52 protein-coding genes (1 of these 52 cut by a window edge) are annotated in these 57,127 nt (G+C 69.7%); 28 read left to right on the top strand and 24 right to left on the bottom strand.

Annotation, left to right across the window (positions count from 1 at the left end; all coding sequences use genetic code 11):
* The 3 genes from Pka01_RS19550 to Pka01_RS19540 all read left to right on the top strand — a co-directional run.
* Positions 1-367 carry the final stretch of a hypothetical protein gene (locus Pka01_RS19550; RefSeq protein ID WP_203884250.1) on the top strand. 407 nt of this gene lie to the left of the window's left edge, so 367 of the gene's 774 nt are visible here — the last part of the coding sequence; the start codon falls outside the window, past its left edge; it ends in the stop codon at positions 365-367.
* A gap of 217 nt (positions 368-584) precedes the next feature.
* Positions 585-2,063, top strand: coding sequence for a M48 family metallopeptidase (locus tag Pka01_RS19545; protein WP_203884249.1), 1,479 nt, complete (start codon positions 585-587; stop codon positions 2,061-2,063).
* Positions 2,064-2,119: 56 nt separating this feature from the next.
* Positions 2,120-3,109: a DUF8094 domain-containing protein gene (locus Pka01_RS19540; RefSeq protein ID WP_203884248.1), complete on the top strand. Its 990-nt coding sequence runs from the start codon at positions 2,120-2,122 to the stop codon at positions 3,107-3,109.
* A gap of 76 nt (positions 3,110-3,185) precedes the next feature.
* Here the strand turns inward: Pka01_RS19540 and Pka01_RS19535 are convergent, their stop codons facing one another.
* Positions 3,186-3,749, bottom strand: a complete 564-nt coding sequence (locus Pka01_RS19535; protein WP_203884247.1) for a TetR/AcrR family transcriptional regulator — start codon at positions 3,747-3,749, stop codon at positions 3,186-3,188.
* A 61-nt stretch (positions 3,750-3,810) separates the two neighbouring features.
* On the opposite strand from Pka01_RS19535, the gene Pka01_RS19530 reads away from it, so the two are divergent.
* Positions 3,811-4,590, top strand: coding sequence for an SDR family NAD(P)-dependent oxidoreductase (locus tag Pka01_RS19530; RefSeq protein WP_203884246.1), 780 nt, complete (start codon positions 3,811-3,813; stop codon positions 4,588-4,590).
* Positions 4,591-4,710: 120 nt separating this feature from the next.
* Here the strand turns inward: Pka01_RS19530 and Pka01_RS19525 are convergent, their stop codons facing one another.
* Positions 4,711-5,121, bottom strand: coding sequence for a hypothetical protein (locus tag Pka01_RS19525; protein ID WP_203884245.1), 411 nt, complete (start codon positions 5,119-5,121; stop codon positions 4,711-4,713).
* Positions 5,122-5,321: 200 nt separating this feature from the next.
* On the opposite strand from Pka01_RS19525, the gene Pka01_RS19520 reads away from it, so the two are divergent.
* The 3 genes from Pka01_RS19520 to Pka01_RS19510 all read left to right on the top strand — a co-directional run bounded on the left by Pka01_RS19520 (position 5,322) and on the right by Pka01_RS19510 (position 8,947).
* A complete protein-coding gene (locus tag Pka01_RS19520; protein WP_203884244.1) occupies positions 5,322-5,759 on the top strand; it encodes a Fur family transcriptional regulator in 438 nt (145 codons plus the stop codon).
* A gap of 31 nt (positions 5,760-5,790) precedes the next feature.
* Positions 5,791-8,016, top strand: a complete 2,226-nt coding sequence (katG, locus tag Pka01_RS19515) for a catalase/peroxidase HPI (protein ID WP_203884243.1) — start codon at positions 5,791-5,793, stop codon at positions 8,014-8,016.
* Between the two features lie 154 nt (positions 8,017-8,170).
* Positions 8,171-8,947 carry an isocitrate lyase/PEP mutase family protein gene (locus tag Pka01_RS19510; RefSeq protein WP_203884242.1) on the top strand — a complete coding sequence of 259 codons (777 nt, stop codon included), beginning with the start codon at positions 8,171-8,173 and terminating at the stop codon, positions 8,945-8,947.
* 99 nt (positions 8,948-9,046) lie between these two features.
* Here the strand turns inward: Pka01_RS19510 and Pka01_RS19505 are convergent, their stop codons facing one another.
* The 4 genes from Pka01_RS19505 to Pka01_RS19490 form a co-directional block, all read right to left on the bottom strand.
* Positions 9,047-9,613: a hypothetical protein gene (locus Pka01_RS19505; RefSeq protein WP_203884241.1), complete on the bottom strand. Its 567-nt coding sequence runs from the start codon at positions 9,611-9,613 to the stop codon at positions 9,047-9,049.
* Between the two features lie 277 nt (positions 9,614-9,890).
* Entirely contained in the window at positions 9,891-10,763 is an 873-nt protein-coding gene (locus Pka01_RS19500) for an alpha/beta fold hydrolase (RefSeq protein ID WP_203884240.1), read from the bottom strand.
* 125 nt (positions 10,764-10,888) lie between these two features.
* Positions 10,889-11,836: an RNA polymerase sigma factor gene (locus Pka01_RS19495; protein WP_203884239.1), complete on the bottom strand. Its 948-nt coding sequence runs from the start codon at positions 11,834-11,836 to the stop codon at positions 10,889-10,891.
* Between the two features lie 122 nt (positions 11,837-11,958).
* Positions 11,959-12,915: a helix-turn-helix transcriptional regulator gene (locus Pka01_RS19490; protein ID WP_203884238.1), complete on the bottom strand. Its 957-nt coding sequence runs from the start codon at positions 12,913-12,915 to the stop codon at positions 11,959-11,961.
* A gap of 39 nt (positions 12,916-12,954) precedes the next feature.
* Between Pka01_RS19490 and Pka01_RS19485 the strand changes: the two genes are divergently transcribed.
* The 3 genes from Pka01_RS19485 to Pka01_RS19475 are packed head-to-tail and all read left to right on the top strand — an operon-like array spanning position 12,955 to position 14,308.
* A complete protein-coding gene (locus Pka01_RS19485) occupies positions 12,955-13,434 on the top strand; it encodes a hypothetical protein (protein ID WP_203884237.1) in 480 nt (159 codons plus the stop codon).
* Positions 13,431-13,880, top strand: coding sequence for a hypothetical protein (locus tag Pka01_RS19480; RefSeq protein WP_203884236.1), 450 nt, complete (start codon positions 13,431-13,433; stop codon positions 13,878-13,880). The genes Pka01_RS19485 and Pka01_RS19480 overlap by 4 nt, the downstream gene beginning before the upstream one ends.
* A 53-nt stretch (positions 13,881-13,933) precedes the next feature.
* Entirely contained in the window at positions 13,934-14,308 is a 375-nt protein-coding gene (locus tag Pka01_RS19475) for a VOC family protein (RefSeq protein WP_308442255.1), read from the top strand.
* A gap of 9 nt (positions 14,309-14,317) precedes the next feature.
* On the opposite strand, the gene Pka01_RS19470 is transcribed toward Pka01_RS19475, so the two are convergent.
* On the bottom strand, positions 14,318-14,914 hold the full coding sequence (locus Pka01_RS19470) for a DUF4240 domain-containing protein (RefSeq protein WP_203884234.1): 597 nt from the start codon (positions 14,912-14,914) through the stop codon (positions 14,318-14,320).
* A gap of 82 nt (positions 14,915-14,996) precedes the next feature.
* On the opposite strand from Pka01_RS19470, the gene Pka01_RS19465 reads away from it, so the two are divergent.
* Entirely contained in the window at positions 14,997-15,638 is a 642-nt protein-coding gene (locus Pka01_RS19465; protein WP_203884233.1) for an STM3941 family protein, read from the top strand.
* On the opposite strand, the gene Pka01_RS19460 is transcribed toward Pka01_RS19465, so the two are convergent.
* Positions 15,581-16,135 carry a hypothetical protein gene (locus Pka01_RS19460; RefSeq protein ID WP_203884232.1) on the bottom strand — a complete coding sequence of 185 codons (555 nt, stop codon included), beginning with the start codon at positions 16,133-16,135 and terminating at the stop codon, positions 15,581-15,583. The genes Pka01_RS19465 and Pka01_RS19460 overlap by 58 nt on opposite strands.
* Before the next feature lie 104 nt (positions 16,136-16,239).
* Here Pka01_RS19460 and Pka01_RS19455 point away from each other — a divergent pair, with 104 nt between their 5' ends.
* On the top strand, positions 16,240-16,839 hold the full coding sequence (locus tag Pka01_RS19455) for a cupin domain-containing protein (RefSeq protein ID WP_203884395.1): 600 nt from the start codon (positions 16,240-16,242) through the stop codon (positions 16,837-16,839).
* Between the two features lie 8 nt (positions 16,840-16,847).
* On the opposite strand, the gene Pka01_RS19450 is transcribed toward Pka01_RS19455, so the two are convergent.
* The 4 genes from Pka01_RS19450 to Pka01_RS19435 form a co-directional block, all read right to left on the bottom strand.
* Positions 16,848-21,248 (bottom strand): cation-translocating P-type ATPase, encoded by a 4,401-nt coding sequence (locus Pka01_RS19450; protein WP_203884231.1) that lies wholly within the window; start codon positions 21,246-21,248, stop codon positions 16,848-16,850.
* A 171-nt stretch (positions 21,249-21,419) separates the two neighbouring features.
* Positions 21,420-21,767 carry an STAS domain-containing protein gene (locus Pka01_RS19445; RefSeq protein WP_203884230.1) on the bottom strand — a complete coding sequence of 116 codons (348 nt, stop codon included), beginning with the start codon at positions 21,765-21,767 and terminating at the stop codon, positions 21,420-21,422.
* Between the two features lie 106 nt (positions 21,768-21,873).
* On the bottom strand, positions 21,874-22,731 hold the full coding sequence (locus Pka01_RS19440) for an SAM-dependent methyltransferase (RefSeq protein WP_239115131.1): 858 nt from the start codon (positions 22,729-22,731) through the stop codon (positions 21,874-21,876).
* A 101-nt stretch (positions 22,732-22,832) separates the two neighbouring features.
* Positions 22,833-23,336 (bottom strand): VOC family protein, encoded by a 504-nt coding sequence (locus Pka01_RS19435; protein WP_203884229.1) that lies wholly within the window; start codon positions 23,334-23,336, stop codon positions 22,833-22,835.
* Positions 23,337-23,456: 120 nt separating this feature from the next.
* Between Pka01_RS19435 and Pka01_RS19430 the strand changes: the two genes are divergently transcribed.
* Positions 23,457-23,669 (top strand): hypothetical protein, encoded by a 213-nt coding sequence (locus Pka01_RS19430; RefSeq protein WP_203884228.1) that lies wholly within the window; start codon positions 23,457-23,459, stop codon positions 23,667-23,669.
* Positions 23,670-23,673: 4 nt separating this feature from the next.
* On the opposite strand, the gene Pka01_RS19425 is transcribed toward Pka01_RS19430, so the two are convergent.
* A complete protein-coding gene (locus Pka01_RS19425; protein ID WP_203884227.1) occupies positions 23,674-24,930 on the bottom strand; it encodes an ROK family transcriptional regulator in 1,257 nt (418 codons plus the stop codon).
* Between the two features lie 107 nt (positions 24,931-25,037).
* Here Pka01_RS19425 and xylA point away from each other — a divergent pair, with 107 nt between their 5' ends.
* The 3 genes from xylA (at position 25,038) to Pka01_RS19410 (ending at position 28,503) form a co-directional block, all read left to right on the top strand.
* On the top strand, positions 25,038-26,183 hold the full coding sequence (gene xylA, locus Pka01_RS19420) for a xylose isomerase (RefSeq protein ID WP_203884226.1): 1,146 nt from the start codon (positions 25,038-25,040) through the stop codon (positions 26,181-26,183).
* A gap of 94 nt (positions 26,184-26,277) precedes the next feature.
* Positions 26,278-27,642, top strand: a complete 1,365-nt coding sequence (gene xylB / locus Pka01_RS19415; protein WP_203884225.1) for a xylulokinase — start codon at positions 26,278-26,280, stop codon at positions 27,640-27,642.
* A 117-nt stretch (positions 27,643-27,759) separates the two neighbouring features.
* Positions 27,760-28,503, top strand: a complete 744-nt coding sequence (locus Pka01_RS19410; protein WP_203884224.1) for a DUF998 domain-containing protein — start codon at positions 27,760-27,762, stop codon at positions 28,501-28,503.
* Positions 28,504-28,505: 2 nt separating this feature from the next.
* Here Pka01_RS19410 and Pka01_RS19405 read toward each other — a convergent pair whose 3' ends face one another.
* From Pka01_RS19405 to Pka01_RS19390, 4 genes are read right to left on the bottom strand one after another with little or no spacing between them, the layout of a single operon-like run.
* Positions 28,506-29,081 carry a GTP-binding protein gene (locus Pka01_RS19405; RefSeq protein ID WP_203884223.1) on the bottom strand — a complete coding sequence of 192 codons (576 nt, stop codon included), beginning with the start codon at positions 29,079-29,081 and terminating at the stop codon, positions 28,506-28,508.
* Positions 29,062-29,430, bottom strand: coding sequence for a DUF742 domain-containing protein (locus Pka01_RS19400; protein WP_203884222.1), 369 nt, complete (start codon positions 29,428-29,430; stop codon positions 29,062-29,064). Before Pka01_RS19400 ends, Pka01_RS19405 begins: the two co-directional genes overlap by 20 nt.
* A 13-nt stretch (positions 29,431-29,443) precedes the next feature.
* The gene (locus tag Pka01_RS19395; protein ID WP_203884221.1) at positions 29,444-29,851 is read right to left on the bottom strand and encodes a roadblock/LC7 domain-containing protein; all 408 of its coding nucleotides are present in this window, start codon (positions 29,849-29,851) and stop codon (positions 29,444-29,446) included.
* A complete protein-coding gene (locus tag Pka01_RS19390; RefSeq protein WP_203884220.1) occupies positions 29,848-32,382 on the bottom strand; it encodes a nitrate- and nitrite sensing domain-containing protein in 2,535 nt (844 codons plus the stop codon). Before Pka01_RS19390 ends, Pka01_RS19395 begins: the two co-directional genes overlap by 4 nt.
* A 225-nt stretch (positions 32,383-32,607) precedes the next feature.
* Between Pka01_RS19390 and Pka01_RS19385 the strand changes: the two genes are divergently transcribed.
* The 4 genes from Pka01_RS19385 (at position 32,608) to Pka01_RS19370 (ending at position 36,692) form a co-directional block, all read left to right on the top strand.
* The gene (locus Pka01_RS19385) at positions 32,608-33,414 is read left to right on the top strand and encodes an SDR family NAD(P)-dependent oxidoreductase (protein ID WP_203884219.1); all 807 of its coding nucleotides are present in this window, start codon (positions 32,608-32,610) and stop codon (positions 33,412-33,414) included.
* 284 nt (positions 33,415-33,698) lie between these two features.
* Positions 33,699-34,805: an acyltransferase family protein gene (locus Pka01_RS19380; protein ID WP_203884218.1), complete on the top strand. Its 1,107-nt coding sequence runs from the start codon at positions 33,699-33,701 to the stop codon at positions 34,803-34,805.
* A gap of 153 nt (positions 34,806-34,958) precedes the next feature.
* Complete coding sequence (locus Pka01_RS19375; protein WP_239115130.1) at positions 34,959-35,168, top strand: NfeD C-terminal domain-containing protein; 210 nt, start codon at positions 34,959-34,961, stop codon at positions 35,166-35,168.
* Positions 35,169-35,198: 30 nt separating this feature from the next.
* Positions 35,199-36,692: an SPFH domain-containing protein gene (locus Pka01_RS19370; protein ID WP_203884217.1), complete on the top strand. Its 1,494-nt coding sequence runs from the start codon at positions 35,199-35,201 to the stop codon at positions 36,690-36,692.
* Positions 36,693-37,149: 457 nt separating this feature from the next.
* Here Pka01_RS19370 and Pka01_RS19365 read toward each other — a convergent pair whose 3' ends face one another.
* Together Pka01_RS19365 and wecB are read right to left on the bottom strand one after the other, a co-directional pair.
* Positions 37,150-39,201: a glycosyltransferase family protein gene (locus Pka01_RS19365; protein WP_203884216.1), complete on the bottom strand. Its 2,052-nt coding sequence runs from the start codon at positions 39,199-39,201 to the stop codon at positions 37,150-37,152.
* Between the two features lie 61 nt (positions 39,202-39,262).
* Complete coding sequence (gene wecB, locus Pka01_RS19360) at positions 39,263-40,390, bottom strand: non-hydrolyzing UDP-N-acetylglucosamine 2-epimerase (RefSeq protein WP_239115129.1); 1,128 nt, start codon at positions 40,388-40,390, stop codon at positions 39,263-39,265.
* Positions 40,391-40,446: 56 nt separating this feature from the next.
* On the opposite strand from wecB, the gene Pka01_RS19355 reads away from it, so the two are divergent.
* From Pka01_RS19355 to hisC, 7 genes are all read left to right on the top strand, one after another.
* The gene (locus tag Pka01_RS19355) at positions 40,447-42,090 is read left to right on the top strand and encodes a glycosyltransferase family 4 protein (RefSeq protein ID WP_239115128.1); all 1,644 of its coding nucleotides are present in this window, start codon (positions 40,447-40,449) and stop codon (positions 42,088-42,090) included.
* A 98-nt stretch (positions 42,091-42,188) separates the two neighbouring features.
* The gene (locus Pka01_RS19350; protein ID WP_203884214.1) at positions 42,189-43,451 is read left to right on the top strand and encodes a nucleotide sugar dehydrogenase; all 1,263 of its coding nucleotides are present in this window, start codon (positions 42,189-42,191) and stop codon (positions 43,449-43,451) included.
* Between the two features lie 13 nt (positions 43,452-43,464).
* The gene (locus tag Pka01_RS19345; protein WP_203884213.1) at positions 43,465-44,553 is read left to right on the top strand and encodes a glycosyltransferase; all 1,089 of its coding nucleotides are present in this window, start codon (positions 43,465-43,467) and stop codon (positions 44,551-44,553) included.
* A 47-nt stretch (positions 44,554-44,600) separates the two neighbouring features.
* The gene (locus tag Pka01_RS19340) at positions 44,601-46,427 is read left to right on the top strand and encodes a DUF4434 domain-containing protein (RefSeq protein ID WP_203884212.1); all 1,827 of its coding nucleotides are present in this window, start codon (positions 44,601-44,603) and stop codon (positions 46,425-46,427) included.
* 10 nt (positions 46,428-46,437) lie between these two features.
* Complete coding sequence (locus Pka01_RS19335) at positions 46,438-47,094, top strand: NUDIX hydrolase (RefSeq protein WP_203884211.1); 657 nt, start codon at positions 46,438-46,440, stop codon at positions 47,092-47,094.
* A 53-nt stretch (positions 47,095-47,147) separates the two neighbouring features.
* The gene (locus tag Pka01_RS19330) at positions 47,148-48,251 is read left to right on the top strand and encodes an acyltransferase family protein (protein ID WP_203884210.1); all 1,104 of its coding nucleotides are present in this window, start codon (positions 47,148-47,150) and stop codon (positions 48,249-48,251) included.
* Positions 48,252-48,361: 110 nt separating this feature from the next.
* On the top strand, positions 48,362-49,420 hold the full coding sequence (hisC, locus tag Pka01_RS19325) for a histidinol-phosphate transaminase (RefSeq protein WP_203884209.1): 1,059 nt from the start codon (positions 48,362-48,364) through the stop codon (positions 49,418-49,420).
* 51 nt (positions 49,421-49,471) lie between these two features.
* Here hisC and Pka01_RS19320 read toward each other — a convergent pair whose 3' ends face one another.
* The 5 genes from Pka01_RS19320 to purD form a co-directional block, all read right to left on the bottom strand.
* On the bottom strand, positions 49,472-50,416 hold the full coding sequence (locus Pka01_RS19320) for an EamA family transporter (protein WP_203884208.1): 945 nt from the start codon (positions 50,414-50,416) through the stop codon (positions 49,472-49,474).
* Positions 50,417-50,472: 56 nt separating this feature from the next.
* Positions 50,473-51,702 carry a GTP cyclohydrolase IIa gene (locus Pka01_RS19315; protein ID WP_203884391.1) on the bottom strand — a complete coding sequence of 410 codons (1,230 nt, stop codon included), beginning with the start codon at positions 51,700-51,702 and terminating at the stop codon, positions 50,473-50,475.
* A gap of 274 nt (positions 51,703-51,976) precedes the next feature.
* On the bottom strand, positions 51,977-53,254 hold the full coding sequence (murA, locus tag Pka01_RS19310) for a UDP-N-acetylglucosamine 1-carboxyvinyltransferase (protein WP_203884207.1): 1,278 nt from the start codon (positions 53,252-53,254) through the stop codon (positions 51,977-51,979).
* 161 nt (positions 53,255-53,415) lie between these two features.
* On the bottom strand, positions 53,416-54,264 hold the full coding sequence (locus tag Pka01_RS19305) for a phosphoribosylaminoimidazolesuccinocarboxamide synthase (protein WP_203884206.1): 849 nt from the start codon (positions 54,262-54,264) through the stop codon (positions 53,416-53,418).
* Between the two features lie 44 nt (positions 54,265-54,308).
* Entirely contained in the window at positions 54,309-55,550 is a 1,242-nt protein-coding gene (gene purD, locus Pka01_RS19300) for a phosphoribosylamine--glycine ligase (RefSeq protein ID WP_203884205.1), read from the bottom strand.
* 431 nt (positions 55,551-55,981) lie between these two features.
* Between purD and corA the strand changes: the two genes are divergently transcribed.
* Positions 55,982-57,034 carry a magnesium/cobalt transporter CorA gene (corA, locus tag Pka01_RS19295; RefSeq protein ID WP_239115127.1) on the top strand — a complete coding sequence of 351 codons (1,053 nt, stop codon included), beginning with the start codon at positions 55,982-55,984 and terminating at the stop codon, positions 57,032-57,034.
* Positions 57,035-57,127: the final 93 nt, after the last annotated feature.

Genomic DNA, 57,127 nt, shown 5'->3' with positions numbered 1-57,127 from the left:
CTCCCCGTCCGCGTCGCCGTCCCCGTCCACGCCCTCCCCGTCCTTGGCCGGCCTCTGCCGCGCCTACCAGGCCGGTGCCGGCGGCAACCGCGGCAAGGCCCTCGACAATCCGGCCTTCACCCGCCTGATCACTGTCGCCGGAGGCAAGGACAAGGTCGAGGCCTACTGCGCGGACCGCCTCAAGAGTGCCGGCAAGGGCCCTTCCACTCGTCCGAACGACGCGCCCAAGGACCACCCGAACGGTGCGTCCAAGGATCACCCGAACGGAGCGTCCAAGGATCACCCGAACGGTGCGACCAAGGACGACCCGAACGGAGCGTCCAAGGGCCGCCCGACGGACGCGCCGCCCACCCGCTCCGGCCACTAGCGCCACCCTGGACGGGTAGCGGCCTCCATCGTTCCGCCACTGCCGTCCGGCCGAGCCCGACGTGCCTGTGGGCGTGGAATGCGCCCCCGAGCCCATGCCGCCGGGCACTCCAGATCTGCGGATCGGGCCCTACCGCCTTCGAACAGTCGACTCCGATCCAACGTGCATCACCCCCATCAATTTCGAACACCTCTCCACATCCTCAAGGGAGCCTGACATGGTCACCGCGATGCGGGCAGCGCTGGCATTCGGCCTTCTGGCCGGGTTCTACGTGCTCGTCGCCGCCGTCCTCGGAGCGGCTGCGGTCTTCGACGTCGTCGCCGTCCAGCACCTCTCCTCCGGTGCACTGAAGATCGCCATTGTTCTCACGCTGGCCGCCCTGGCGTTGCTGCGCGGCCTCGTCCTGGTCAACAGGCGCAGACCGCACGCGGAGCCGGGCGTCGCCGTGGGCCGTGAGCAGGAGCCTGCGCTCTGGCGGACGGTCGAGGAACTGGCCGCGGTGGTGCGTACCCGGCCTCCGGACGAGATCCGGCTGGTCGCCGAGGTGAACGCGGCGGTGAGCGAGGACACGAGCTGGCTGGGCCTGCGGGCGGGCCGCCGCCGCATGTACATCGGCATGCCGCTGCTGTTGGCGCTCACCGCGGACGAGATGCGCGCGGTGCTCGGCCACGAACTCGGCCACTACAGCGGCGCGCACACCCGACTGGGGGCCCCGGTGTACCGCGGCCGCATCGCCGTCCTCGCCGCGGTCCAGTCGCTGGGCAACCACGCCTGGATCCAGAAGATCTTCTTCGCGTACGCCAAGCTCTTCCTGCGCGTCTCCCAGACCGTTTCGCGCACCCAGGAGCTGGAGGCCGACGAATTCGCCGTCACCATCGCGGGCCGCGACGCCGCCGCGAACGCCCTGCGTAAGGTGCACGGCACCGACGACGTGTGGAACCTGTTCATCGACAGGTACGTCGGCATGACCGGAATGGCGGGAAGCCGACCGGCGAACCTGTTCGGGGGCTTCCACGCCCTCGTGAACGCTCACGTTACGGAGATCGCCCAGGCGGACGGGGCAGGCGAGCAGACCAGTCCGTACGACTCGCACCCGAGCCTGCGGGAGCGGCTCGGAGCGATCGCGGTTCTGCCCGACCACCCGCGCGCACACGATGCCCGTCCCGCTCTGATCCTCCTCCGCGATCCGGCGGTCGCCGCGAACGCCCTGGAGCAGACCTTCTGGACCGAGGAGGCGCTCCGCCTGCGCCCGCTGCCCTGGGAGGAGCTGGTCGCCAGGGGCATGTACGCGGCTCGCAACGAAGAGCCGGTGCACGACCTGTCGGTCGCGGGCCAGCGGGTCGTCGGTGCGCACCAGCCTTTCCTGGACGCCGCCCTTGAGGCCCTGGCGCGGAACCAGTCCGCCGCCCTCTACGACGAACTGGTCCGGCTGAACTGGCAGCAGTCACCGAACCTGGTGCCCAATGTCCTGGCCCGCGCGATCGAGGGCGTACTGATCAGTCACGGCAAGGCCCGATGGACGTTGTCCTGGACGGGCCCCGCCAAGCTGCTCGACCCGGTGGGCAACGAGGTCGACCTCAACCAGTACGCCGCGCAGGTCGTGGCCGATCCCCTGATGGTCGCGGGCCTGCGTGGCTGGCTCGCTCAGCTGGGCATCCCCGTCGACTTCCGCCCCCCGACACCCGTCGGCAACTGACGCAAGAAATTTCCTGAAAGGCAGAAAAGGTGCGCCTCATCCTCGTTTCCGCAGTCGTGGCCCTGCCCCTGGTCGTCGGTGGATGCAGCTTCATCGACGGCGGCAAGCCCGTGTCCGCCAGCAAACCGCCGGCTCCGCCGCCGTCGCCGACTCCCGCCCTCAGTGAGAAGGCGGCCATGACGGCACTCCAGCGCTACATGCTGGGGATCAACGCCGCCAACGGCAAGCTGAACAGCGGCCTGGCGAGCAAGGTGGAGGTCGGTTCCGCGCAACAGGTCCACAACGCGCAGTACAAGGTGTTCAAGCAGAACAGGTTGAAGATCAGACCGGTGAAGTACACGGCGGGGCTGGCCGCGGCGCCGAAGTTCTCCGGGTATCCCAAATGGTTCTTCGCCGCGGCCACCGACAGCGGATCCAAGCCCGCCACCCGGGACATCCTGCTGTTCGTCCAAGAGAAGGCGGGCGCTCCGTGGCGGGTGGCGTACGCGCCGTTCTCGAGGACGGCGACGGGACCGATAGCCTCCGGAGTCGACGTCGAGGACTTCCCCGACGTGGTGCCGGCCGGGGACCCCGGCCTTGTGGTCTCACCGGGCAAGGTCGCCCCGGCGCTGGCGGACGTCATCACCCGTGGCACCCGCAGCACCTGGGCGAAGCAGTTCACCCTCGGCAGGCTGGTAAAGGCCCAATACCAAGGACTCCTCGCCACCCGCAAGGCGTACGTGGGGAACAACTGGACCGGGACCAGCAAGGCGGTCGCCGCCACGACCCCCGTCTACGCCGTCCGCACGAAATCAGGTGGCGCTCTGGCGTGGTTCGGAGTCGACGTCAAGGCGTCCTATCGCGGCAAGGCCAACGCCGCGGGCATGACGTGGGAGAGCTCCGACTTCGGCGACTTCCAGAAGGGCTTCGGGATGCCCTCGACGGTCAGGTCGTCCATCACGAGCGTGGAGCGCAACGAGATGCTGGCCTACATCCCTCCGAAGGGCAAGGGAAAGGTTCAGATCATCGCGAACCGATGGTTCCCGGTGTCGGCGAAGGGTCAATGACGCATCCGGTCGACCAGACCGAAGGCCCTCGGAGTGATCCTCCGAGGGCCTCGTCCGGTGGTGTGCGTCGGTGAACCTAGGGGTGCAGGAGCAGTGTGAACAACTGCTCCAGCGTCCGGACGAGTGCCGCCTCGTCGGCGCCGTTCAGAGAGGTGCTGCCGATCACCTTGCGCATCAGCCAGAAGCCCGCGACGACGGACAGGGCCATGGCCGCGCGTTCCGTGCCACGTGACTCAGGGGCGACGTCGAGCACGTGAGCCTCGACGTGTTTCTCGATGCCGGCCCGCAGGATCTCCGCGGCCCGGGGGTTGGGTGCCGAGCGCAGCATGAGCAGGAACGGGTCGAGGTCGTCGGCGTGCGGGGCGGTGCGCCGTACCAGTGCGGCCGCCAGGTCGCGGGCGAGGGTGGCCGGGTCATCGGTGAGGACGGTTCTGTCGGCCATGGACGCCTCCACCACTTCGGCGAAGAGCCCTTCCTTGGAGCCGAAGTACCGGTTGACGAGCATCGCCGTGACACCGGCCGTCTGGGCGATCTCGCGCACTCCGATGCCGTCGTAGCCGTGGCGGGTGAAGCCCTCGACGCCGGCCCTCAAGATGGCATCCCTGGTGGCGACGGCGTCACGGCGTCTGGGGGCAGTCATGTATACGAGTGTAGAGTTAAGTTATGTCTACGAGTGTATACATGAGGGAAGGGGCAGTTCAATGGACGTGAATCTGACCGGCCGCCGGGCGCTCGTGACCGGGTCGAGTTCCGGACTCGGCGAAGCGATCGCCCGCTTGCTCGCGACCGAGGGCGCCGACGTCGTGGTGCACGGGCGGGACGTGGTTCGGGCCCGCACGGTGGCGGCGGACATCGGCGCGGTCGCCGTGGCGATCGGCGATCTCGCCACGGACGAGGGCGCCGATGCGGTGGCCGCCACCGCGGGCGAGGTCGACATCCTGGTCAACAACGCCGGCACGTACGACCACAGTGGCTGGGACGATGCCACCCCGCAGGTGTGGGTCCGGACGTACGAGGTCAACGTGGTCTCCGGGGTGCGCATGATCCGGCGACTGGTGCCGGGGATGCGCGAGCGCGGCTGGGGCCGGGTGATCCAGATCGGCGGCGGCCTCTCGTCGCAGCCCACGCCGATGCTGCCGCATTACAGCGCGTCGCTCGCCGCGCGGCACAACCTCGCCGTCTCCCTGGCACGGGAGTTGAAGGGCACCGGTGTGACGTCCAACGTGGTGTCCCCCGGTGCGATCCTCGTCGACTCCGTGGAGAGGTTCCTCACCGAGATGGCGCCGGAGCGGGGATGGGGGGAGTCGTGGGAGGAGATCGAGCGCAACGCCGCCCGTGACTTCGTTCCCAACGACTTCGGTCGATTCGGCCGTCCCGAGGAGATCGCGGGCGCCGTCGTCTATCTGGCCAGTCCCTATGCCGACTATGTCAGCGGTGCCACGATCCGCGTGGACGGCGGCACGATCCGCTCGGTGATCTGACCGGCGATCAGGAGCGCGGCGGACGAAGCGGGGTCGTGGCGATGGGACCGAGGTCCCCGCGTCGCCGGGTGGCGAGTGGGAGGCGGCCCTGCCCCCGAGCAGGGCTTTCGCGTCTCCGGCCTAGTAGTCGGGGCAGAGGTGCTTGCGCACCGCCGCGAGGATCAGTTTGTTCTTCGCGGCGCCGAAACCGTCCGGGTGGTCGGGCGTCTTGAACCGCTTGGCGGTCAACCCGACGAGCTTCGCCTGCTCCTTCGGCCAGTCCTTGACCGAGACGCACTGGTCGCGTCCGTGATTCACGATCTCGGTTTCGTCCTGGTCGCCGACGATCTCGGGGTCGATCGCCTTGAGCGCGGCGATGTACTTCGCCTGGGTCGCCTCGTCCGGCATCGGCGGCAGGCCGGTCACCGAGGCGATGCTGGCGACCACGACGGACGGCGCGCCGGAGGGGGCGTCCTCGGCGGTCGTGTCGGAACCGCAGCCGGACAGTGCGGTGAGCGCCACGAGGGCCATGAGCGCAAGGGGGGGTCTCATGGATCGCGACAGTACGCATTCGCTTACTTAAGGGCGAGATGTTGTTACCAGTCCGATACGGCCTGACGCCGGGTCCGGACAGTGCGTCATGTCGGGGCGATCGGGCGTGCGGTGACGGGGCACTCCGGCTGGCGCGACCACAAACTTGGATTATTCGTTCTCTTGGATAGTTCGTGTTTATGGCGGTAAGGTTTGGCGTCATGACCGCACCCAAGACTCCGACCAGCGCCGAGGAGTTGCGCGGGGCAGGACTGCGGGTGACGGCCGCCCGCGTAGCACTGCTCGAGACCGTCCGGGACGGTGATCACCTCGGTGTCGAGGCGATCGCCACCGGGGTGCGTGATCGCGTAGGCCACGTCTCCCTGCAAGCCGTGTACGAGGCCCTGCACGCGCTCACCGCGGCGGGACTCGTCCGCCGCATCGAACCGGCCGGCAGTCCGGCCAGGTTCGAGGGACGCGTCGGGGACAACCACCACCACGTCGTGTGCCGGTCGTGTGGTGCAGTCGCCGACGTCGACTGCGCGGTCGGCCATGCGCCGTGCCTCACCGCGTCCGACGACCACGGCTTCTCGATCGACGAGGCCGACGTCATCTACTGGGGCCTGTGCCCCGACTGTTCCACCGCCCGCAGTTTCTGATCACGTGATCCGCTAGTTCAGAAGGATTTCCATGTCTGAGAACAATGACGCAATCGTCACAGACGAGAAGACGGAGGGCGGCGGCTGCCCGGTCGCGCACGGGCGCGCCTCGCATCCGACCCAGGGCGGCGGCAACCGCCAGTGGTGGCCGGAGCGGCTTAACCTGAAGATCCTCGCCAAGAACCCCGCCGTGGCCAACCCGCTCGGCGAGGAGTTCGACTACGCCGAGGCGTTCAAGGGCCTCGACCTTGCGGCCGTGAAGCAGGACATCCTGGAGGTGCTCACCACCTCGCAGGACTGGTGGCCCGCCGACTTCGGCCACTACGGACCGTTCATGATCCGCATGGCGTGGCACAGCGCGGGCACCTACCGGATCAGCGACGGCCGCGGCGGCGCCGGCGCAGGTCAGCAGCGGTTCGCCCCCCTCAACAGCTGGCCGGACAACGGCAACCTCGACAAGGCCCGCCGTCTGCTGTGGCCGGTCAAGAAGAAGTACGGCCAGCAGATCTCGTGGGCCGACCTCATGATCCTCACCGGCAACGTCGCCCTGGAGTCGATGGGCTTCAAGACCTTCGGCTTCGCCGGCGGCCGTGCGGACGTCTGGGAGCCCGACGAGGACGTGTACTGGGGCCCCGAGACCACCTGGCTGGGCGACGAGCGCTACACCGGCGACCGGGACCTCGAGACTCCCCTCGCCGCGGTCCAGATGGGCCTCATCTACGTCAACCCGGAGGGCCCGAACGGCAACCCCGACCCGCTGGCCTCCGCCCGCGACATCCGTGAGACGTTCCGCCGGATGGCGATGAACGACGAGGAGACGGTCGCCCTGATCGCGGGTGGCCACACCTTCGGCAAGACCCACGGCGCCGGCCCGGCGGACCACGTCGGCGTCGCCCCCGAGGGCGGCTCGATCGAGGACCAGGGTCTCGGCTGGAAGAGCAGCTACGGCACCGGCAAGGGCGCCGACGCGATCACCAGTGGCCTCGAGGTCACGTGGACCAGCACGCCGACCCAGTGGGGCAACGGCTTCTTCCACAACCTGTTCGCGTACGAGTGGGAGCTGACCAAGAGCCCCGCCGGTGCGCACCAGTGGGTGGCGAAGGACGGCGCCGGCGCGGGCACCATCCCCGACGCCTACGACGCGTCGAAGAGCCACGCCCCGAAAATGCTGACCACGGACCTCGCCCTCCGCGTCGACCCGGTCTACGAGCAGATCTCGCGTCGCTTCTACGAGAACCCCGACGAGTTCGCGGACGCCTTCGCCCGCGCGTGGTTCAAGCTGACCCACCGTGACATGGGCCCGGTCGTGCGCTACCTCGGCTCGGAGATCCCGTCCGAGACGCTGCTCTGGCAGGACCCGCTGCCCGCGCTGACGCACGAGCTCGTCGACGCCGAGGACGTCGCCTCCCTCAAGGGGCAGGTCGTCGCCTCGGGACTGTCGGTGTCCCAGCTCGTGTCCGCCGCGTGGGCCTCGGCCTCGTCCTTCCGCGGCAGCGACAAGCGCGGCGGCGCCAACGGCGCGCGCATCCGCCTCGAGCCGCAGAACGGCTGGGAGGTCAACGACCCCGACCAGCTCGCGACGGTGCTGCGCACCCTGGAAGGGATCCAGGAGACCTTCAACGCCGCCCAGACCGGTGGCAAGCGGATCTCGCTCGCCGACCTGATCGTGCTCGCCGGCGGTGCGGGCGTCGAGCAGGCCGCCAAGGCCGCCGGCTTCGACGTGGAGGTCCCCTTCACGCCGGGCCGCGTGGACGCGTCGCAGGACCAGACCGACGTGGAGTCGTTCTCCGCGCTCGAGCCGGCCGCCGACGGCTTCCGCAACTACCTCGGGAAGGGCAACCGCCTGCCCGCCGAGTACCTGCTGATCGACCGGGCGAACCTGCTCACCCTGAGCGCCCCCGAGTTGACGGTCCTCGTGGGCGGCCTGCGCGTCCTGGGCGCGAACGCCCAGCAGTCGCAGGTCGGCGTCTTCACCGCGACCCCCGGGTCGCTGACCAACGACTTCTTCGTCAACCTGCTCGACCTGGGCACGACGTGGAAGGCGACGTCCGAGGACGCGAACACCTTCGAGGGTCGCGACGCCGCGGGCGAGGTCAAGTGGACCGGCAGCCGGGCCGACCTCGTCTTCGGGTCGAACTCCGAGCTGCGCGCGGTGGCGGAGGTCTACGCGAGCGATGACGCGAAGGCGAAGTTCGTGAACGACTTCGTCGCGGCGTGGGCCAAGGTCATGGACCTCGACCGCTTCGACCTCGTCTGATCACTGCCGTCTGATCACAGATGTCTGATCGCTGACGTCCAGGCCGGCCCGCGGCGGCCGGCCTGGACGTCCTCGTTCCGGAGACGGTCCGGGGCACGGGAAACGCCGCCGCACTTCCATCGCCGCCGAAACGACCGGCGCCTAACGTGGCCGGATGGCTATGACCTTCCGCGAACTCCACTACGCCGACAGGCCTCTGGTCCTTCCCAACGCCTGGGACGTGCCGTCCGCACTGGCGTTCCTCGACGCCGGCTTCGCGGCGATCGGCACCACCAGCTTCGGTGTCGCCTCCAGCCTCGGCCGCCCGGACGGCGGCCGCTCGACGCGGGAGGCGAACCTCTCCCTCGCCCGCGCGCTGTCGCGGCTTCCTTGTCACATCAGCGTGGACGTCGAGGACGGCTACGCCGACGAACCCGACCAGGTGGCCGAGTACGTCGCGGCGCTCGACGTGGCCGGGATCAACATCGAGGACAGCTCCGCGGGGAGACTGACATCCCCGGACGCGCACGCCGCGAAGGTGGCGGAGATCAAACGCCGCCGCCCCGGCCTGTTCGTCAACGCCCGCGTCGACACGTACTGGCTCGGCCAGGACGCCACGGTCGACGCGACGCTCGACCGCGCGGCCCGTTACGTCGAAGCGGGCGCCGACGGAGTCTTCGTCCCGGGCGCCGCGGAGCCGTCCGTGCTCCGTGAACTGGCGGCCGGCATCGGGGTTCCGCTGAACGTGCTCGTGGTGCCTGCGCTTTCGATCGACGAGCTCGCCGGAGTCGGTGTCCGCCGCGTGAGCACGGGCTCCCTGCCCTACCGCGTCGCGATCGACGCCGCCGCCGAGGTCGCGGTCGCCGTCCGTGACGGCCGGGCCGTCCCCGCGGCTTCGCCGTATCCCGACATGCAGGCCCGGCTCATCCGTTACGAGCAGGCCCCGGGCTGATCCCGGCAGCGCGTCCGCCCCGGGAGGAGCCCGGGCCGAGGGCCGCTCCCGATCATCGGAAGCGGCCCCCGACTCTCCGTACGGCGTCCGCGGCGCGGATTACGGCGTGGGCCCGCCCGCCGTGCCGACGAGCGCCGGGCCGGTGGACTGCGCCGTCTGGCCGGTCGTCTGAGTCGTCTGCGTCGTCTGAGTCGTCACCGTGGTCTGGCCGGTCCCCTGGCTCGTCGTCCGGGTCGTGCGGACGATCACCGGGCCGGTGGTCTCCGTCGTGGTCCGTGTCGTACGCACGAGCACAGGCGTGGACGTCCTGGTCGTGCGGACGAGCACGGGAGCGGGCATCGTACGGACGAACACCGCGCGCGGCCACGGGCTGCCGATCTGGGCGTGGGCGCTGAGAACCAGCGAGGCCCGGGTCTGCTGCGTGGACGTCGTGGCCACGGGGACGCAGTCGACCTGCGGGCACGGCGTGGTGAAGCACTGCTTGGGCGAGGCCACGCAGGTGTAGCCCTGCGGGCACAGCACGGCCGCGCACGCCGACGGGCTGTCCGGAGCGCACATCGCGTGCGTCCGCGACGCGGAACCTGAAGAGGCCGCCCAGGACGACGACGCGGACAGTCCGACCGCGAGGGCGGCGACCGCCGTGGCCGTAACGAGCTTGCTGATCATCTTTCCCCCGAGACTGATTGAAGCCGACGAGTCATGATCGCTCGGGAAGTCTCCGCAGGCCAGGAGGCCCGCTCAAGGCGTGGCGCACGGTGTCGCGATCGCCGGGAGGCCGCGCGCGACGCGGGAAGGCCGACTGGGCCGGGGCTTGCGCACTCCCGTCCGGGCGCGTCGCGGACGTGCACGAGACGGATCCTTGACGATCTCGGAGGGACGCCATGGTGACGTCCCTCCTCCCGGAGCCCGGTCGCCCGGGGCGATCGAGTGCCGCGGGCGATCGTCAGGCGCGGGCGAACTCGGCGACCACGCGGTTGAACGTCTCCGGCTGCTCGAGGTGGCCCATGTGGCCGCTCTCAGAAAGGACGGTCAGCCGCGAACCGGGGATGCCCTCGTGCAACATCGACGCCCAGCGCGTCCCGCAGATGAAGTCGTGCGCACCGGTGACGACCAACGTCGGGAGCTCGATCGAGCCGAGCCTGTCCCGCACGTCGAAGGGCGCGGGCTCCTCCCCGCGCTGCGGGTCGATCCACGCCCGCAACGCGGCGCGCATCGGCTCGAGCGTCTGCTCGTGCGCCCAGTAGTCGTCGAAGTAGGCGGGCAGGACCCGGCGGAGACCGTCGGTGAACGCCTTGTCGTCGGTCGCGCCGACGGCGTCCTGGAACGCCTGGGGGATCTCGGCCGCCTCCCGCCGGTCGGGGTGCCGCTCGGGGAAGCGGTTGACGTTGGCCACCGCGTCGGCCCAGAACTCCGGGCCCGTGACCGGCGACGTGGCGAACAGGATCAGTCCGGCGAGCCGATCGGCATGATCCAGCGCGTACCGCTGAGCGACGAATCCGCCGTGCGAATGACCGAGCAGGAACACCTTCGGCACGCCGAGGTGCTCGACCACACCGTGAACGAACCGGGCGTAGGTGTCCAGCCGATACTCGCGCGGGTCGTCGAGGCGACCGGAGGCCCCGGTGCCGACCGGCTCCAGGTAGACCATGGTGAGGTGTTGTTCCAGGCCCGGCATCCGCAGGTACTCCCATTCGATGCCCGGCCCCCCGGAGTGCACCACGCACACGGGTCCGGTGCCGGCGACGTGGAAGACCTGCCGGACCCCGTCGATGCTGATCTCCCGCGTCCCCGGTGAAAGCGCGGCGGTTGCACTCATGTCATGTCCCCTGACGTCGTGGCCCGCCGGACGGCGGACCTGTGCTGACGTCATCCGGATGCGGCACCCCGGCAGGAAGTTCGGTCGGGCCGCCGTCGATTTCTCAGCCCGATCTCAGCCCGATCTCAACCCGCGGCCTCCATCGCCGGTCGCGGGTGGAACAGCCGGAGTTGCTTCACCCGGCCCTCGCGAAGGACCTGCAGCCAGACCACGCCGGGAGGGCAGTGGGCCGGGTCGTCGGGCGGGCTGATCAGGTCCGCCTCCCAGATCGTCAGGTCCCGGCCGGCCACCACGTCGGTGAGGCGTTGCCGTACGCCGAAGGAGAGGTCGCGCTCCATCGCCCTGACGGCGACGTAACGGTCGCGGCCGAGCAGGTGGCCGCCGGGCGCGACGAACTCGGCGTCGGGCCACCAGTGCTCCTCGACGACGCCGGCGAACTCGCCCTTCTGCGCCTGCGCCATCATCTCCTCGGCCTCCTGGCGGCGAGCAGCGGCGAACGACGCCGCGTCGTCGTGTGCTCGGTCGGCCGTGTCGCGCAACGCGTCGGCGAGCTTGGTCCTCGCCTGGCTCAGCCGGCTGCGTACGGTGCCGATCGGCACCCCGCACAGAGCGGCGATCTGCTCATAGGACGACACGTCGCTGAAATAGCGCAGGAGGGCCACCATGCGCACCGGTTCGGACAGTTCGCCCACCGCGTGCCAGACCCAGTCCCGCAGCGACCGGTGCTCCAGCAGTTCCTCCGGCGTCGGTTCGCTGGACGGCGGAGCCAGGGCCTCCAGGTCGCCGAACGGCATGGCGCTCGATCTCCTCAGGCGCATCCGGCACTCGTTCCGTACGATCGCGCGCAACCACGGGCCTGCCGCCGCCGGATCCCGCAGATCGCCGATCCGCCGGACCGCGGTCAGCATGGCGTCCTGGACGGCGTCCTCGGCGTCGGGCCCGTATCCGAGCATGCTCAACGCGACCGCCCGCATGCCGGCCTGGTGTCGCGACACGAGCAGTCCGAGGCAGGTCGCGTCCCCGTCCTGGGCCGCACGCACCAGGTCCACATCCGATTCCGCGCTCGACGACACGCTGTTCCCCCTTCCGGGCGCTCGGCACCCCCCGACCAGATGCGGGCGCCGATCGGAAAGTTCGATGCCTCCTGAATCCGGCCGAAGCCGCACGGCAATTATGGGCCAAATGTCCGATTTTCTCAGCCTGGGGCGTACCGGGCGGCCAGAGCACGGGACGTCGCAGCGAGGCGGGCGCGCAGTTCCGGCGGCCCGAGGACCTCGACCTCGGCGCCCATGGCGAGGAACGTCCCGTGCGCGTGGTCCTGGGATTCGATGGGCAGGACCGCGCGGATCCAGCCGTCCGCCTCCTCGGTCCCCGTCTCGGCCAGTGCCTGTGCGGCCGCGCCGGTGAGACGGGACGCGGCCTGCGGCGCGAGGCGGACGATCGCCTCCCCCCGCCGCAGACGGGAGTGGAAGTCGGCCTGGTAGCCCTCCCAGTAGGCGCCCAGATCGAAGTCCTCGGGTGGAGCGAACTCCTCGTCCCGCACGTCGAGGGCGAGGATCTGGTCGACCCGGTAGGTGCGCGGCCCCGGCCCGGCAACGACGTACCAGCGCCCGGCCTTGAGCACCAGGCCGTACGGTTCCAGTCGCCTGTCCACGTCGGTCGGCGCCTTCCAGCGGCGGTATCGCACGTCGAGCACGCGGCTGTTCCACACCGCGTCCGCGACCTGAGGAAGGTGGGGCACCTCGTCGTCCTGCGCGTACCAGCCGGGGGCGTCGAGGTGGAAGCGCGACCGCATGCGATCGGCCTGTGCGCGCAGCTCAGTCGGCAGCGCGGCACGCAGCTTGAGCTGGGCGGCCGCGAGAGCCGAGCCGAGGCCGAGCTCGGCCGCGGGCCCGGGTACGCCGGAGAGGAAGAGCGCCTCCGCCTCCGGTGCGCTCAGCCCGGTGAGCCGGGTGCGGTAACCGGCGACGAGCTGGTAGCCGCCGGAGTGCCCGGCGTCCCCGTAGAGAGGCACGCCCGCCGCGTGCAGCGACTCGACGTCGCGGTACACGGTCCGCACGGACACCTCCAGCTCCGCCGCGAGCTGGGCGGCGGTCATCCGGCCCTTCGTCTGCAGCAGCAGGAGGATGGACAGAAGGCGGCTCGACTTCACTGACACAAGATGGCAGTGGAGCGGCCCTAGGGTCCAGCCATGGCTTTCGCAGAGAAACTGGTGTGGGTGCCGCCACCGGTCGAGGTGGGCGGCCGATTTGTGAAGCGGTACCACGTGTCCGCCGACCCGGCCGGCATCGATCCCGAGATCGAGAAGGCGGCCTACGCGATCCTTCCCGAGATCCTGCCGGAACCGGACGGCACGCCGCCCGCCACCTTCGTCGTCCTCCACCGGGGCGGGGACGACGGCGCCTACCTCAACGCCTACAGCTGGATGTGGGACAACGCCCTGCACTTCGCCGGCGCGGTGGCCGGCCAGTCGGTGCTCGGCTGCCCGGACCACGATTCCACCAACTTCATACGGCTGGCCGGCCCGCTGATCGGCTGTGTGTGGGAGTTGCCGCCGATCCTGCACGAACGCGACGCCTGGGTTCGCCACGTGTTCGCGTCCGACCACCCCGACCTCGACGCCTACCTCGCCGACTCGCTCCCCGAAGGCACCACAGGAGACCGCTCATGAACGACTTCGACTTCCTCACCGGCACCTGGGACGTCGCCAACCGCCGGCGGACGGACTATCTCGACGAGACGAGCGAGTGGGAGGAGTTCCCCGCGGTCAGCCACGCCTCACGGCACTTCGCGGGCGGCGCGAACTTCGACGAGATCGAGTTCACCACCAAGGGCTTCAGCGGGCTCACCATCCGGCTGTTCGACGTCGAGCGCGAGGAGTGGTCGCTGTACTGGTCCAGCTCGACGACCGGCAAGCTGTACCCCCCGGTGGTCGGCCGTTTCACCGACGGCAGGGGTGAGTTCCTCGGTTACGACACCTACGCCGGCAAGGAGATCCTGGCGCGCTTCGTCTGGTCGGGCATCACGGAGACGACCGCCCGCTGGGAGCAGGCGTTCTCCGTGGACGAGGGACAGACCTGGGTCACCAACTGGATCATGGAGATGACCCGCCGCTGACCCGGCCGATATCGATTGGACCGTGGTGTCGTGCCGAACACACAATGACCACCATGACCTCTTCCGTGCGACACGTGACAATCGACTGCGCCGACGCGTACCGGCTCGCCGTCTTCTGGGCCGAGGTGCTCGGCGGCTCGCTCGGCGAGGACGACAACCCCGGCGACCCGGAGGCGCTGGTGAAGACGCCGGGCGTCTCGCTGCTGTTCATCCAGGTGCCCGAGGGCAAGACGATCAAGAACCGGCTGCACCTGGACCTGCAGCCGCAGGACCGCACCCGGGACGAGGAGGTCGAGCGGCTCCTGACGCTCGGCGCGACCATGTTCGGCGACCATCGGCGTGAGGACGGCACCGGATGGGCGACGCTGGCCGACATCGAGGGCAACGAGTTCTGCGTCGAGCGCAGCGCGGCCGAGCGCGCGGGTTGAGCGGACGCGTCAGCCGTCCTCGCCGGTGAACTCCTCGCCGAGGAACAGGGCCGAGAGGCGGGGAAGGCGGCGGCGGTTCTCGTCGTCGTCCTCCACGTCCCAGTCCTCGCCGGACGCGCGGGCGGGCCGGTCCAGGTGCGGCACGGCGGCCTCCATCGCCGCGTCGAACGAGCCGATCTCGCCCATGACCCGGCCGTACGCCTCGCGCGCCAGGTACGAGAGGCCCTCGTAGCCGATCCACCCGCCGTTGTCGCGGCCCATCAGCTTCACGACCGGCAGGTCGGCCAGCGAGTCGGGATCGGCGACGGCGCGCGTGAACGTCTCCCGTCCCTGCAGGACGAGCCCGTCGCGGAAGTCCATGAAGCCGTCGTCGCCGCAGCCGCCCTCGATGAGGTACGCCGCGTTCCAGAGCGACCGGACGTAGGCGGAGTCGGTGACCCGGATCTCAAGCAGTGCGAACTCGATGATCTCGGCCGCGTCCAGTTCGGCGAGCAGATCCGTGAGAGCGCGCGGCAACGGGTCATCGGGGAGATTTCTGTCGTCGGCCCGGTCGCCGACGGCCGTACGTGCGCGCTCGATGAGCGTCCACCACGCGTCGATGTCCACCCGCGCCACCCTAGTGCGCGTTCGCGGTGAGATCATCCGATCTGTGCCCCGAGTGGCGCGCCAGTGCGAACGGAGGGCGGCGGTGGAGTTGCCGGACGACGGTGTACGGGAATGGCGCAGGTCCGTGGCGAAGGTGTTGCTGACACTTCTCGGCGTCGTCCCTTTCGTGATCCTTGGCGCATACATGGTGATCAAGTACATGGTGCTCGAGCCCGCAAGCGGGGACGAAATCGCCATCGGCTGCGTGGTGGTGCTGCTCTTCGTCCTCCAGGTCTACCGCTGGGTGCGGCCGCTCCTCGCCCGCGATCCCGTGGTCATCCGGGTGGGTCCTGCGGGCTTCCACGATCGACGGCTGACCTCGGAGCCGATTCCGTGGGAGGACATCGACGGCTTCTCCCGCCAGAGGTTGAGGGGGCAGGGGTCACTCGTCCTTCGCATGACGCGCGAGGGTCGGCGACGTCACATGCGATCGGCATCCATGTCCTGGTCGGCGAGGTTGGACGTCTGGATGCGCGCGGGCCCGTCCAGCGAGACGCGGGGCCTCACCCCGTCCTTCGACGACCTCGTCGCGGCGGTGTCCGAGCGGTTGCGGAAGAATCGCCGCCGAACCGCGGAATCCGCTCGGTCGGCGGCTCGGCAGGCATCGCGTTCACCGGGGTCGACGGCTCAGGCGCCGCGCATGGAGGGATCGCCGGGTAGCCCGACCCGGTCCGGTACGGCCTGAGGCAGCCCGCGCAGCCAGCCGTCGAGGTCGTCGGGCCACCACCGGCCGGGGGCGAGGTGCCCGAGCAGTTCTCCGACGGCCGCCGCGGACGCCGGGGCGGGCACGACGCGGGTCGGCGCGGCTCCGGCGAGCACGCCCAGCCACCAGTGGCGGCGGGTGGCCGGCAGGTCGTCGGGGTCGAGGACGACGTAGTAGTCGGGAAGGACGAGACGGTCGCCGCGCAGCCCGGTGAGGGCGGCCTCTATCGCGATCTCCAGCCCTCCGGTGGGTGCGGCGCCGTCGAAGAAGTCCGCCCAGGCGGTGCCGACGTCGCCGAGGGGATCGGCGTCGTGCACCACGTAGGTCGCCCGCGCGCGGGTCACCGACTCGGTCACGTCCGCCGCCGGACGTTCGCCGCGAGTGATCGCCCGCACGTTGTGCAGGCCGTCGAGCGCGGAGACCACGTCCGCCGCATGATCTCCCGCCACCACGACCACGGTGCTGCTCAGTCGCCGCATGAATCGGAGTCTAGGACCCCGGATCCGCCGATCTTGATCCGCGCCCGGGCAGGGCATGTGCCGTCCGCGCCGAGGCCTGCCGTACGATCGGCGGCGTGCTGGTCATGACCCTGGCCTCCTATCCCGGCGGGCCCTCAGTCTCCGCGTCCGACGACGCGGACGCGTTGCGCGTCGCAGGCGAGGCGTTCGAAGGTCCCGAGCCGGTCGTCGCCGTCGACGACGACGGGCGGGTCAGGTTCCTGCGCAGGGATGTGACCGGCGCGTACGTCGCGGTCCAGGAGCGACCGGTCGTCGCCGAGGCACTCGACCTGCTCCCGCATCCCGAGGGCGGCTGGTTCCGCGAGACCTGGCGGACGAACACGAGCTTCGAGCCGCCCGGCTATGGCGGCCCGCGTCAGAGCGCCACCGGCATCTACTTCCTCCTCAACCCGGGAGAGGAGTCGGTGTGGCACGTGGTCCGCTCGGACGAGGTCTGGTTCTGGCACCGTGGCGGCCCGCTGTCCCTCGTACTCGGAGGCGCCGGCGACCGGCCGGGCGAGGAGCGGACGATCACGCTCGGTCCCGAGGTCGAGCACGGTCAGGTGCCTCAGGCGCTCGTTCCCGCGGGGACCTGGCAGGCGGCTCGCCCGGCGGGTTCCGAGGGTGTGCTCGTGAGCTGCGTGGTGTCCCCCGGCTTCGACTTCGCCGACTTCCGAGCCGTCTGACGCCTAGATCAGGCGGCTTCGGGCTCCGGTTCCATCCTCGGCTCCTCCGACCCCGTTTCCGTCTCCGCTTCGCGTACGGCCTCGGCGATCGGCTGGAGCAGCACGCCGGCGAGCGTCGTGGCCGCCGCGCTTCCCAGGGCGATGGACCAGGCCAGCGGACCGAGCGGACGGGATCCGAAGAACCCGCTGACACCGGGGACGGTGACGATCGCCCACAGCACGCCGAGCGACGCCACGGCGGCCAGCAGGACGAACTTGTCCCTCCCGCCGTTGGTCAGGGTCTGCATCAGCTGCGCGGAGACGAGGGCGACCAGCCCGATCGTGTCCGCCCTGCCCCGGGTGCCGGTCACGCGTCCCAGCGTCCACGCGGCCGTTGCGGCCGTCGCCGTGATGGCGGCCCGCAGGTAGATGTCCCTGGTCAGCGTGGCTCCGAGTGACGCCTCCGGTCCTTCTGCCAGGAGCCTTTCCGGATCGGTCGCCGTGGGCGGCCTCACGGCCACCGCCATGGCCGGCACCATGTCGGTGAGCAGGTTGACCAGCAGGAGCTGGCGGGCGTTCAGCGCGCTCCGCCCGGCGAGCATGCTCGATCCCACCGTGAAGGCGATCTCCCCGATGTTCCCGCCCAGCAGGATGCTCAGCGCGTCCCTGACCGAGCCCCACATGGCTCTGCCTTCGACGATCGCGTCGACGATCGTCTCGATGCGATCGTCGGTGACCACGAGGTCGGCCGCGCCCCTGGCGGCGGGGGTGGCCCGCGTGCCCAACGCGATGCCCACGTCGGCCATGCGGATGGCGGGGGCGTCGTTGGCGCCGTCGCCCGTGACCGCGACGACCTCTCCTGCCTGGCGCGACAGGGTGACGATCCGCGCCTTGTGAGCCGGCGTAGCCCGGGCGAAGACCGCCACCTCGGGCAGCAGCTTCATCAGGGCCTCGTCGTCCATTTCGTCCAGTTCGGGCCCTGTCATGACGCGCCCGCCGTTCAACGCGTTGAGCTCGACGGCGATGGCCTCGGCGGTGCTCGGATGATCGCCGGTCACCATGACGATCCGGACGCCGGCGCGGACGAGCCGGTCGACGCTCTCCGCCGCCGTCGGGCGCACCGGATCGGCGAGGCCGAGGAAGCCCAGGAAGCAGAGGTCGTCGATGCGCGACTCGTCGAGGTCCCGCCGATCGGAGGCGGGCCGCTGCGCGACCGCGAGGACGCGGTCGCCCGCACGCGCGAGCCTGTCGACCTCCTGTTCCAGCGCCCGCCGCGCGGCGTCGTCACACGGGACCTGGCGCTTCCCGTCGAACATCGTGGTGCAGTGGGTGAGCACGATCTCGGGCGCGCCCTTGACGCTGAGCAGGTGTCCCGACTCCGTGCGACCGAGCACGGCGTGATAGCCGCGCCCGGGCTCGAACGGCAACTCGTCGACGCGTTCCCAGGTGGCCAGTCCCTCGCCCGGCGTCACGCCCATGCGCTCGGCGCCTTCGACGACCGCGCGGTCGGTCGGGTGGGCGATGACCCGGCCGCCGCCCGTCTTGGGACAGGCGCGCACGGCCGCGGCGACGACTCGCTTCAGCGCCTGAGACGGATCGTCGACGGAGCAGCTCTCCCGGCCGTCGGACACGTGTCGCAGGCTGATGTGCCCCTCCGTCAGCGTCCCCGTCTTGTCGAAGCACAGCACGTTCACCCGGCCGAGCGCCTCGATCGTGGACGGGTTGCGCACCAGGGCGGCGCGCTTCGACAACCGGCGTGCCGCGGCCAGCTCCGCGACGGTCGCCACGAAGGGCAGCCCTTCCGGCACGGCGGCGACGGTGAGGCTCACCGCCGGCGCGAGCGCGCCGGCCAGCGGCCGGCCCCGGAACAGGTCGGTGGCCAGCAGCACGAAGCCCGACGCGATCGAGACGGGGAGGATGCGCTTGCTCAGCTCGCGCAGCCTCAGCTCGACGCCGGTCGGCGGAGCGGCCTCCCCGGCGAGTTTCGCGCTGCGCCCCGACTCCGTCATGTCCCCCGTCGCGACGATCACCGCGCGGGCACTGCCCGCCGCGATCGTCGTGCCCTCGTACACCATCGAGCTCCGGTCGGCGACGGCGGTGGCGACCGTCGGCGAGGCCGTCTTGGTGACCAGTTGCGACTCGCCGGTGAGCGTCGACTCGTCGACCTCGAGACCGACCGCCTTGATCACTCGCGCGTCGGCCGGCACGGCGTCGCCGGCGCGCAACTCCACGACGTCGCCGGGGGCCAGGTCCTCCCTGAACGCCTCGACCGTCCCCTCAGGACGGAGCAGCCGCACGCGTACGGCGGTGGCCTCGGTGAGCCGGGTCAGCGCGCGGTCGGCCCTGGACCGCTGAACGCCGCCGAGGAAGGCGTTGATCGTCATGACGCTGCCGATCAGCACGGCGTCGAGGACCGATCCGATCAGGGCGGAGATGCCCGCCCCCGCCGCCAGGGCGGGCGTCAGCGGGTTCGCCAGCTCCTCGAACGTCGTGCGCATCAGCGACGGCGGACCCTGAGGCTCACCGTCGGGTTGCGCCTCCCTCCGCTGTACGGCTTCCGCCTCGGCGATGCCCCGGCTGGACGAGCCCAGCCGGGACAGGACGTCCTTGGCCGACATGGCGTGCCAGGGCGTGGTGTCGGCTCGCAGCGGCGCGGTGACCCGGCCGGCGCTCTGCCCGGCCCACTCTCCGAGGATCAGGGCCACGGCCGAGACGCCGGCGCTTACGAACTGCGCCCGGTTCAGCGCCGTCGTCTCGGGACCTGCGACGGCGAGCAGGCCGCCGACGACGCCCGCCGCGGCGCCGAGCCGCACGCCGTTCCTGCTGACCCGCACCGCGGTGGGCAGGCAGCTCAGCAGCAGGTGGACGCCCTCGGAGTGGCCCACCACGTCGGCGTCCCACGGCACGGGGCCCGATTCGCTCATGACGCCGACGCCGAGGTCGGCCTGGGCCAGCGCCGCACGACAGCCGCGCGACACCACCAGGACGCAGTGGCCCTCGGACTGGAGCTCGTAGACCGTGTCCGCGAGCTCGGAACCGCCGGGGGCGGTTCGTCCGACGGCGAGTCGCCGGGCGAGGCCTTCGTCTCCTCCCGCGAGGATCACGGTCGTCGCCGCCGCCTTGGCCTTGGCGACGACGGCTTCGGCCATGGAGTCGATCTCGTGGCCCAGCCCGACGACCGCGACGAGACTGCCCTGCCTGGTCACACCGATGGGCCGCAACCCGCGCTCCCGCCATGCGGAGGCCTCGGCCGGGAGATGCGCGTCCAGATCATCGAGTGGCTTCACCACGACGCCGTCCCCGGACCCGGTGGCGGTCGGATCGGTGAAGTCGATCAAGTTGTACAGCTGCGCGTACAGATCTCCGGTGTCCGTGCCGTCGCCGACGGGCACGAGCCGGTCGATCGTCCACGAGCCGGTTGTGAGGCTGTCCGCGTCGAGGACCACCGTGTCGACGCGGTCCATGGTGCGCAGGCAGGTGGCGTCCAGGACGACCATGTCATGCCGTCCGAGGGCGCGGCCGATCGCCCCGGAGAAGGCGTCACGGGTGACACCCGCGATCTCGGGGGTTGTCGAGATCAGGACGGACAGGGCCCGATCGCCGCTGCCCGTGAGCAGCCGGGTGACGGTGTACGCCCCCACGGTGGCCGGGCTGGCGAGGTCGGCGTAACGCTCGACCGGGCCGTGGGGCAGGGGGCAGGGCCGCTCCCGCGTCGGGGTCCTGATGTGCCGGTAGGCTCCGGCCTTCCGGGCGAGCCCCTCCTCGAGCTGTTCCCATGCGCGCCGTCCGGCCAGGGCCTCGACGTAGTGGCCGGTGGACACCATCGACTGAACGAGCAAACCGAGCGGCCGCAACGCCAGCGTCTGCGTCACCAGCGTCGCCGCGGTGAACATCGCGGTGGTGGCGCGATGGCCCAGGCGTCGGTCCAACTGCTCGCGCAGGGCCGGGGTGGAGTTCGCGAGATGCAGCACCGAGGGCACGAGGAGCGGCAGACGCGGAAGTCTGGCGGCCCTGCCCGCGAAGACCAGCCCGATCCCGCCGACGCCGGCGGCCAGGCGGACCGTCGCGCGCAGATGCTCCTCCCTCAGGCGGGCCGGCGCATGGGGGGCACGGTCCTCCTGATCGTCGAGCTCGGCGACGATCGCGATCAGCTCGTCCTCGTCGACCATCGCCGGGTCGCATCCGATGAATACGCTGCCGAGCCGTCCGTTGACCTCCGCCCTGTCCACCTGGGGGAGCGCACACAGCCGCCTCTCCAGCCGCCTGGCCGCGCGCTCGGTGCCGGGGGCGCCGATGCCGTGCAGGTCGATCCGCAGGCCGGCGGGACACGGCCGCACCTGGCGTACGGCCGGCACCACGTCCTTGAGAGGGTCGGGCAGCACGCCGCGCAGCAGCGTGGCCGACGTCGTGAGCAAGCGGGTCAGGAACATCCGCCCGCCCGGATGTCTGTCATGACCCCTCCTGGCATGAACCGGGGGGTTCGATGACGTGGACTCGAGCGGCCGTGAGGCCGTCGTTCCTACCTTTCCTCCATCGGGCACGGCAGAAACTCGCACCGGGCCGGAAATCGGGCGGACGGGGCTGTTCCTCGGTGGGGAGTCCTAGGTGATCGCGAAGGTGGGCCAGGCGAGCAGTTCGAGGACACGCTCGAGCCCGGGCTGGACGTTGCTCAGCCGCACCGGATGATCGACCGGGTCGTCGGACAGCAGGGCGAGGGTGCGCAGGCCGTAGAGGTCGATGAACTCCAGGTCCTCGACGTCGCAGGTCGGGGCGTGCCCACCGCCGTACAGCAGGAGCAGGGCCTTGATCGCGGCGTCGCTGTTGGTGACGTCGATCTGCCCGCTGAGCCGGATGCGGCCGCGGCCCGAGCACCGGATGCTGAGCTGGTCGTCGGTGTAGAGGATGTCCGGCGTCGAAGCCGGCGACAGGCGTCCGTGGACCTTCGTCATCGGGAAGTTCCGCCTTCCTGTAGTCGGGCGGACCTCTTCGAGCATCATCGCCTGCGACGACGCCTGTCAACCGATGCGCGCAACGATCTCCCTGACGGGGGGCGGTTCACCCCTTACGGGCGACACCTCCTACGAAGGTGTAATACGTGATCCCCTGCTCGGGGACGACGTCCGGCTCCGGCCGCCATTCCGCCAGCGGGACGAGCCCCGGGTCAAGGAGCTCCAGATCGCCGAAATAGGACACGATCTCGTCGTGGGTGCGCCACCGCCCGGTGCCCAGGTTCTCGTTGAACAGCCTCTCGGCCGAGGAGGCCTGAGCCGACACCTCGGGATGCGCGTCACCGGGGTTGTGGAAGTGCGAGACGGCGAGGTAGCTGCCGGAGGACAGGGCGTCGCGGTACCGCCCGGCGATCCCCTCCGGGTCCTCGTCGTCGTTCAGGTGGTGCAGGATCGCGAAAAGCAGCAGGCCGACGGGCTCGGAGAAGTCGATGAGCCGCGTGACCTCGGGGTGGCCGAGGATCGACTCCGGGTCGCGGACGTCCGCTTCGATGACCGTGGTGTTGCCGTCCTTGGCCAGGATCGCGCGGCCGTGGGCGAGCACGATCGGGTCGATGTCGACGTAGACGGTGCGCGCGTCGGGTGCGAACTCCTGGGCGATCTCGTGCACGTTGCCCTGGGTCGGCAGGCCCGAGCCGATGTCGAGGAACTGCCGCACGCCGGCGTCCCGTGCCAGGTGGCGGACGACCCGCCTCAGGAAGTCACGGTTGGCTCGGGCGGCGGCCGGTGCGTCGGGGGCGATCCGCAGTGCCATCTCCGCCACCTGACGGTCGACGGCGAAGTTGTCCTTGCCGCCGAGCATGACGTCGTAGACCCGCGAGATGCTCGGTTTCGTCGTGTCCACGGGAGACCGGACGTTGTCGTTCGGAGTCTCGGTGGACGTCACGTCGTGGTCTCTGTCCAGCACAGGCCCATCCCTGGTCGCTTCACGGCGCACTGCTCTAGATCACGATAATTGTGATCTTGTCGGGCTGGGGCCGTTTTGCGGTGAGACGGGCTACTCCTGCGCTAAATGGAGACGCCGACGCCGCCGCGAGTCTCGGCTCCGTACCGCTCCTGCTCCTTCGCGATGTCGAGCGGCCGGATCTGGGAACGTCCGGCGAGGGTTTTCTCGTCGAGCAGGGCGGCGGGTACGAGCCACGACACCTCGAACTCGATCCCGTCGGGGTCCTTGGCGTACAGCGCCTTGGTGGTGGAGTGGTCGGAGGCCCCGACCAGCGAGCCCGACTCCGCGAGCTTCACTGAGACGCGCTGCAGTTCCGTGAGGGTGTCCACCTCCCACGCGAGGTGGTACAGGCCCACGGTCGACCGCCCCGCGGCCGACGGCCCGGCCTGGGGGCCGATCTGGAACAGGCCGAGGTCGTGGTCGTTCGTCGATCCCGAGGCCTGCAGGAACGCCGCGCCAGGGAACGTGTTGACCACGCGGAAGCCGAGCACCTCCTGGTAGAAGGCGACGCTGCGCGCCACGTCGCGGACGTACAGCACCGCGTGGTTGAGACGTTGGATCGGCATGACCCCTCCTCGTACTCTTGAACTCTCAAGTAATTCTAGCGCGAGCGGCGTTCCCTGAAACTGTCGGGGCCAGGCCGTACGGTGACCTCCGGACGGGAGCCGACAGAGGGGGAACTCATCATGGCCGCCGACAGTGTCTCGCGAGAGCGCGAAGCCAACCAGGTCCTGTTCCGGGCCGTGCACGACGTGGCGCTCCGCCATGCCGGCGCGCCGTTCCACCAGGTGGTCTCGGCGCTGGCGAGCACGCTGCCGGGCACTCCCCGCCTCGACGAGACCGAGCTCCGCCGGATCGCGGAGGAGATCAGCGTCGGGCGCGATCCCTCCGGTCTGTGAGGCGTCAGGTCTGCAGCAGGGCGGCGGGGTCGGCGATGACGCGCTGGATGACCTGACCGGCCGCGCCGAGCGCGGCGGCCTCGGTGCCGAGCCGGGAGACCACCACGGGCGGCACCGCGTCGCGCATCTGGCCGAGCCGGGAGGTCAGCGTGGCCGTCACCGCCTCGCCGATCCAGGGGAACAGGGGCCCGTAGATCCCGCCGAGCACGATCGTGTCGGGGTCGACGAGGTTGATCGCAGACGACAGGGCGACCCCGAGTGCCCACCCGGCCCGCTCGCAGGCCGCCAGGGCGGCGGGGTCCTGCGCCTGCAGTCGCGCGACGATCCGCGAGATGTCCCCGGCCGTCGTGCCGCCGGTGGCCGCCTGCGCGCCGCCTCCCGCGGCCGCGGCGGCTCGGCTGCCGTTCCCCGTGGTCGTGGCCTGCACGTCGGTTCCTGCGAGGCCGGTCGCGGCGGCGAGGGCGTCCTGGCCCGCGTACTGCTCGAGGCAGCCTCTCCCGCCGCACCTGCAGGCGGGGCCGTCGGGCGAGACGACCACGTGGCCCAGTTCGCCGGCGTAGCCGTGCGATCCCTGGAACAGGCTGCCGCGGACGACGAGGCCGGCGCCGATGCCGATCTCTCCTGAGACGTGCAGGAAGTCGGACAGGCCCGATCCGAACCACAGCTCGCCCAGAGCCGCCAGGTTCGCCTCGTTCTCGACCTGGACGGGGAAGGGCAGTTCGAGCAGCGCCGCCACCGGCACCTCGCGCCAGCCGAGGTTGGGGGCGTTGTGCACGGTCCCGGTCCGCTGGTCGACCGGGCCGGGGACGGCGAGGACTCCGCCGACCACCCGCAACCCCATGTCCACAGCGTCGTCCACAGCCTTGAGCGCGAGATCCCGGAGAAGCGCGACGACATCCCCAGGCTGTGCGAATCGGTTGTCCACAGCCTGTGTACGGCGGAGCCGTACCGTGCGGGACAGGTCGACGACCCGGACGGCCAGATAGTCGACGTTGATCTCCAGCCCGACCGAGGCCACGTGCTCCCCGCTGACACGGACCACCACGCCGGGCCTGCCGCGCTCGCCGTCGCGCACCGCGCCCGTCTCGACCACCAGTCCGGCGTCGATCAGGTCGGCCACGAGCTTGGACACGGTCGTCTTGGTCAGCCCGGTGATCTCCGCCAACGCGGCACGCGTCACCGGCCCACGGGAGTTCACCTCGCCGAGGACGAGCGCCAGGTTCCGCGCGCGCATCGCGTCATGCCGTACGGCCTGCGTCATCACACCCTCCGGGGCCGGGAGTTGAAATCGTAGACATCAGCCACTTGACCCGCCGCACGCGGAGTCCGATATTTAGTCCACAACGTAGACTAAATCAGGAGGCGAACATGTACACCCCCACCCCCGAGGACAAGTTCACATTCGGGCTGTGGACGGTCGGCTGGCAGGCCCGCGACCCCTTCGGCGACGCCACCAGGGCTCCGCTGGACCCCGTTGAGAGCGTTCACCGGCTTGCCGAGCTCGGCGCCTACGGCGTGACGTTCCACGACGACGACCTGCTCGCGGTCGAGCCGGACCGCGGCAAGGCCATCGAGAGCTTCAAGAAGGCCCTCGCCGACACCGGCCTCAAGGTGCCCATGGCGACCACCAACCTGTTCACCCACCCGGTGTTCAAGGACGGCGGCTTCACGAGCAACGACCGCGACGTCCGCCGTTACGCACTGCGCAAGGTCATGCGCAACGTCGACCTCGCGGCCGAGCTGGGCGCCACGACGTACGTGTGCTGGGGTGGCCGCGAGGGTGCGGAGTCCGACGCCGCCAAGGACGTCAGGGCCGCCCTGGACAGGTACAAGGAGAGCATGGACATCCTGTGCCAGTACGTGATCGACAAGGGCTACGACATCCGGTTCGCGCTCGAGCCCAAGCCGAACGAGCCGCGGGGTGACATCCTGCTGCCCACCATCGGGCACGCCCTCGGCCTGATCAGCATGCTGGAGCACCCCGAGATGGTGGGCCTCAACCCCGAGGTCGGCCACGAGCAGATGGCGGGCCTCAACTACGCCCACGGCATCGCCCAGGCGCTGTGGCAGGGCAAGCTCTTCCACCTCGACCTCAACGGCCAGCACGGCCCGCGGTACGACCAGGACCTGGTCTTCGGGCACGGCGACGTGAAGAACGCGTTCTTCCTCGTCGACCTCCTGGAGAACGGCGGCTACGAGGGCCCCAGGCACTTCGACTACAAGCCGCTGCGCACCGAGGACAGCGAGGACGTGTGGGTCTCCGCTGCCGCCAACATGCGGACCTACCTCATCCTCAAGGAGAAGTCCAAGGCCTTCCGGGCGGACCCGGAGGTCCAGGAGGCGCTCGCGGCCAGCCGGGTGTTCGAGCTCTCCCAGCCGACCCTGGCCGAGGGCGAGACCTACGAGGACCTGTTCAACGACGACTTCGACCTCGACGCGGCGGCCGAGCGCGGCTTCCACTTCACGCACCTGAACCAGCTCGCGCTGGAGCACCTGTTCGGCGTCCGCGGCTGATGCCCGCATTCGCGATGCGGGCCGTCGTGACGCCGACCGTCGTGATGCGGGCCGCCGTGACGCCGATCGTCGTGACGCGAACCGGAGGACGGTCATGAGCCTGGTGGCGGGGGTCGACTCCTCGACCCAGAGCTGCAAGGTGGTGATCCGCGACGCGGAGACCGGCGCGCTCGTGCGTGAAGGGCGCGCCACCCATCCGGACGGCACCGAGGTCCATCCCGACGCGTGGTGGGCGGCGTTGCGCACGGCGATCGAGCAGGCCGGCGGCCTGGACGACGTCGAGGCGCTGAGCGTGGCCGCACAGCAGCACGGCATGGTGTGCCTCGACGACGACGGCGAGGTCGTGCGGCCCGCGCTGCTGTGGAACGACACCCGTTCCGCGAAGGCGGCGGCCGACCTGGTGACCGAGCTGGGCGGCCCGCAGGCGTGGGCCGCCGCCGTCGGAAGCGTCCCTGTCGCGTCGTTCACCGTGACCAAGCTCCGGTGGCTGGCCGAGCACGAGCCCGAGCACGCGGGCCGTACGAGCTCGGTCTGCCTGCCGCACGACTGGCTGACGTGGAAACTCGCCGGGTGTCCCGCCGAGATCACCACCGACCGCGGAGACGCCTCAGGCACCGGTTACTGGTCGCCCGCGACCGGGACCTACCGGACCGATCTCCTCCGGTCGGCGATGGGCGCCACACCGGCGCTGCCCCGCGTGCTCGGTCCCGCGGAGCAGGCCGGCCTCGCCGGCTCCGTACGGCTCGCGCCGGGCACGGGCGACAACATGGCGGCCGCGCTCGGCGTGGGCATCGGCCCCGGCGACGTCGTCGTCTCGATCGGCACGTCGGGTACGGCGTTCGCCGTCGCCGAGTCGCCGTCGGCCGATCCCTCGGGAGCGGTCGCCGGGTTCGCCGACGCGACCGGACGGTACCTGCCGCTGGTGGCGACGTTGAACGCCGCCCGTGTGCTGCAGGCGGCCGCACGGATGCTCGGGGTCACCCAGGAGCGGCTGAGCGACCTGGCTCTACAGGCTCCGCCCGGCGCCGACGGCCTGGTGCTCGTGCCGTACCTGGAAGGGGAGCGCACGCCGAACCGGCCGGACGCCACCGGTTCGCTGCACGGGCTGAGGCTGGCCACAGCCACCCCCGAGCACCTGGCCCGCGCGGCCGTCGAAGGCATGCTCTGCGGCCTCGCCGACGCGCTCGACGCGCTCGGGCTGTCGGCGAACAGGGTGCTGCTCATCGGCGGCGGGGCACGTTCCGAGGCGGTCAGGCGCATCGCTCCCACCGTGTTCGGCGCGCCGGTGCTGGTGCCGAGCCCGGGTGAGTACGTCGCGGACGGAGCGGCCCGCCAGGCGGCGTGGCTGCTGTCGGCTGCCCCCGAGGCTCCGCGCTGGGAGGCGGCGGACACGGATCTCTACGAGGCCGACGTCACGAAGGGACTCCGCGACCGCTACCGGGAGGCGAGCGCCGGCTGAGTTCCCCGGAGGCGAGGCCGGGATCCCTACCCTGAGGCGACCCTGAGGGTGTGTCCGGGACATCTTGGGCGTTTACCCGGATGCCCGGACACACCCGCGCAGGGGATCCTCGGAGACATGGTCAAGAGGCTCTATCCCCTGATCGCCTGTGGCGGCATCCTGTACGCGGTGATCTACGTGGTCACGGCTCAGGTGGCCGGAGGCTCGGCCCTCGACCCGGTCACGATGACGATCAGCGAGTACGCCTCGCTGGACCGCGGCATCGGGATCGAGGCGGCCATGGCGGTGCTCGGGCTCTCGTCTCTGGCGCTGACGGCCGGGATGCGCGCCGCCGGCGCACCGATCGACGGCTGGCCGCGTGTCCTGTTGACGGTCTGGAGCGTGTCGCTCATCGCGGCGGCGTTCGTGCCCACGACGGCCGCGGGCCGGGAGCCCGGATGGGCGACCGGCGCGCACCTCGTCCTGTCGGCGGCCGCCTTCGTGAGCGTTCCGGTCGCGGCGACGCTCCTCGCCGGACGGCTGGGACAGGACGGGCGCTGGAGCCCGGCGGCGCGGCCGGTCGAGTGGCTCGCCCTCGCGGGCGGGCTCGGGCTCGCGGCCATCACCTATGTGGCACTGCCGGGACACGGCGTGATGGTGGGCCTGGTCGAGCGACTGCTCCTCAGCACCGAGGTGGCGGTCCTCCTGGTGCTCGCCGTACGGCTGCTGCGGCTCACCTGGGCGGGGACGCTGCGCGAAGTGGCCGGTGCGCGCAGGAGGCGGTTCGTGACCGTCGGGGAGGGGGCCGGTGTGCGGCCGCTGGAGTCGGCGGGGACCACGGGGGCCCTGACGTCCGCAGGACCCCCGAAGCTCGCCGCGTGATCTCAGCGCTGGGCGGCCGTCAGAGTCTTCAGCGCGTGCTCGACCAGCGTGACGAGCACCACCTTGGCCGACGCCCGCCTGCGGACGTCGCAGAGCAGCACAGGGATCTCGGGATCGAGGTCGAGCGCGACCCGGACGTCGTCCGGCTCGTGGCGATCCGCACCGTCGAAGCAGTTCACCGCGACGATGAACGGCGTGCCCCGCTGCTCGAAGTAGTCGATGGACGGGAAGCAGTCCGTCAGGCGACGAGTGTCGGCCAGCACGACCGCTCCCAGGGCGCCGTAGGACAACTCATCCCACATGAACCAGAAGCGCTCCTGTCCGGGGGTGCCGAACAGGTAGACCACGAGGCCTTCACGGATGGTGATCCGGCCGAAGTCCATCGCCACGGTGGTGGTGGTCTTCCCCTCCACCCCGTCGGTGTCGTCCACACCGACGCCGCGGTCGGACAGGATCTCCTCGGTGCGCAGGGGACGAATCTCGCTGATCGCGCCGACCAGCGTGGTCTTGCCGACGCCGAAGCCGCCGGCGACGAGGATCTTCAGAGCGACCGGCTCGTCAGAGGGCGCGAAGGCCATTGATCACTTCCTTGAGAATGCGCTCGCTGGGCTGCGGCGCGACCTTGACCGGAGGCCGTACGACGATCAGCCCTTGGTCGTGCAGGTCCCCGATCAGGACGCGGACCACGCCAAGAGGCAGGTCGACGTCGGACGCGATGTCCGCCACCGACGCCCCCGAGCGCGCGATCTCCAATATCCGCCGTTGCTCGGGACCGATGCTCGTGTCCCCGGGCGGCGGCGTTCCTGTCGACCTCACCATGGAGATGAGGTCGAGACTGTCAGCGGAGGACCGCGCGCGGCCCCCCGTCAGGGCGAAAGGCCGGACGACTGGTCCGGCCTCCTCGTCCATCCAGCGTGGCCCCGTCATGCGGCGCCCCGGTTCATGACGGAGACCGCCGCGGGTTCGTCGAGATGTGCTGGCCGACGCGCTTGACGAGCATGGCCATCTCGTAGGCGATGTGGCCCACGTCGGCGTCGGACGCCGCGAGCACGGCGAGGCAGGTGCCCTGCCCGGCTGCCGTCACGAACAAGAACGCCGACTCCATCTCGACGATGGTCTGGCGCACCTCGCCGCCGCCGAAGTGGCGTCCCGCGCCGCGGGCCAGGCTCTGGAATCCCGCGGCGACGGCGGACAGGTGCTCCGCGTCCTCACGGCTCAGGCCTTGCGACGCGCCGACGACGAGGCCGTCCGTGGAGAGGATCACCGCCTGGCGGACGGCGGCGACCCTGCTGATCAGATCGTCGAGCAGCCAGTTGAGCTCGCCGGTCGACGTCGCTTTGCCGGTCATTCGTCACCCTTCTCGCCCTGCGTGTTGGTTGCGAAGCTTCCGTACTCGTGGCCCTCCGGCTCCTCGGAGTCCTCGCGGCCCCGCCGAGCGCCCGCCTGGAAGGCGGAGAACATGGCCCTGGCCTCTTCCGGCGACCGCTCTTCCGGATCCGGTGTCGGCGCCCCGAGCGGCTGCGACCCGTCGCGAAGCTGAGGAACGATGTTGGCCTGACGTACGCGACGGGGCAGTCCCGCGTGCGTGCCGTTCGCGGTGGAGGTCGCCTGGGCCGCCGGCATGATCGGTTCCACGGCGGGAGCTCCGTCGCGGGCCTTGCGCTCGCGAGTCGTGCGCTCGCGCATCGGAAGGCCGTTGATGGTGGATCCCTTCGACGACGAGCCGGGACCACTCGACGAGACGTCCGCGAACGCGCCCATCCGACGCTTGTCGTCCGAGCCGGGAGCGGAGGGGGAGTCCTGGGAGACCTTCCGCAGGCCCGACCCGAACTCCTCGTCGGGAAGGTCGTCGCGTGCGGCGGAGGGGACGGCCTCGGTCCGCAGCGCGGCGGGCGTGAAGAACGGGGAGGTGTCCGGGCCCGCCCCCTCGGTCGCCGGCTGGGCGGCCGGGGTCTCGGAGACCGCCGCGTGGGAGCTGGTGGGCTGGAGGACCGGGTCCTGTTCGGCCGTCACCGCGGCGGCCGGCGCCGCGATGGCCCGCGTGGCGCCCGCCCCGGCGCTCACGGCGTGGGCCACGGAGCCGGTGATCGCCTCGGGGGATCCGTCGTCGGCCACCAGCGCCCGCGGCATGAGCACGATCGCGGTCGTGCCACCGTACGGCGAGCCTCGGAGCATCACGCCGATGCCGTAACGGGCGGCGAGCCGGCCGACCACGAAGAGCCCGAGCCGGTCGCTGTCGGCCAGGTCGAACTCCGGCGGGTTCGCCAGCCGCTCGTTGATGTCGGCGTACTCCTCGGGCGCCAGGCCCAGACCGCGGTCCTCGATCTCGATGGCCAGCCCGTTGGCGACGACCTCGCCGCGCACCAGCACCTTGGTCTGCGGCGGCGAGAAGATCGTCGCGTTCTCGAGCAGTTCCGCCAGCAGGTGGACGACGTCCGCGACGGCGGAGCCCGTCATGGACGCGTTCGGCATCGTCGGCAGGGAGATGCGGGTGAAGTCCTCGACCTCGGAGATGGCCGCGCGGACCACGTCCATGATCGGCACGGGCTTGCGCCAGGAACGGCCGGGTGCGGCGCCGGAGAGGATGATCAGACCTTCCGCGTGACGGCGCATGCGGGTGGTCAGATGGTCGAGCCTGAACAGGTCCTCAAGGGTCTCCGGGTCCGCCGACCGGCGTTGCATGGAGTCGAGGAGGGTCAGCTGACGGTGGAGCAGGCTCTGCTTGCGCCTGGCCAGGTTGAGGAACATCTGGCTGATGCCGCGCCGCAGGTTGGCCTGGCCGACGGCGGCCTCCACGGCCGTGCGCCGCACCGTGCTGAACGCGTTGGCGACGTCGACGACCTCGCTCGAGCCGGTCGCCTTGATCGGCGGCGCCGCCGCGTCGACGTCGACGTCCTCGCCTCGGCGGAGCCGGTCGACCACGTCGGGGAGCCGTACGTCGGCGAGGTCGAGAGCGGCCTCGCGCAGGCCGGCGAGGTCCCCGACGAGGCGGCGGCCGAAGCGGACGGAGAAGACGATCGTGGCCAGGATCGCCACCAGGCCGAGCCCGCCGGCCACCGCGATGCGGCCCACGATGCCGGTCGCCGCCGAGGTGGCCGCCTCGGTGAGCGCGCCTGTCGCCTTGACCCGAGCCGTGTCCAGCCGGTCGTCGAGGGAGTCGACGGTGGGAGCCCACTTGTCGCGGTCGATGCCGTACAGGCTGCCGGAGGTCTGCGTCACGACGCCGTCCTCGAGCGTGGTGAAGCGGTCGTAGAGGTCGGAGTTCAGTACGTCCTCGTACGGCTGCCGCATGCCGCCCTTGAGGATCGGACGGTACTTCTGGTAGATGAACCGGCGGTCGGCGGCCCATTCGGCGAACGCCTTGTGCTCGTCGCGGGTCAGCCGGCCGCCGCTCATGATGGAGCCGCGGACCAGGGCGTCCTCGCGGGCGATCATCTCGTAGGCGTTGCCCATCGCCTGCATGGCGCTGGCCTGCTGGAAGATGGCCAGGTCCGGCACCGAGACGAGGCGGTCGTAGAGTCCGAACAGCTCGTCCATGACCCCGTTGTAGGCGTTCATCGCCTCGAGCCGGTCGAACTTGCCGAGTGTGACGGACTCGCGGATCGACGGCAGGCGGTCGAGCGAGGCGAGCAGGGCGTCCATCGGCGCCTTGAGGTCGGAGCCGAGGGCGCCCGCCTCCTCCTGCTCCTGCACGGCCTTGTCGAAGGCGTCGACCGCGGAGCCGGTCTTGGCCTGCTGCGCGGTGACCGCGGGCGAGCTCGTCTGGCCCGCGCTGAGCATCCGGATGGTGAGCGCGCGTTCGGCCTGGATGTGCAGGCCGAGGTCGGCGGAGGTCACGCCGACCGCGTCGTACACCGATTTGGCGCGGAGGAGAGTCACCCCGTCGCCGACTGTGAGCTTAAGGACAAATCCCCACAAAGCGCTCAACATGAGCAACGGAAGGAGCAGCAACAAGAAGATCTTGAACCGAATCGACCGGTTTCTGGAACCCATGGCCACTCCTGCAGTGCGTGGAGGCTCGCGCCGCATTTATGGGGAAATGCACCTCCGGAAGATCGCACAGGAGACTAGCACCGATACTGTTCTGGCGCAGTGGAGGTTCTGATGATTACTGTGCTTACTGGGGCGAGTGCCGGAATCGGCGCAGCTGTCGCCCTTGCTCTCGCGAAGCAGGGGCACCAACTAGTGCTCGTGGGGCGCACTCCCACCAGGCTGGCTGAGGTCGCCGACCGCGTCGCCTCAATCACCGGAACCGCGCCGGAGACGTTCCAGGCCGACTTCGCCGTCCTGTCCGACGTCCGGCGGCTGGCGGACGAGTTGCTCGCCAGCTTTGAGCGCATTGACGCGCTCGTCAACAACGCGGGCGTGATGACGACCCGGCGTGAGCGGACCGCGGACGGGCACGAGCTCATGATGCAGGTCAATCATCTGGCCCCCTTTCTTCTGACGAACCTGTTGCTCGACCGCCTGAAAGAGTCGTCCGCGCGGATCGTCACGACCTCGTCGCGGGCGGCCAGGACGGGCAGGATCGACCCCGCCGACCTGTCCCGGGACCGCCGGCGCTGGAACGGATGGCTGCAGTACGGCGACACCAAACAGGCGGGCGCCCTGTTCACCGTCAGCCTCGCCGAGCGCGGCCTGGCGGCCACCAGCCTGCATCCCGGCGTGCTCGACACGGGCTTCGCCGCGGGCACGCTCTTCATGAAGTTCCTCACCGTCGTGCCCGGGATGGCCGAGCCACCCGAGGTGGGAGCGAGCAGGATCGTCCATCTGGTCACCCAGCCCGACGGGGCCGACCACCCGGGCCGGTTCTTCGTCAAGAACGCCCCTGCGGCGGTGCCCCGCACGATGTCCGATCCCGCCCTCGCCGAGGCCCTCTGGTCCGCCAGTCTGACCGCCTGCCACCTCTGACCCCGCGTGGCGCACGTGGCGTGCCGTGGGTGCTTGGGGTGCTTGGGGTGCTTGGGGTGCTTGGGGTGCTTGGGGTGCTTGGGCGTGATCATGCACGCATTCGGCGAGCTGCCGCCTGAGCTGGCAGGGCGCACTGCGTGATCAAGTACGGATTCGTATGAATGCGGTCCGAGCTGCGCAAATTCCGTTCGTGATCATGTAGGAAAGTGGTTGTTGATCGTTCCGGCAAAATTTGTTCGCCGTTACCTATCACGACATACGCGCAGTCGATAGGGTCCGGCACCGTGACCGCGTCTCCCGCCACCTCTGTGAAACCTGGCACGTCCGCTCGTGACCCTCTGCTGGACAACGCCAAGTACCTGGCCATCCTTCTTGTGGTCTGTGGCCACCTCATTGAGAATCTGCGGGATGTCAAGGGCGCGCACGCCCTGTACTTCTTCATCTATCTCTTTCACATGCCGCTGTTCATTGTCGTCAGCGGTTACTTATCGCGAAATTTCACCTTCTCTGCGGGTAAGGCGCGCAAGCTCATCAGCGGCCTCGCCGTGCCGTACGTGATCTTTGAAACGTTGTATTCGATGCCGCGTTTCCTCCTGTACGGCAAGCTGGAGATCAGCCTGCTCGATCCGTACTACCTGACGTGGTTCCTGATGTCGCTGTTCATCTGGCGGCTCTCCACGCCGGTGTGGCTGCAGTTGAGGTGGCCGCTGGTGGTCGCCGTCGGCCTGTCGCTCCTGTCGGGAACGAGCGCGTTGCCGGACGAACTGTCGATGAACCGCACGCTCGGCCTGCTGCCGTTCTACGTCCTCGGGCTCATGCTGAAGCCGGAGCATCTCGACATCCTGCGGCAGCGGTGGGCGAGGATCGCCGGGGCCGCCGTCCTTCTCGTGGGACTCGCCGTCGCCTTCGTCGTACATATGAAGGTGCCGACCGAGTGGATCCGCTGGCGGCACGCGAACTCGGCGATCGGCGTGGACGACCTGACCGGCAGCCTGATCCGGCTGGCCCTGCTGGCCGTCGGGGCGTTGCTGGTGGCCGCCTTCATCGCGATCACGCCGAGGCGCCGCGTGTGGTTCACCGGGCTGGGCGCCGCGACCATGTACGCGTACCTGCTGCACGGTTTCGTCGTCAAGGTGCTCGAACGGTTCTACAACCGGCTCGACACCCCGCTCGGGGTCACCCTGGTGATCGTCTTCGGTGTGGTCCTCGCGACCGTGCTCTGCACGTGGCCCGTCCGGTTCTTCACGAAATGGGCGGTCGAGCCGAACATGTCATGGGCGTTCACCAAACTCCGTCGTCCGGAGCCTCAGGCCAAGGCCGGATCGCCGGCGCCCGCGGCCCCGGCCGACAGCGAACGCGACCACTCCCGAGAGCCTGCCGTACACGGCTGACACCTCCCTAATGCCGATAAGGCGTATTACCTGGGGAAATGCGGAATACCGGAAAGTCGTACGGGGGACACATCGGTACATCTCCCGTGAATAATGACGTAGCGGTTTCTGGCGAGTAACCTGCGTATTCGCAGTGAATGCGAAGACGACGGGGTGACACGGGTGGTCGGCAGGCAGGGCAGAGTCACGGGCAAGATCGGTCCGGGCCTTGTCGGTGAGGTGATGGTGCCGATCCGCGGGGGAGTAGAGGCGTTCTACGCCTATCCGAGCGTGCCGGACGAGGAGATCCCGGTGGGATCGATCGTCGTAGTCGTGGAGTATTCACCGCCACGTTCGGTCTACGTCGCTCGCGCGATCGCCTGACCTTCCCACCCCCTTGCCGCGGAGGCTCGCATGCCTACGGAGTTCGCCTTTCTGGGCGGCGCGATCATCGTCGCCCTCATCGTCGTCGTCTTACTGTTCAAGGCCGTCTGGCGGGTGGCCGAGCCCAACGAGGCCATGATCATCTCTGGCCTCGGCGCCCGGTCGAAGAACGACCTGGCCGACAGCCTGGGCTTCAAGATCGTCACGGGTAAGGGCACCGCCGTCCTGCCGGGCTTCCAGACCGCACGCCGCCTCAGGCTGGACAGCCGCGCGGCCAACCTCCAGGTCTCGTGCGTCACCCAACAGGGCATCCCCGTGCAGGTGCGCGGTGTGGTCATCTACAAGGTGGGCGACGACTTCGCCAGCATCGCCAACGCCGCCCGGCGGTTCCTCGACCAGCAGGACTCGATGAACGGCGCCATTCACGAGCTCTTCACCGGCCATCTGCGCTCGATCATCGGCAACCTCACCGTCGAGGACCTCATTCTCAACCGCGAGCGGCTGACCAGTGAGACGCGCAGTTCCGCCGCCGACGAGATGAGCAAGCTCGGGTTGGTCGTGGACTCGCTGCAGATCCAGGAGATCGACGACGAGACCGGCTACATCACGAACCTGGGCAAGCCGCACGCCGCCAAGATCGCCGCCGCGGCGCGGATCGCCGAGGCGCAGCGCGACCAGGAGGCCACGGAGGCCGAGCAGGTCGCCGCGGCCAAGAAGGCCGCCGCCATCCGCCAGGCGCAGATCCAGCAGGCCGGATACCAGGCCGAGGTCGATCAGGCCGCGGCCAAGTCGCGTCAGGCCGGCCCGCTGTCGGAGGCCACCGCCCGTCAGGAGGTCGTCGTCCAGGAGACCAGGGCAGCCGAGCTTGAGGCCCAGTTGGCCGAGCAGCGACTGCAGTCCCAGGTCCGCAAGCCCGCCGACGCCAAGGCGTACGAGACCGTGACGCTCTCGCAGGCCGAGCGCGACGCGCGCATCGCGCAGGCCGAGGCCGAGGCCAAGGAGACGGAGCTCCGCGCGGTGGCGCAGGCGTCCCAGGTGAAGCAGGCGGCGGCCGCGGACGCCGAGTCGGTACGGGTGCGCGGAGAGGCCGCCGCGGCGGCGACGAAGGCGACCGGAGTCGGTGAGGCGGAGGCCGCGAAGGCGCGGGGCCTGGCCGAGGCCGAGGCGGCGAGGGCTCGTGGTCTGGCCGAGGCGGAGGCCGCCAAGGCACGCGGCCTCGCCGAGGCGGAGGCGATCCGGGCACGGTCGGAGGCGCTGGCCGAGAACCAGGAGGCCGTCATCGCGCAGCAGTTGGCCGAGAACTGGCCGCAGATCGTGGAGGCGGGCTCCAAGGCGTTCGGCAACGTCGATCACATGGTCGTGCTGAACGGCGCGCAGGGGATCGAGGAGATGCTGGCCAAGGCCCTGACGCTGGGTGGAACCGGTCTCGGTCTGGCCCGGTCCCTGCTCGCCAAGGGAGGGCCCGCGAGCGTCAACGGCTCCGAGCCGCCCGCGTCCCCGATCGCCCCCGACCCCCGGGCGTGATCATGCACAGGTTCGTGGACGGCCTGCGTGAGCAGGCCCCCCACGGGTCGTGATCATGCACGGATTCGAGTACGGCCGTGCGGACCTGGGCGGATGTCTTGCGTGATCATGCACAAGTTCGGGGTCGCAACTGCTGACCTGCGGAAGCGCGTTTCGTGATCATGCAGCGGTTGGTCTGTAGAGAAGGCTTGGACGACAGAACGGCCGCCCCGCCGTAGAGAGATCAGGCAGGGCGGCCGTTCAGGTGCATGATCACGATCGGTGAACCTGCAGGCCAGTCGGCGTGTGACCGAATCCGTGCATGATCACGAAACGTGTCACGGCTGGTCGGGCCGTTCATTCGCGAGCTCGTGCATGATCACCCCAAGCGGGTGGGCTGGTCAGGGCACGTGCTCGCGAGCTTGTGCATGATCACACCCAAGGTCTCGGCGGTGATCACACCTAAGGTTCCGGCGGGTCAGATCATCACGTGGGCTTCGGGGTGGCCGGCGAAGGCGAATTGGGCGTTGCGGGTCAGCACGTGGTCGGCGGCCTGCCAGGTGTGGGCGGCGGCGTCGGAGTTGCGCATGTACACGAAGTTGAACCGGTCGGCCGAGTAGATGGGGATGTTCTCCTCCTGGCAGCGCCGTACCAGGCGGGTGTCCTCGCCGGTGTTGACCGGCTCGAAGAGCATCGACCGGATGAGGTCGGCCTTGGCCGTGATGGTGCCGCCCTGGACGAGGTGGGTGTACCGGTGCTCGAGCCCGGGCAGGCGGTACACGGTGACGTCCTGGTGGGCGAAGTAGGTGTAGTGCCCGCCCTTGCCCACCAACTCCGCGTCGCTGTAGTCGAAGGCGCGCAGCAGGTCGGACAGGTAGTGCTCGCCGTAGAGGTTGTCGTCGTCCATCTTGGAGATCAGCTCGCCTTCGGCATGAGCGATCCCATGGTTGAGGACCTCGCCCAGCGTCAATGAAGCGTCGGCGTTCAGCACCTTGACCGCCGGAACGCCCGCCGCAAGGGCCTTGTCCCTGATGACGTTCGTGTCCTCGGACAGGCCGTGCAGAACCAGGATGAGCTCGAGGTTGCGGTGCTTCTGCCGCGCGACCTGGCTGATCGCGTGCTCGATCTGGCCGGGCCGGTTGGTCGGCAGGACGATGGACACCGACCGGGACCGGGAGGTGACCGGCCGGCCGACGTCGGTGAGGATCTGGTCGACCCGGTGGGAGAACAGATGCTTGTCGAACACCTCGCGCATGGCCAGGTGCCCCTGGCGGGCCCGCAGTTCGGGGCTGTTGATGAAGTACAGCGCCAGGTTGTAGGCCTCTTCCTCCGACTGTGCGACGGGGACGAGCGAGCCGAACGTCTTCTCGATCGCCCGGGACCAGCCGGACAGCACGGTGGTCGAGCAGGCCGAAAGCTCGAAGACCCGCCTGGCGCACATGGTCGGCGAGTCGATCACCGAGTTCACGTTCAGGAAGACCTTGTACATCTTGTACGCGGCGAGCATCTGCTCGTAAGGAAGCTCGCCCACGATGTGGGGGCGGTACTCCTCAGGCCACGCGTACTTGTCGTCGACCGTGCCGTTGCGGGCGAAGATGTGCAGACCGAGCTTGCGGACCGGGGCGAGGATGGTCTCCATCTGCTCGCGCCGCTCGGGGTGCTTGTCCCGGAAGTACATGCCGCCGAACACGATGTCGTACGGCCGGCCCTCCCGATTCTGGATGGGGTTGTGGATCCGCGGCTGGGCCGCGAACTGCAGGACGCCCACCCTGTCGTGACCCAAAATTTCACGATATTTCGGCACCATGTCGCCGTCGCACGTGTACACGTAGTCGAACAGCTTGGCCGTGTCGATGAAGAAGTCGAAGTTCGGCGGGTCTTCCTTGTTCCAGAAGACCGTGGGGATGCCCTCCTGCTTGCACCAGGCGATGAGATCGCGCAGTTCCTGCTTGGGGGCGTTGGTGCCGGTCATCTGGTACCGCCACCTGGTCTGGTTCCCGTGCCAGGCGGATTCGCAGAACAGCATCTCGGGACGCTTCTCGGCGAAGACCTCCCGCCAGTCGTCCTTGCCGAACTCGATCTGATCCCACTCGTAGCGGAACGCCATGCGGGAGAAGTCGTCCAGGATCACGGCGACGCGCATGTCGGGCCGCGCGACGGGTCCGTCCGGCCACTGCACGCTGGGGATGTCGACTACGGGCCCGCGCTCCTTTTCGTGCGCGATCACCTCGGTCACCCGCAGCGGCGCCTTGGGGCGGTTGCCTCCCTTGATGGCCTTGCCCAGGTCCCGGGGCAGACGGGTGTACTCGTTGGACTTCGCGGCGACCCTGAGCGCCTGGACGACCCGGAACGGACGGTTGGCCTTGAGCTTGTACAGCGCGTTGTCGGTGCGGGCCTGCTGGGTGGCGAGCTTCAGCTCCAGCTCCCGGATCCGCCGCTCGTAACGCTCGACGCTCTTGCGCTCCTCGGGCAGCCAGTTCGCCGGGCCGAGCCGCTGGAAACGTGGGGCGTCCTGAGAGTTCTCAGTCAATGCTTCGTCCCTTTACGTAAGAGCCATCGAGCGGTGACCGCCGCCACCTGCCAACGGGGAGCTAGCCGACCTTGCCTTTGGCGGCCGGGGAGAGATTGTCGCCACGCAGCCACGCCGCGATGACACGTGCGATCCTAGGTCCCGACGCGCCGTCCCAAAGCGGCGGAAGCTCACCGCTCGGCGTGGCCGCGCCGTCCGCGAGCGCCTTGGAGGCGGCGGCGGGAAGCGAGGCGGGCGTCACGAGCCGGTTGGTGCCGTGGGTGACGGTGACGGGCCGCTCGGTGTTCGGGCGGATGGTCAGGCAGGGGATGCCGAGCATGGTCGTCTCCTCCTGCACACCGCCGGAGTCGGTGACGACGAGCGCGGCGCCCCGCACGAGGGACAGGAAGTCCACGTATCCGAGCGGATCCACGATCGTCAGGTTGGGCCGGTCGACCAGCCCCGCGTCGGCGAGCCGCTGACGTCCGCGCGGGTGCAGCGGCACCACGACGGGCACCTGCTCGGCTACCTCGAGGACCGCGTTCACGAGTTCGCGGGCCGACGCGGGGTCGTCAACGTTGGCCGGCCGGTGGAGGGTCGCGACCGCGTAGCTTCCGGAGACGCCGAGGCGCTCCTGTACGGGCGCGGGGTCGAGGGTGGGCAGCGCGGAGAACAGGCTGTCGATCATCGGGTTGCCGACGAGGTGGACCTTCGCCGGGTCGACGCCCTCGGCGGCCAGGTGCGACAACGCCTCCGGCGAGGTGGCGAACAGAATGTCCGAGAGCGCGTCGGTGACGACCCGGTTGACCTCTTCGGGCATCCCCCGGTCGAACGAGCGCAGGCCGGCCTCCACGTGCGCCGTCGGCACGTGCAGCTTCGCGCAGACGAGGATCGCGGCGAGCGTGGAGTTCACGTCGCCGTAGACGACGACGAGTGACGGGGCGTGTTCGGTGATGACGTCTTCGAGACCGGTCAGCAGGGACGCCGTCTGCCGCGCGTGTGTTCCAGAACCGACGCCGAGGTTGGCGATCGGCTCGGGCAGTCCCAGGTCGGCGAAGAAGACGTCCGACATGAGAGCGTCGTAATGCTGACCGGTGTGAACGATGCCCTGGCGGACTCCGAGTTCGGTCAGCGCTCTGACCACGGGGGCTGCTTTGACGAAGTTGGGCCGGGCGCCCAGCACGTGCAGAACGAGGGCGTTCTCCGTCATTACCTCGCCTTTCATATAACCCTGGGGCAATCCGGAGCCTATGGTACGGTCACGCCGTGGATTCCGAGGCCATCAAGCCCTCCAAGGTCTCAGCGAAGTCGTCGAAGGCCGGTTTCCGGGGCTTCCTTCGCGGGTTTGTGAAGAACCCAGTCGTCGTCTCACGGGTTTTCGTGAGTAAGGTCACGTCCGACCCGGCGCGGGTCGTTCATGCCGCCACCGACGCGATGCCGACTCCGATGCGTCCCGTGGTGGGCTGGATCGCCGCACCCGCCAGGCTGACGGTGCTCAAGATCATGAGCCCCGCGCTGAACAAGGCGAAGTCCGAGTTCGACTCCGGACGGATGACGGAGGCCATCGAGCTGCTGCGCCCGCGCACCAGATGGCCGCTGGTCCGCAAGAGGATCGCGTTCTACGAGGGAGAGCGGGCGGCCATCGCGCCCGACCCCATCCCGCCCAAGCCCAGGGTCATCATGGGCGAGCGGGTGCCCGGCCGGGTTCTGCACATGGTCACCAACGCGCTGCCGTACACGCAGGCGGGTTACACCGTCCGCACGCACCGCATCGTCACCGCGCAGGCCAAGGAGGGGCTCGACCCTCACGTCGTGACGAGCTGGGGCTGGCCGATGCTCCAGGGGCACGCCGAGGCCGCGCCGTACGAGGAGATCGACGGCGTGCCCTATTACCGGCTGCTGCCGAAGGGAGAGGTCCCGTTCGAGAGCCGGGGCCGCATGATCCGCGGCGCCGCCGACGTGTCGGAACTCGTCCGGACGCTCAGGCCGCAGGTGCTGCACGCCGCGACCGACCACCGCAACGGTTCGGTCGCGCTCGCCGTGCGCGAGCGCACCGGCACGCCCTTCGTCTACGAGGTGCGCGGCTTCCTCGAGGAGACCTGGACGTCCAGGGACCCGCTCCGCATCGGGAGCGAGCGCCACGTCATGCAGCGCGACCGCGAGGCGCACATCATGCGTTCGGCCGACGCGGTCGTCACGCTGGCCGAGACGATGGCCGCCGAGATCGTCGAGCGCGGCGTCCCCCGCGAGCGCATCTTCCTCGCGCCCAACGCCGTGGACGACTCGCTGCTCACGGCGGACTACGACGGCTCCGCGTTCCGTGACATGTACGGCATCGCCAAGGACGAGATCGTCGTCGGCTCGGTGTCGAGCATCGTGGGTTATGAGGGGTTCGCGACCCTGCTGAGCGCCGCGGCTCTGCTGCGGGACGCCGGCACGCCGGTTCGGGTCCTCATCGTCGGTGACGGCGCCGAGCGGCCCGCACTGCTCGCTCAGGTCGAGCGGCTCGGTCTGCGCGACATCGCGATCCTGCCCGGACGGGTGGGGCCGGAGGAGGCCCTCCAGGCGCAGGCGGCCATCGACATCTTCGCCTGCCCCCGCGAGGACCTCCGGGTCTGCCGCCTGGTGACTCCGCTGAAGCCGGTCGAGGCGATGGCGCTCGGCAAGCCCGTTGTCCTCAGCGACCTGCCCGCGCTCTCCGAGCTCGTGGGCGCGGACGGCGCCGGCCTGCTGGTGCCGCCGGGTGACCCGGAGGCGTTCGCGAAGGCCCTCGCGGCCCTGCGCGACGACCCGGAGCGGAGGCACGTCATGGGCGAGGCGGGCAGGGCCGAGGTGGCCGCGCGCCGCACCTGGAGTAGTCTCGCGCGGACGTACCGTGGCATCTACGAGTCGCTTGCCGAATCGAGATAAACCCCCCAAATACGGATGTGCCGGTTTAGGCATTCTTGGTGTTAACTTGGGATAACCTTTGCAACCATGAAGTGTTGTCTCTCCACCCAGGTAGCGCCGTGACCAGCTTCGATCTCACGATCATCGGGTTGGGCTACGTGGGCATGCCGCTGGCCAAGGAAGCCACGGCCGCCGGGCTCCGGGTTGCAGGTCTCGACGTCGACCCTCGCAAGGTCGACGCGCTCAACGCAGGTCGTTCGTACATCGACGACCTGACCGACGCCGATCTCGACGCGATGATCTCGAGTGGCTTCACCGCCACCCTTGACGCGTCGGTGCTGGCACAGTCGCGCACCATCGTCATCTGTGTGCCGACTCCCCTTGACGAGGACCACCGTCCCGACCTGTCCGCCGTCGAAGGCGCGACACGGACGGTCGCCGAGCATCTCCAGCCGGGAACGCTCGTGGTCCTCGAATCCACTACCTGGCCCGGCACGACGGACGAGGTCGCGCGGCCGATCCTGGAGAAGTCCGGGCTCGTCGCGGGCATCGACTTCCACCTGGCGTTCTCCCCGGAGCGGATCGACCCCGGCAACGCCAAGTACGGGCTGCGCAACACGCCGAAGGTCGTCGGCGGTTACACGAGCGCCTGCAAGGACAGAGCCAGCGCCTTCTACGGGCAGTTCGTCGAGCGCGTGGTGCCGGTGAGCGGCACGCGCGAGGCGGAGATGGCCAAGCTGCTCGAGAACACCTACCGCCACGTCAACATCGCTCTCGTCAACGAGATGGCGATCTTCTGCGACGAGCTCGGCGTGAACCTGTGGGAGTCCATCGAGGCGGCGGCGACCAAGCCGTTCGGATTCCAGAAGTTCCTTCCCGGTCCGGGCGTGGGCGGCCACTGCATCCCCGTGGACCCGTCCTACCTGTCGTACACCGTGCGCAAGCTGGGCTACCCGTTCCGGTTCGTGGAGCTGGCGCAGGAGATCAACGAGCGGATGCCGTCGTACGTGGTGACTCGCGTGCAGCGTCTGCTCAACCAGACGCGCAAGGCCGTGAACGGCTCCCGCGTCCTGCTCCTCGGTGTCACGTACAAGCCGGACATCGCGGACGAACGGGAGACGCCCGCGATCCCAGTGGCGGAGGCGCTGCTGGAACTCGGCGCCGAGCTCTCGTTCTGTGACCCCCACGTCAAGGAGTGGACGGTCAAGGGGGAGCCGGTCCAGCGGGAGGCGGATCTCGCCGAGGCGCTGGCGAAGGCCGACATCACCGTCCTGCTCCAGCAGCACGCGGTGTTCGACCTCGACCTGATCGAGGAGCGGTCCAATTTAGTGCTCGACACGCGGGGCGTGCTCACTACGAGCGATCGCGTCGAGCGGTTGTAGGAGGGGTCCGTCCGTGCACGTGCTCGTCATGACGGTGGTTCATCACCCCGAAGACGCCCGGATTCTGCACCGGCAGATCCGTGCGCTCGTCGATGCCGGTCATGAGGTCACGTATGCCGCGCCGTACACCGCGCGTGGCGCCGTTCCGCGTTCCTGGGTGACAGGCGTCGACCTGCCCCGGGCCGCGGAACGGCGGCGCTTCACGGCCGTACGAGCCGCGCGCCGGCTCTTCAAGAGCATGCGCGGCCGCGTCGACCTGACGCTCATCCACGACCCGGAGCTGCTCCTGGCGGTGGCGGGGGTGCGCAGGCGCCCGCCCGTCGTCTGGGACGTGCACGAGGACACTCCCGCGACACTGTCGCTGAAGCCGTGGCTGCCGGCCTTCCTCCGTCCGCCGGTGCGTTTCCTGGCCCGGCTGATGGAGGGGACGGCGGAACGCCACCTGCATCTGCTGCTGGCGGAGACCGCCTACACCGGGCGGTTCCGCAAGCCCCACCCCGTGGTGCCGAACGACACCTGGGTGCCCGACACCGTGAGTCCTCCGGGGGACGACCGGGTGGTCTACCTCGGCTGGTTGTCGGAGGCCCGCGGCGTCCACGAGGCCATCGAGGCGGCCCGCATCCTCCAGCCGCAGAAGGTGACGGTCGAGCTGATCGGTTACGCCGATCCGCGGACGCGTCCCGTCCTGAAGGAGGCCGTCGAACAGGGCATCCTCGAGTGGCGTGACTTCATGCCCAACGACGAGGCCCTGAAGCGGCTCGACGGAGCCCTCGCGGGGCTCTCGCTTCTGCACGACGAGCCCAACTACCGGCACTCGATGCCCACCAAGATCGTCGAGTACATGGCTCACGGGGTCCCCGTCATCACGACGCCCTCGCCGAGAGCCGTCGAGCTTGTGGAACGTTACCGATCCGGTGCCGTGGTCCCCTGGCGGGACGCCGCGGCCATCGCACGCGTCGTGCTCCGGTTGCGTGACGACGCCGTGGAACGGGCGGAGACGAGTGCGCGCGGCTACGCCGCCGCTCGGGCGAACCACCACTGGCCGAACTCGGCACCGCGATTCGTCGGGCACTTGGAGGAGTGGGCGGGCGTTAAGAGTTAAGACATCGGTTGCGATATGTCTAACTCGACGGGCGGTAGTGTTCGAGCGTGCGCGGCCTTTCTGTGATCGTGGGCTTGGTGGTCCTCCTCGGCGTCGCCGTCGCCGTGACGGTGTTCCGGCACGACCCCGGGGAGTCCCGCGCAGCCGAAGTGAGAACGACAGGCCCGGCCGTCGCGAGGGCCACGAAGAGTCCGAGCCCGAGCCCGAGCCCGACTCCGAGTGTCGACGCCTGCGGCACCTCCAACGCGCCGTCGCCCGTGAAGTATCCGGTGACCGGCTTCTGGGTGATGCCGAACAAGGACTCCTGCACCTGGCAGCGCCAGTTCGAGGGGGTCCACCAGGTCGGTGGCGACACGGTCATCCGGTTCGGATTCAGGCTCTCGTCGCGAGAGCTCGACGCCCACGGCCGGATCCTCGCCGAGGGCTCCCCGAAGAAGGCGAAGCCCGACGCTCGCTACGCCAAGTGCGAGGAGAACGGGGTCGCCTGTGCGCGGGCGGCGGAGAAGGCCCTCAAGGCCCTCAACCCCGCCAACAGGATCGCCCGGACCTACGTCTACGACACCGATGAGCGGTTCGGTCCGAGCATCTTCCGCTGCCCGTCGGTGGAGCACAAGATCACTGTCGGCGCCTCGGTGTTCTACCGGCTGATCGTCTCGCCGGACGGGTCGGACGACGCCTCCTGCGACTTCTCGAAGGGATCGGGTTATGACCTGATCCTGGTCTCGGGCGGTAAGACGGACAGCCTCAGCGAGTTGCTCGACCTGGGTGACCGGTTCGGGATCAAGGTCTTCCCCTCGCTTCCTCCCTCGCCGCGTGATCCGGGCGACGTCCAGGCGGACGCGGAGCACGTCGGTCCCCTGGCGGAACTGACCCGGCGGGTCATGCGGGACTACGCGGAGCGTTTCAAGGGACGCACCTCGCTTGGCGGCGTGTATCAGGCCTTCGAACTGGCGCTGAGGGACTGGCCCAAACCGGATGACGTGGGCACGCTCAAGGTGTACGCCGCGCAGAACCGCGTCGTCCGGGAGGAGCTGCCAGGCGTACCGATCCTGGTCAGCCCGTATATGGACGCCCGCAAGAAGGTCAGCTACTCTCCGACGCCGGCTCAGGTGGCCGATGGTTTCAAGGTCCTCGCCAAGACCGGTATGGACATCATCGCGCCCCAGGACGGCCGGGGCACCGGCAAGCTGGGCCTGTTCTGGCCGAACTGGACGGACCGGCCGGTGGACCCGCGGCTCAAGCCCGTCGTGGGCGACACGACGTACGACGAGGCCTACATCGCGGCGACCCGCGGATACTTCGCGGCGATGTCCGTCGCGCGCGACGAACTGGGCAAGGAGGGCGTGAAGGTCCAGCTCTGGGCCAACCTGGAGGCGTTCCAGCCGACGCCGGTGGGACGGTGCGGAGACCAGGACGCTCGCGGGAACATCGACAAGCCTCGGCTCGACACCCAGATAACGCTCGCCGGGCCGTACGTCTCAAAGATCATCTCGTGGATGTGGACGGGGTTCTACACCTGTGGATCGCCGCCGCTGTCGCGGCAGATCGCCCAAGACTGGGACCGGCCGATCCCCATCGCCGCGAACAGGCAGTCGCGGCAGCCCAGGGAGGGGTTGCAGGTCACCGGATATCACCTCGGCGAGGCGGTGGTCAGCGTGTCCTGGGCCGCGCTCAAGGAGCCACGGCGGATGGACCCCACGGAGGTCGGTTCGTATGACGCCACTCCGATCGCCGGGCTGCCGCAGGGCGCGGAGAGGGTCTGGGTGCCGCTCGACTGGGCCACCGTCCCGAAGAACGCCTGGGTGAAGGTCGAGGTCACCTCGGCGGACGGGCGCAAGGCGGCGGAACCGGTCTATTACTACAACGGCGTGTAGCGTGCCTTCCATGATCCCGCGAATACCTGTCAGCGTGGATCTGGTCGTCCTCACTGTCAGGAGCCAGGAGTTGAGCGCGCTCGTGTGGCGGCGCGACAATCCGCCGTACGAAGGCCGCTGGGCGCTGTCGGGCGGGTTCATCCAGCTGGAGGAGGATCTGCCCGCCGCCGCCGCCCGCGTCCTCGCCGAACGTGCCGGGCTGCCCGGCGCCCCCGTCCATCTGGAGCAACTCCAGACGTACGGGTATCCCGACCGGGACCCCCGTCAGCGGGTGGTCAGCGTGGCCTACCTCGGGCTCGCGCCCGACCTGCCGGCGCCCACCGAGGCGCACATGAGCTGGCAGCCGGTCGCCTCGCTGACGAGCATGGCGTTCGACCATCGCCGGATCATGCTCGACGGGGTCGAACGGGCCAGGGCCAAGCTGGAGTACACCTCGCTGGGTGCGGCGTTCTGCCCGTCGGAGTTCACCGTGGCCGAGTTGCGACGGGTGTACGAGATCGTCTGGGGCCGCCCCCTCGACCCGCGGAACTTCCACCGGAAGGTGACCAAGACCGAGGGTTTCCTCATGCCCACCGGACGCACCACGACCAGGGACGGCGGCCGTCCGGCGATGCTCCACCGCCGTGGTCCGGCGGTGCTGCTGCATCCGCCCATGCTTCGCGTATAGCCACTTGTCAGGAGCTTTCTCGCGTAGCTGATGCTGACGATATATTCCGGCATATGCTTGATTCCGCCCCCCGTGTCACGGCTCCGCCGGTCAAGGCGCCTGCCCCCCCACGCCTGCGGGTTCTCGACCTGCTCCGGTTCTGCGCGGCGCTGGCAGTGGTGCTCTTCCACTACGGGGAGACGCGAGCCTGGGGCACGACGCACGCCTTCCCCACCTTGAGCCTGGTCACCATGTTCGGCGTCTACGGCGTACGGCTCTTCTTCATCATCAGCGGATTCGTGATCCTCATGAGCGCCTGGGGGCGGCGTCCGGGCGCGTTCGTGGCCTCGCGGATCGCACGGCTCTACCCGGCGTACTGGGCGAGTGTGATCATTCTCGGGGCGCTGGCCCTCGGCGGCCTGATCACCGACCACCGGCCCACCCTGACCGAGCTGCTGGGCAACCTCACCATGCTTCAGCACGGACTCAAGATCCGTGACCTGGAGATCGTGTACTGGACGCTCTGGCTGGAGCTGGTGTTCTACGCCCTGATCGCCTGTTTCACGGCGATCGGCATCACCTATCACCGGTGCCTGGCGTTCCTCGGCGGCTGGGTGTTCCTCCTGGTGATCGCGCACCAGGTGAACTCGGAACTGCTCGAGGCGGTGCTGATTCCCTGGGGCGCGCCCTACTTCATCGCGGGCATGGCCCTGTTCCTGATCCACCGTTTCGGCGGGTCGCTGTTCCCCTGGCTCTTCGTGGCCGTCGGCTGGACGCTGGCCGTCATCCAGGAGCTCAAGGCCGGTCCCGCCATCGTGGACCGGCTGGGCGAGGGGCTGGGGACCGCCCTCGTGATCGGCGTCATCTCTCTCATCTTCCTGGTCATGATCCTCGTGGCGCTCGGCAGGTTCGACCGGTTCGACTGGAAGTGGCTGACCACGGCGGGAGCGCTGACCTTCCCGCTCTACCTGTTCCACCACCACATCGGGTTCCTGCTGATCGACTGGCTGCACGAGCCGCTCGGCAACCGGGTGACCCTCCCGTTGGTCGTGCTGATCGCCCTGGGCGTCTCTTACGCGGTGTACCGATTCGTGGAGAAGCCTCTGCAACCCCGGCTCAGGGCGGCGCTCGAGCGCTCGCTTCGTGCGGACGGTGGGCACGATCGGCAGGGCGGGTAGACCTCACCCCGGGGCGTCCGGCTCGTCCGCCGTCACGATCCCCGTGGTCCCATACGGTTGGATCTCGGCGGGTTGCGGGGCCGTCCCACCCATCTCCTAAGGTAAGGAACATGCCTCGTTTTCGCGCGATCCTGGACACGATGCCGGCCTACAAGCCGGGCAAGACCGTGGTTTCCGCGGAGGGCCGGTCGTTCAAGCTCTCCTCCAACGAGAGCCCGTACGAGCCGCTGCCCTCCGTCGTCGAGGCGATCGCGAAGGCGGCCACTCAGATCAACCGCTATCCCGATCCCGGGTCGGTGAAACTCACCGAGGCACTCGCGGCGCGGTTCGGCGTGCCGTACGACCACGTCGCCCTGGGCGGGGGTTCGGTGGCGGTGGCCCAGCAGGTGCTGGAGGCCGTCGGAGAGCCGGGGGCCGAGGTCATGTACGCCTGGCGGTCCTTCGAGGCATACCCGACGCTCGCCAGCCTCGCCGGGGTCGTCTCGGTCGAGGTCCCGCTCGTGGACGAGACCCACGACCTCGACGCCATGGCCGACGCGGTGACGCCCGAGACGCGTCTGATCTTCGTCTGCAATCCGAACAACCCGACGGGCACGGTAAACCGTTCGGCAGAGCTGCGCGGGTTCCTCGACCGGGTGCCCGAGAACGTGCTGGTGGTCCTGGACGAGGCCTACCGGGAGTACGTCCGGGACGTCGACGTGCCCGACGGGCTGACCTTCTATCGCGAGCGGCCCAATGTCGCGGTCCTGCGGACGTTCTCCAAGGCGTACGGCCTGGCCGGGCTGCGCGTCGGTTACCTGATCGGCCACGCGCCGGTGGCGGCCGCCGTCAGGAAGACGTTGCTGCCGTTCGCGGTCAACCACCTCGCGCAGACCGCGGCCCTGGCGTCCCTCGACGCCGAAGACGAGCTGCTCGAGCGGGTCGAGTCCGTCGTCAAGGAGCGCACCCGTGTGCGGGAGACCCTGATCGCGCAGGGCTGGACGGTGCCCCCCACCGAGGCCAACTTCGTGTGGCTGCGTCTCGGCGACCGCACCATGGAGTTCGCCGACCTGTGCGCCGAGAGCGGCGTGGCCGTCCGTCCCTTCGCGGGTGAGGGCGCGCGCATCTCGATCGGCGACGTGGAGGCCAACGACACCTTCCTCGCCGCCGCCGAGGCGTTCAGGCGCTGACCACGCGGCCTGAGCTCGTCCGTGAGCTCACGAACGAGCTCACGGACGAGCTCACAGCCCTGGTTCCGGGGAGCCGACGCGTGGCTGACCCGCGTCCTTTCGAGGGGCCGGCTTGGTCCGCTCGGTGGAGACCACGAGGGCCACGCCGACCACGATGAGCGCTCCGGCCAGCAGCATGGCGTGCGTCACCTGCTCGCCCACGATGGCCGTGCCCAGGAGCACCGCGACCACCGGGTTCACGTACGCGTACGTCGACACGAGCGAGATGGGCGCGTTGCCCAGCAACCACACGTACGACGTGAAGGCGACCAGCGATCCGGCGACGACCAGGTAGGCAACGGCCAGCCAGGAGCGCCCGGTCACGGCCCCGATGTCGAGCCGCTCGCCGAACGAGGTGCCCAGCACCAGGAGACCCACGCCTCCGGCGACCATCTCGATGGTGCTGGCCATGAACGGATCCTTCGGCATCGAGATCCGCGGTGACAGGAAGGAGCCGAGCGACCAGGACACCGAGGCCAGCAGGATCACGAGGATCCCGACGGTGCCCGCCGACGTCCCGCCGCCCAGTGACAGGCCCGCCACGCCGACGAAGCCCACGAGCACCCCGGCCATCGTCAGCATGTGCGGCCGGTCGCGGACGACCATCCGCAGCACGATCAGCCACAACGGCACCGACGCCACGAGCAGGGCGGCCAGGCCACTGGAGATGTACTGCTCCGCCAGGGCCACCATGCCGTTGCCGGCGGTCAGCAGGAGCAGCCCGACGAGCGCGGCGCCGCCGAACTCCCGCCAGGTGATCCGGTACGCCGCGAACCCCTTCCGGACGAGCAGCACCGTCCCCAGGATCAGCGAGGCCGTGATGAAACGGAGCCCGCCGCTGAGCAGGGGAGGGATGCTCTCGGTGGCGAACTTGATGGCGAGATACGTCGAACCCCAGATCACGTAGACAGCGGCAAGCGCCAACCAGACCCGGATGTCACGACCGTTCCGTCCCATGGGTCATGACAATATCGCCTGAATCAGACAATACAGACGGCGCACCTGACGAAGGCTCAGCGACTGAGCTTCTCCACGATCAGCCGGTACAACTGGCGCGGCCGGCCGGGCTGCGGAGTGCGGTTCGGCGGAAGCGGCCACGCGAGTCCCTCGTCAACCAGCGTGCGCAACAACCGCCGAGCCGTGCGGGGTGTGACGCCGAGCATCCGCCCGGCCCCCTCCGCGTCCACGACCGTGTCCCCGCCCTCGAGCTTGGCGGCCAGGCGGGCGAGAACCTCGACACCGCGGGGCTTGGCCGGCCCGCCCGACTGGGGCGGCATCCGGGGCGGTGGCACGAGCGCCCTGCCCTCCCGGTCCACCGCGAAGCCCTGAGCCTGTTTGCCGCCCTGGCTCCGGGTCAGCGCGCCCCGTGCGTGGGTCTCCGCGTCATGGGTCGTACGGCCCATGCCGACGCCCACCTCGACGGCCAGCCCCAGCTCCTCGCGGATCCTGGCCGCGAACGGCAGGACCCGGAAGCCGTCGGTGGCCGCGGCGATCGAACCCTTCGTCGCCACCACCAGATAGCTGTGATCGTCGATGGGCCACACGCTCGCGTTGATCCGGTTGGCCTCCTGAACCAGCAGCCGATGCAGGGACAGTCGCAGTTCGTCGCGCCAGTAACGCGGGGAGGCCCGCCGTACGGGCTCGCGCAGCGTCGGCACCTCCACCAGGATGACGGTGAGCTGCGACTCCTCCAGCCGGTGCCGGGCGCCGAGCAGGCCCGCGGTGTGCAGAGCGGAACGGATCGCGGCCGACGTCGGCCGGATCGGGATGGCCGGTACCCCCGCGGCGGACAGCCGGTCGGCGACCGCCTGGACGCACGTCAGCACGCCCGTCGTGACGCCCTGACGCAGCAGCCGCTCGTGGAAGGCCGTGATGGTGCCCGTCGCCCCCGGCTCGTCACGGCTGTGGACGTCGCCGGAAGGGAGGTTCAGATCGGAGTAGGCCTCATCGATCTCCGACCGGTTCAGCACGTCGATGCTCACCCGCCGGGGATCGATGCGGTCGTCCATCATCGCGCGTGCGATCGCCGAGACCAGCGCGGCGCCGCCGAGTTGCACGTGCGTGGCGGGCACCGTCAGGACCCCCGCCCGCCGGGCCAACTCGAACGGGACCGGGCTGGCGAACAGGCAGGCGTCCACACCGGGACCGAGCCGGGTCACCTTGTCGGCCGCCTCCTGCTCGTCCCGATAGGCGGCGGCGACCAGCCGGCAGGGTACCGGAGCCGCCGCATGTCCCATGAGCATCACCCGCTCGACGAGGTCGTGCGACCCCACCACGCCGATGGTGAGGTCCGGCGTCCCCGCGCTCAGGCGCGACCCGCGCGGAGTGTCTTCCGTGCGTTCGACCAATGTTCGTCCCATCCCACGAGCCCTCGTTGTTGTGGTTCTCTTTGGAACGATCGCTGGTTAAGGCCGTAATGTCACGCCCGGATTTGCCGGAATGCCATTCTGGGAGGGGGTGGCGGTTCTGGTGAATTTAATGTTTCCGCTGGTCGAGCGGATAATTGGGTTTGTGGACTCAGCCCTCACTCAAAGGGGAAATTTCCCGTTCCACATCTGCGCCGAGTGCCTGCATACGCTGAGCCAGGGCCGCGTGTCCCCGATCGATGAGATATCCGGAGTCGATCGTCGTCTCTCCGTCGGCCGCGAGGCCGGCGAGAACGAGCGCGATTCCGGACCGCAGATCGTGGGCGGTCACTTCGGCGCCGTGCAACGGCGTGGGTCCGTGGACCACCGCGCGGCTTCCGTCGACCTCGATTCTGGCGCCCATCTTGTTGAGCTCCCCCGCGAGCGCGAAGCGCCCGTCGAAGATGCGCTCGTGGATGTAGCTGGAGCCGTCCGCGAGGCAGGCCACCGTCATGAGCGGCGACTGGAGGTCGGTCGCGAAGCCCGGGTAGGTGTCGGTGATCACGTTGATCGGGCGCAGGTTGCGGTCGCGCCGGACGTGGAGGACGGCGCCGTCGGTCTCGAACTCGACGCCCATCTGCTCCAGCTTCCACCGGACGACGCCGAGGTGCTCCAGCGAGGCGCCGACGAGGTTCACCTCGCCGCCCGTGATGGCGGCGGCCATCGCGAAGACGCCGGCGTCGAGCCGGTCCGGCATCACGGTGTGCTCGACCGCGGTCAGTTCGTCGACGCCCTCGACCGTGATGAAGCCGGTCCCCCCACCGCTGATCTTGGCGCCCATGCGGGTGAGCATCCCGATCACGTCGAGGACCTCGGGCTCCAGGGCCGCGTTCTCGATGATCGTGGTGCCCTTGGCGAGCGCCGCCGCCATGATGAGGTTCTCGGTGCCCGTGTGGGAGGGCGTGTCGAGGTAGAGGGAGTGGCCGACGAGCCCGGCCGCCTTGATGTGGATGACACTCTCGCCCTCGTCCACGATCGCGCCGAGGCGCTTGTAGCCGAGGTAGTGGAAGTCCAGGTTCCTGCTGCCGAGGTTGCAGCCGCCGATTCCCTCGATGACCGCCTCGCCGAGCCGGTGCAGCAGGGCGGGGACGAACAACACGGAGCCGCGGAACCGTCGCGCGATGTCGGCGGGGAGGACCGGGCTGGTGAGCCGGGACGCGTCGATCACCAGCGTCCGCTCGGTCTCGTGGAACTCCACTTTGGCGCCTACGGCCTCCGCGAGCTCGACGGCTCTGCGCACGTCCTCGATCACGGGTACGTTGCGCAGCACCGTGCGGCCCTCCGAGGCGAGCAGCGCCGCCCCGATCATGGGCAGTACGGCGTTCTTCGCGCCCTGGATGAAGGCGGTTCCACGCAGTACGTTGCCACCGCGCACGCGGTAACGAACCATGAATGAGACTCCTAAGTCGGGGGAAGTGGGGGACCCGCAATATGGCGGCAGCCACGCCGTCGGCCCAGAGTAGCCGCTATCCCGAGCGTTTCGTGGGGGAACAACCCCCGGAAGGCCTTAGATGGAGCTCCATGCCACTGATGCGGGTGTGACGGGAGTGACTAACTCCTGAAGGCTGATCCGGTCAGTTGTTCGTACGCCTCCACGTAACGCTGTCGCGTACGTTCGACGACCTTTTCGGGCAGCGGCGGGGGCGCCTCGCCGGAATTCCTGTCCCAGCCGGATTCGGGGGAGACCAGCCAGTCCCTGACGTACTGCTTGTCGAACGACGGTTGCGGCCGTCCCGGCTCCCAGAGCTCCTGCGGCCAGAAACGGGAGGAGTCCGGCGTCAGGATCTCGTCGCCCAGGGTCAGCACGCCGTCGGCGTCCCAACCGAGCTCGATCTTCGTGTCGGCCAGGATGATGCCCCGCTCCAGGGCGATCTCGGCGCCGCGGGTGTAGACGTCGAGTGTGATCTGCCGGAGCCTGTCGGCGACCTCCGCGCCCACTTCGCCGACGACCTGGTCGAACGTCATCGGCTCGTCGTGCAGGCCCGTCGGGGCCTTGGTCGAGGGGGTGAAGATCGGCTCGGGCAGCCGCGACCCGTTGTCGAGGCCGGGCGGGAGCCGTACGCCGGAGACGACGCCGTCCGCGCGGTACTCGAGCAGGCCGCCGCCGGTCAGGTAGCCGCGGGCGACGCACTCGACCGGCACCATGTCCAGCCGTCGGCACAGGACGCCCCGGCCCGCGAACTCGGCAGGCACGTCCGTCGAGACCACGTGGTTGGGGACCACGTCCTTGAGCTGGTCGAACCACCACAACGACAGGCGCGTCAGTATCTCCCCCTTGTCGGGGATGCCGGGTTCGAGCACATAGTCGAACGCGGAGATCCGATCCGAGGCCACCATCAGCAGCAGCCCGTCGTCGGTCTCATACAGGTCGCGGACCTTGCCGGAGTGGAGGTGCTTCACCGTCCCGAGTTTATTCGGCCCCGCACAGGCCCGAACCGGCCGGGTCAGCCGCCGGCCGCGGCCGACAGCGCGATGTCGGACCGGTGGTGGGAACCGCGCATCGAGATCTTCTCGAGCGCCTCGTAGGCCGCCGCCCGGGCCTGCGCGAGGTCCTCGCCGGTGCCGATCACGTTGAGCACCCTGCCGCCGTTCGACACCAGCCGGCCGCCGTCCAAGGCGGTGCCCGCGTGCAGGACGTACGCGTTCGAGGCCTTCACCGGGAGCCCTTCGATGACGTCGCCCTTCACCGGGTCGGCCGGGTAGTTCTCCGCCGCGACCACCACGGTCACGGCCGCGCCCTCCCGCCAGCGGAGGGGGCCGTGCGCCGCGAGGTCTCCCGTCGCGCACGCGAGCAGCAGGCCCGCCAGCGGCGTCGCCAGCCGGTCGAGCACGACCTGCGTCTCCGGGTCGCCGAACCTGGCGTTGAACTCGATGACCCGCGGCCCGGCCTTCGTGAGGGCGAGCCCCGCGTACAGGACCCCGGTGTACGGCATGCCGCGCCGGGCGAGTTCGGCGACCGTCGGGCTGACGACCTCGGCCATGACCTGCTCGGTGAGGTCCGCGGGCGCCCAGGGCAGTGGCGTGTAGGCGCCCATGCCGCCGGTGTTCGGGCCCTCGTCCCCGTCGTGGGCGCGCTTGAAGTCCTGTGCCGGCTGGAGCGGCACGGCCGTCAGACCGTCGCACAACGCGAACAGCGACACCTCGGGACCGTCGAGATACTCCTCCACGACGACCCGTTCGCACGCCCGGGCGTGGGCCAGCGCCTCGTCGCGGTCGCCGGTCACGACGACGCCCTTGCCCGCGGCCAGGCCGTCGTCCTTCACGACGTACGGCGGGCCGAACGTGTCGAGCGCCGCGGCGACCTCCTCCTCCGTCGTGCAGGTGAACGCCCGTGCGGTGGGGACCCCGGCGGCCACCATGACGTCCTTGGCGAACGCCTTGGACCCCTCGATCGCGGCCGGCTCGCGCGACGGGCCGAAGCAGGGGATGCCCTGCGCCCGGACGGCGTCGGCGACGCCCGCGACCAGCGGGGCCTCCGGGCCGATGACGACCAGGTCGGCCCCCAGCCGTACGGCCAGAGCGGAGACGGCCGCTCCGTCCGTGGGTGTCACGGGGTGCAGAGTCGCCACTTCCGCGATCCCGGCGTTGCCGGGGGCGCAGTGGAGCTCTGAGACGGCCGGGTCGAGTCGGAGGGCGCGGCACAGAGCATGCTCGCGGCCCCCGGATCCGATGACGAGAACGCGCACGTGTCCATTGTCGCGCCGTTTACACGGCGCTCGTTCCGCCCGAGCGGGCGCCGTGCCCGATTCGCTGGAGGTGCCGGGCGAATTTCACGAGTGGTGCATGATCTCACTGGGGGGTTGGGTACGCTCAAAAGGCGGCCATCCCTCGTATGTGGTAACTTGGGCGGGCTTCGTCCCCTCTCGTGGCGATTGGAGGTGGTTCGGGATGAATTCTGGTGATCCCGTCAGTACGTGCTCGCGCACGTGCGACGTGCGCACTCCCGACCACTTCACAACTGAGCCCGAGGGGCAGTTCACGCCTTAATAAGGGGTGACATTACGTCGCGCGTGGAGCGTGCTGACTCGGGCGGGAAGGGACCGCCATGCGCTCTACTGCTATTTTCCCTCGTATTACCAGAAATGCCCGGGTAATTCCCACGCGTCTCAGCACGTCCGTGATCAACCCCCCGGAGAAGCTGAGCGGCCCGTGTGTACCGCCGAGCAAGTCCCTCGTCGAGTTCGGCGCGTACATCGGCGGCAGTAAGGTCGCAGCCGACGGCATCGCGGAGGCTGTGCACCTCGTCCGGACGCACAACGCCGGCAAGCCCATCCCCGACGCGTACGTGTGGGTCGGCCTGTACGAGCCGGCGGCGCCCGAGGTCGAATGGCTGGCCGACGTGTTCGGCCTGCACCCCCTGGCGGTCGAAGACGCGATCAAGGCCCACCAGCGGCCCAAGGTCGAGCGGTACGGCGACTCCCTGTTCGTCGTGCTCAAGACCGTCGCCTTCCTCGATCACGAGGTGCTGACCGCCACCAGTGAGATCATCGGCACCGGCGAAATAATGATCTTCGTGGGCCCCGACTTCGTCGTGACCGTACGGCACGGCAGGCACTGTCCCCTCGCCGACGTCAGGGAGAGGCTCGAGGACAAGCCGAAGGTGCTCGGCCGCGGGCCGACCGGTGTGCTGCACGCCATCGCCGACCACGTCGTCGACAAGTACCTCCAGGTCGCCGACCTCATGCAGGCCGAGCTCGAAGAGGTCGAGGCGGCGGTCTTCGCCGAGGTCAGCTCGCGCGACATCAACCGCATCTACCAGCTCAAGCGGGAGATGCTCGAGCTCAAGCGGGCCGTCGCCCCCCTGCAGACGCCGTTCAACGCCCTTCCCCAGAGGCGCATGATCCCGTCGGACATGCGGGAGTACTTCCGCGACGTCGGCGACCACCTGGCCCGCGTGTGCGAGCAGGTTCAGGCGTCGAACGAGCTTTCCGACTCCATCCTGCAGGCCGCGCTCGCGCGCTCGAACGCGCTCGCCAACGAGGACATGCGGAAGATCTCCTCCTGGGTCGCGATCATCTCGGTTCCCACGATGATCGCGGGCATCTACGGGATGAACTTCGATCACATGCCCGAACTGCGGGCCGCCTACGGATATCCCGTCGTGATCGGGCTCATGGTCGTCGCCTGCACGCTGCTCCACCGAGCCTTCCGCCGCAACGGCTGGCTCTGACCCCCCCGCCCGGGGGGCCGGGGCGGGCGGAGGGCCGGGGGCCGAGGGGATTTTGCGGGGATGAGTTTTGCGGGGATGAGTTTTGCGGGGATG

The sequence above is a fragment of the Planotetraspora kaengkrachanensis genome, from assembly GCF_016862895.1.
GTDB lineage: Bacteria > Actinomycetota > Actinomycetes > Streptosporangiales > Streptosporangiaceae > Planotetraspora > Planotetraspora kaengkrachanensis.
The sequence above is the reverse complement of the archived record's forward strand: the minus strand, read 5'-3'. Positions and strand labels throughout refer to the sequence as shown.

Bases quoted from the DNA above. Each gene is read 5' to 3' on its own strand.
- Pka01_RS19545 (WP_203884249.1), top strand. From the start codon at position 585: ATGGTCACCGCGATGCGGGCAGCGCTGGCATTCGGCCTTCTGGCCGGG.
- Pka01_RS19535 (WP_203884247.1), bottom strand. From the start codon at position 3,749: ATGACTGCCCCCAGACGCCGTGACGCCGTCGCCACCAGGGATGCCATC.
- Pka01_RS19530 (WP_203884246.1), top strand. From the start codon at position 3,811: ATGGACGTGAATCTGACCGGCCGCCGGGCGCTCGTGACCGGGTCGAGT.
- Pka01_RS19525 (WP_203884245.1), bottom strand. From the start codon at position 5,121: ATGAGACCCCCCCTTGCGCTCATGGCCCTCGTGGCGCTCACCGCACTG.
- Pka01_RS19520 (WP_203884244.1), top strand. From the start codon at position 5,322: ATGACCGCACCCAAGACTCCGACCAGCGCCGAGGAGTTGCGCGGGGCA.
- katG (WP_203884243.1), top strand. From the start codon at position 5,791: ATGTCTGAGAACAATGACGCAATCGTCACAGACGAGAAGACGGAGGGC.
- Pka01_RS19510 (WP_203884242.1), top strand. From the start codon at position 8,171: ATGGCTATGACCTTCCGCGAACTCCACTACGCCGACAGGCCTCTGGTC.
- Pka01_RS19505 (WP_203884241.1), bottom strand. From the start codon at position 9,613: ATGATCAGCAAGCTCGTTACGGCCACGGCGGTCGCCGCCCTCGCGGTC.
- Pka01_RS19500 (WP_203884240.1), bottom strand. From the start codon at position 10,763: ATGAGTGCAACCGCCGCGCTTTCACCGGGGACGCGGGAGATCAGCATC.
- Pka01_RS19485 (WP_203884237.1), top strand. From the start codon at position 12,955: ATGGCTTTCGCAGAGAAACTGGTGTGGGTGCCGCCACCGGTCGAGGTG.
- Pka01_RS19480 (WP_203884236.1), top strand. From the start codon at position 13,431: ATGAACGACTTCGACTTCCTCACCGGCACCTGGGACGTCGCCAACCGC.
- Pka01_RS19475 (WP_308442255.1), top strand. From the start codon at position 13,934: ATGACCTCTTCCGTGCGACACGTGACAATCGACTGCGCCGACGCGTAC.
- Pka01_RS19460 (WP_203884232.1), bottom strand. From the start codon at position 16,135: ATGCGGCGACTGAGCAGCACCGTGGTCGTGGTGGCGGGAGATCATGCG.
- Pka01_RS19455 (WP_203884395.1), top strand. From the start codon at position 16,240: ATGACCCTGGCCTCCTATCCCGGCGGGCCCTCAGTCTCCGCGTCCGAC.
- Pka01_RS19450 (WP_203884231.1), bottom strand. From the start codon at position 21,248: ATGTTCCTGACCCGCTTGCTCACGACGTCGGCCACGCTGCTGCGCGGC.
- Pka01_RS19445 (WP_203884230.1), bottom strand. From the start codon at position 21,767: ATGACGAAGGTCCACGGACGCCTGTCGCCGGCTTCGACGCCGGACATC.
- Pka01_RS19435 (WP_203884229.1), bottom strand. From the start codon at position 23,336: ATGCCGATCCAACGTCTCAACCACGCGGTGCTGTACGTCCGCGACGTG.
- Pka01_RS19430 (WP_203884228.1), top strand. From the start codon at position 23,457: ATGGCCGCCGACAGTGTCTCGCGAGAGCGCGAAGCCAACCAGGTCCTG.
- Pka01_RS19425 (WP_203884227.1), bottom strand. From the start codon at position 24,930: ATGACGCAGGCCGTACGGCATGACGCGATGCGCGCGCGGAACCTGGCG.
- xylA (WP_203884226.1), top strand. From the start codon at position 25,038: ATGTACACCCCCACCCCCGAGGACAAGTTCACATTCGGGCTGTGGACG.
- xylB (WP_203884225.1), top strand. From the start codon at position 26,278: ATGAGCCTGGTGGCGGGGGTCGACTCCTCGACCCAGAGCTGCAAGGTG.
- Pka01_RS19410 (WP_203884224.1), top strand. From the start codon at position 27,760: ATGGTCAAGAGGCTCTATCCCCTGATCGCCTGTGGCGGCATCCTGTAC.
- Pka01_RS19405 (WP_203884223.1), bottom strand. From the start codon at position 29,081: ATGGCCTTCGCGCCCTCTGACGAGCCGGTCGCTCTGAAGATCCTCGTC.
- Pka01_RS19400 (WP_203884222.1), bottom strand. From the start codon at position 29,430: ATGACGGGGCCACGCTGGATGGACGAGGAGGCCGGACCAGTCGTCCGG.
- Pka01_RS19395 (WP_203884221.1), bottom strand. From the start codon at position 29,851: ATGACCGGCAAAGCGACGTCGACCGGCGAGCTCAACTGGCTGCTCGAC.
- Pka01_RS19385 (WP_203884219.1), top strand. From the start codon at position 32,608: ATGATTACTGTGCTTACTGGGGCGAGTGCCGGAATCGGCGCAGCTGTC.
- Pka01_RS19370 (WP_203884217.1), top strand. From the start codon at position 35,199: ATGCCTACGGAGTTCGCCTTTCTGGGCGGCGCGATCATCGTCGCCCTC.
- wecB (WP_239115129.1), bottom strand. From the start codon at position 40,390: ATGACGGAGAACGCCCTCGTTCTGCACGTGCTGGGCGCCCGGCCCAAC.
- Pka01_RS19335 (WP_203884211.1), top strand. From the start codon at position 46,438: ATGATCCCGCGAATACCTGTCAGCGTGGATCTGGTCGTCCTCACTGTC.
- Pka01_RS19330 (WP_203884210.1), top strand. From the start codon at position 47,148: ATGCTTGATTCCGCCCCCCGTGTCACGGCTCCGCCGGTCAAGGCGCCT.
- hisC (WP_203884209.1), top strand. From the start codon at position 48,362: ATGCCTCGTTTTCGCGCGATCCTGGACACGATGCCGGCCTACAAGCCG.
- Pka01_RS19320 (WP_203884208.1), bottom strand. From the start codon at position 50,416: ATGGGACGGAACGGTCGTGACATCCGGGTCTGGTTGGCGCTTGCCGCT.
- Pka01_RS19315 (WP_203884391.1), bottom strand. From the start codon at position 51,702: ATGCTCATGGGACATGCGGCGGCTCCGGTACCCTGCCGGCTGGTCGCC.
- murA (WP_203884207.1), bottom strand. From the start codon at position 53,254: ATGGTTCGTTACCGCGTGCGCGGTGGCAACGTACTGCGTGGAACCGCC.